The organism is Pseudomonas sp. S36 (assembly GCF_016647875.1).
Lineage (GTDB): Bacteria > Pseudomonadota > Gammaproteobacteria > Pseudomonadales > Pseudomonadaceae > Aquipseudomonas > Aquipseudomonas parafulva.
The window spans coordinates 57,672-113,368 of the sequence record NZ_JACVVG010000002.1 but is presented as its reverse complement, the minus strand read 5'-3'; the positions used below and the strand labels follow the sequence as shown (position 1 = coordinate 113,368).

Genomic DNA, 55,697 nt, shown 5'->3' with positions numbered 1-55,697 from the left:
GGCTGTAAACGCTCGGGTTTCGGCGGCACGGCTTTGCATCACCCGGTCCGAGCGCAAGGTATGTGGCGGTGTATTGCGCAGCCAGCCAGCTTCCTGCTCGGCTAGCACGTCGATGGTGTATCGGACCTTTTCGCCATCAGGCCCGTCGCGCAGGGCGGCCAGCGCCACATGTTCAAAAGTTATCGCCGGGTTGCCCGATGCCTCGATAGCTTGCTGTTGCATTAGCCCGGCGCCAATCACAAATCGGCTCGCATCACGTATTGATAGCTGCATCTGTGTCCGTCGTTTCTTGCAGGGCTTTCATGCCCAGGTAGGTACTGTGGGGAGCCCTTGGCAGGCTGGGATTACCCATCTCGAAAGACCATAGCATTTCTTCTTTGTTATTTCTTCTGATCCAAGCGTGTCATTCAGGTTTTTTTTGTAATTTTCGATATCCCTTCCTGGCGTGAGAAATAGTGTGATCGAAGGATGTCCCGGTATCTACAAGATGGCTGCCAAGTCCCCGGTTTGAAGGGGTATGGGGGCGCTTCTGATTTTCACGTCTGGTCTTTGTGATGGGCCGCATGGGTGGCTCCAGTGGGCGGAAAGCAGGTGCAGGTAGGTAGCGTCGGATGCCGTGTTTGACAATGCGGTGATTGGCGAAAAACACCAATAATTCTCTATTTTCATTTGGAAAAACTTAAAGAATATCTATTATTTAATTTTTTATTGCTTTATATTCTGATTTTTAGAAATTTCAAAAAATCGATAATCTGATTTTTTTCAGTCAAAAAATGCGGAGCAGTTCACAAAAAGGGTTTGTTAGTTTTCTCTGACAACAATATTTTGATAATTAAGTTATTTTTGGTTTACCATGGCCTCGTCTTAGCTATCTGCTGGACATGGCTCTCCATTGGGCGCCATGGCTCACGTTGATCGTCACCTGCAGTCGCATTCTGGGCTGGTCAGGAAGGCGGTCGGCTGCTCAGGGACGACGGAGCATCCAAGGGAAATTCGTCGCGAACGTTTTCGATCAACCGCGCGCAAATCGATTCAGGTAGGTATTCACAATGGCCCAGATGCCGTTTTCTCCGTGCAGCGATGCAAGCAATTGCACCGACCAGTCGGTTCTAATGCTTGAAAAGATCTTCGGGCCGGTCGTGATGTCGTTGGTCAAGGGGATTGATCCCAGCAATGCAGAGGCCAGCGCCAACATCCTCGCTACCATGTTCAGCTTCTTCAACAGCGGTATCCTGATCATTGGCTCGTTGATCGTTTCCTATGTCGCTGTGATGGGCGTGACCAATACGGCGAACGACGGTGAGGCGATGGGCAAGAGCTGGTCATCCCTGTGGACGCCCGTTCGAATTGTCGCGGGTGGTGCCGTGCTATTGCCGACGACCAGCGGGTTTTCCTTCATCCAGCTCATCGTGCTGATGTTCTCGCTCTGGGGCGTGGGTTTTGCCAATGGCACCTACAAGGCCGGCATGGCAATGGGCGTGTTGTCGCCAGACGGCATCGTCGCGGGCGTGAATGCACCAGGTGCTTTCTATGGGTTGCGCGATTTCGCCCGGCAGTATGTCAATGCCGCCTATTGCATGAGGGCCGCCACTGAGATCTACAAGGGGTCCAGTGGACCTAGTTTCCTGTTCCAGGCGAAGCCAGGACAGGGTGCGCCTGCCGACAAGGTGGCTGTCATCGACGGGCGTACGGAGTCCACCTATGACTTTAAAGACCGTAACGATGTGAGCAACCTGGCCGGCGGTTCACCGGTGTGCGGCACGATGAAACTGTTCAGGTTTGAAGCGCGAACTGTAGAGGGCGCCATTCCGCAGGCGTTGGAGCAGTTGAGGGTGAGCGTTCAGATCAAAAAGCTGACTTCAGCCGTTGCACTGATGCAGGATCTGGATGCATGGGTAAATCGGTGGCCGTACACCATCAATGACCCTGGATGGGACGCGGTGAACTCCAATGAGCTCAATAACATCGTCCAAAAGTGGGAAAAGCAGATCGCGACTGATCTCGCTGCTGAAGTTACCAACGGCCAAGGTGGTGTTGACAGCGGGCTGAAGGGGTTCATCGATACGTTGACTGTTGATGGCTGGGCCGCTGCCGGCGGCTGGTTCCAGCGTGTGGGTATGGTCCGTGGGCAGATCATGGGCGTGCTGGCCGAGCCCGTGGGCACCGTGGGGCCGCCGTCTCTGGGGGGGTTGCCTGCGGACGCACGCGCTGCGCTGCTAAGCAATAGCGTCACCACGATTGCCGAAGCAATCAATACCAAGGCCGAGACCGAAACCGGCAGTGGCCAGGTGAGAAAAGCCAGGCCAGACGACATCGCCAGCCTGATCCCCAAGGACCCCAAAAGCGATATCAACCTGAGCTCCTTGCGTTCCGACATGGACGCCAAAATGTCCTCGTTTGTCAACGGGGTGATGTTGAATGTGGTGGAAATCGCTACAGGCGCAGGCAGTAACGGGCAGACTCCACTTTGCGGTACAGCGGGGCAAATGGGCGGTTCACTCAACCGCATGAAATGCGTGGGTGACTACCTCACCGTTGCGCGGGCAGGCATCCTGGTCGCGGATGTTGCGATCAAGACGGCAGGCACTGCCATCCGGGTGCTGGCGGGTACGCTTTCCTCGGTCAAAGGGCTGGGTAACGGCCTTGATCTGGACAAGGTAGTAACCCCTCTGTGGGATTGGGTGCTCGAGGTGCCGGTCAAGCAGCTGGCGCTCATGGCCAGCTATATCGAGCCGCTGGCTTTCTACTTCGCGGTATTCCTGCCTAGCCTCCCTTATACCTTGTTCATGATCGTGTTCGTTGGTTGGGTGCTGGCGGTTCTGCAGTCGATCATTGCCGCACCCCTGTGGGCCGTTATGCACATGACACCGGATCGCACCTTTGTGGGCTCGCAGACGCAAGGTTACCTGTTGCTGTTGTCACTGTTCGCTCGTCCTGCCCTGGCAGTGCTTGGCCTGTTTGCAGCTGTATTGGTGTCAGACCCGGTGATCGACTATATCGCCACAGGCTTTTTCGCCATGCGCGGCGCGGTCGTTACATCGTCCGGCAATGTGGGCGCCATCTCGGAATTCCTGACATTTGCCTGGTGGTTCATGGTCTTCGGCCTGACATTGCTACCGGTGCTGTACATGACGTTCGGTTTGCCGCAAACGCTACCAGACACGGTGCTGAGCTGGATCGGTGGTGGGCTTCCAAGCATGGGCGAGACCAGCGCTGTGGGTGACATGCGTGGTGGTATGGCGGGCGTAGGGTCCAAGGTTCAGGGTACAGGCTCAGGTATGCGTCTGGGTGGCAACAAGGGGCAGAACAAATTGTCGCCACCAGACGGCAGCCCGCCCGATGGTCCGCAAGGCGGTGGCGGTGGCGGTGGTGGCGGTCGAGGCGGCGGTGGAGGTGGCGGTGGACGCCAGGCGCTCCTCAATGCCAACAGCCAGGGCGTCAGTGGCGGCGCCCCCAAGGCCTCGGGTGGTGGCGGTGAAGGTGGCCAGGAGGGCCAAAAGGACAAGCGTACCTTCGGGGAAAAGCTGTCAGAAGCGGCTGGAGTCGGGCTGGGGCGAGCCGTTACCGGCACGGTCGGAGCTACAGGCCGAGCTGCGCGCAACGTCGGCGGGGCGGCGTTGTCGGCAGGGCGCGCGGGTGTGCAGTCATTTCGCAGCTCGGAGGGCGGTTCATCTGGCGCACGTCTGCGTGACGGTCTCACAGCCGGTGCCCTCTCGGCAGGTGCCGGCCTGGCGGGTGCGGCAAGCCAGGCGGGGGCCGATTACAAGCAGGCCTTTTCAACCGCCGGCGCCGAAGGCAAGGCGGCGTTCAGCGAAGGTGCTGACGCCCGCATCAAGGCCTACAAGGAATCGATGGCTGGCGGCTCGGCCCCAGTTGGTAGCGACGCGGGCGGCAGCGCAGGCAGTGAACCTGCAGCCTCGACGGGCGGGTCGGCAGGCGTAGGCGGGCAAGGCCAGGCATTTAGCGAGGCATCGACGCCTGCCGGGGCAACCCCGGCAGGTGACACCGGCGCCGCGTCGTCTTCTGCCGCGCAGGGCGGCGATGGCGGTGAGAGGGGGGGCAGTGCCGCATCCCGTACCGGCGAGCCCTATGCGACAGACCGCTCGACGGTCGGCAATCAAGACGATAAGTGAGTGCGTACCAAGACGCGCAGTACCGAGACTCAGGAATTTTTCAGAAGCCTGAGGGTCTTGGACGGTGACGCGCAGATGCCTGCGCAATGTGATGTGCAACCCATTTCGCTGCTAGCGGAGGCTACACATGGTTGACGACCCACTTGAAGACCAACTCCGGCGGCTGTTGACTGGTCTGGCTGACCAAGCAATCGTCCGTGGCGAGCAGTTCGTCTACGATGGCGGAGCGCTGTACGCCGATGATGTCGCTGACATTGGACTGGTGTCAGTACTCTGCCTGGCCCAGGCGCTGTCGGTGAGCACCGGCTTGGGTGGTTTTGGCTATGAGTTCCAGCTGGCGGCCCCGGCGAACCCGATCTTTCCAATCCATAGCACGCCGCCCAAAGAGCCCCCAGACTTCTTCCGGGTAGCGCCCTTTGTCGCCGCTGTGTTCCATGCCGACGTGCTGGACGCTCGCACAGACCTGACATTGCTTTACCGGGCAGCCGAAAGAGCGCTGCAGAATGAACGCGGCGCTGCTGGCTAGGCCATCGCACGCGCTATGAGCATGACAGGCAGCCTCTGAGCTCAGGGCTGTCCCATTATCATCAAATTCGCCACCGGGAGTTGCCCATGCAAGACGACCATTACCCAGAACAACAGCCAGGCAGTGCCGACGAGTTGCCGGCGGGCGTATATGCGCCTATGCCCGGCTATACCCATGCAGATTTCCTGGCGCTTGCCGAAACGCGAGTCCGCCCGCTCCTGGAAGCGCAGGGAGTCGACCCAGGGCTTGTTCGCGAGACGCTGATTGCGCTGGATACTCACCTCTACGCAGCACTTGAGGAGGCTGCAATGGAATATCTGATTTCCACATGCCATCAGCAGCCCTGCGACGAGGCGCTGCATGCCAGCAACCTGGAGAACCTGGCGCAGGAGGCTGGTGCCTTGGGGGTCGATGCAGCGGCAGATTCACTGAGCGGGTCTCCGTTGTTGCATCTGGGCAAGGCGTTCTACGTCAGTTTCATCAACAAGGCAGGCGACGCTTTGCGCGAACATATTCTAGAGCTGCGCAGAACCTGATCGGGCACACGGATCATAGGGACATGACATGAGCGATTCTCTGCATATCACCGTCTACCTTGACGGTACCCGAAACAGCAAGGATAACGATACCCCGCTGGGCAGCCATACCAATGTCGCGCGGTTGTACGACCTTGATGCCGCTCAAGGCACCAACCTTTCGCGCAACTCCTCGCACCCGCCCCTGCAATACGATGGGCGTGAACGCAGCGGGCTGTCGGAGAAGGTCTACATTGACGGGGTTGGAAGCCAGCGGCGCAATTTGCCTGCCATTGGCTTCGAGTGCGCAACAGGGGCGGGTGGCCAAAGCCGCATCGAGCAGGCTTATCAGGCGCTGGTGTCATTCCATAACAAATACCCGGACACGTCCCCGGACGTCAACTTGGTTGGATTTAGCCGTGGCGCGGCTCAGGCGCGCGCGTTGGCTAATGTGTTCATCGAGCGCGGTGTGCCGCGGCTGGACAGCCAAGGGCGCGCCACCGGCGAGCATCTGGTATTGCCGGGTGAGGCAAATGTCAACAAGCTTGCTATCTTCGATACGGTGGCCTCTTATGGCAACCCGCTGACCGCGGGCCACACCGACAAGAATCTGGAGATCCACCCTAACGTCAAATCCACCACTCACTTGGTGGCGATGAATGAATACCGTGCGACCTTCCCTTTGACCAGTGCTCTGAGGCTCGATGACAACACGCGCATCGAAGAAATCAGATTTGCTGGCGCGCATTCCCAGGTGGGGGGCGGCTACCGCAATGATGTGTTGGCTGCGGGCCCGCTGGCGCTCATGTATCAGCGGCTGCAAGCCGCGGGCGTGCAGCTCGAACCCTTGCTGCCGGAAGATGCATTGCGGGTTGAGCAGTACAACGCGCTTATCAAAGACCCGGAGCAAGTGCGTCAGGCGTTGATTGATTCGCGCCTGTCCAAGGGTAATGAGGCATTCAGGCAGCAGCCAGACGGCTCCTTCCAGGTGCTCGACAACACGTCGTTTGCTTTGGAGCGTGGGAGTCTGTGGCGCCGAGGTCGTCAAACCCGGCCGTTCGATCATGAAGTCAGCGGGCGCAAGGTCATCTATGAAAATGACGACACGCTGTCCAAGTCTCCCTGGCAACAGCAGAAAGAAAAACTGGCCCAGAAAATAGCCGCCCGGAGCAACCGAGCGGGTGAGGGCCAAGCGCTTGTAGTGCCTGTGATGCGTGAGCAGGCTGGGGCTGCAGCGCGCCGGGAAGCCGGTTTTGAAGACGAGCAGGCCAAGGTGAGTGCTGCGAACAAGGCGCAAGTGGAGCAATTGTCAGCACTGGTGGCACGCTCCAGGCCTGAAACGGCATTCATTGAGCAACTGGAACTCGTGGAGGTTCCGGTGCCCGCCGCCGCCTCTCGCTACGCAGTGGTGAGGATCAACCCTGAGGGGTCTGCGGCATTCGCCGACCTGGGCTTCGAATACGAGGTCAGCCGGATTCTGAACGAGGCGGCAGTTGGCGCCAAGGCCAGGGCGCCTCTTGGGCTCGATGACCCGATCCTGTTGCATGACACCAATGGCAACGTGGTTGGCAGCCTTGAGGGCGCGCGTGAGGTGCCTGTGCTGAAGGGCGGGGATGAGGTAGTGGTCGCGCTGGACCTGGAGCGGGTCGCGCCGGGTGCGCAGGCGGATTTCCTCCACGACGGGCTTCGCCAGGCATCAGCGTGGGTGGCCCAGCGTCCAGCCGCTAGCGATGACGCTGCCTTCCAGATACCAGGCGCTGACGGTAAACCGGTTGGCCAGGCATACATTGCGCGTGGCCCTGAATGTGAGGCACAGCTGACCGTCGCCTGGGACGCACCGCAACCCTGAGCTCCGGCGGGCTGGCCGATACTGTGGCTACGGTCAGCCACCGAGGCGTTACGTTTCGCCGCCCGGCATGCATACAATAGAGGCATGCCGGCCGATGTCGGTCAGTCAATCCGTAAGGGCTACAAGATGAAAATCGAAAAGTACCAGCCGGGTACCTTTATCGAGCTGGACGATATGGCAGGTGGCCGCCGCGTGGCAATGGTCTGCAAGGATGGCGTGACATTCTGGGATTCGCTGGATACAGCATGCTGCACGCCACTGACCATCCACCCATCAATGCACCCAACCACACTGGGCACGCTGGTTCAGTACGCACGGGATCAGGGGTTGGAGAAAGCAGTTGAAACGGTAGTCAGCCACCTGCAAGCGGCAGGCGAGTTGCGCCTGGAAAACGACCCGCTGTTCGTGATGCGAACGCTGTGGTTCATCGCACGCAAGTCCACCGGTGCGGGCTATGTTCCGGATACCGAAGTGCTGCGGTGGGCCAGCGAGCAGGCCCACGTTCAGGAACAGGCTGTAGCACGTATCCATCAGTTGGCAGGGCAGTACTACTCGCAATAGCCCGCACGTCGGTCCCTCGAGCGCATTACTGGCCGACCCGCTTCACGGCATCGGCTGCATCACGTGCAGTGCGCTTGATGGCTTTGACTACGGTGCGTACATCATTGGCGCAGGAGATGTACGTACCGCCCGACTCTGCCCGCAGTGACAGGTCGTGGTTGCCGACGGCCTTCTTGTAATGGCCGATATCGTCCTTGGGAATATCCCCAAGCTTCGCCACGGTCTGGATGCTTTCGCCACTGAACGCCCCGGTATATTCATTGAAGTCGCCTTCACCGTCACTGGCTGAATGCACAGACAATTCAGTAACCGGGCGACCAAATACATCTATCGGGTTGGGTACGGTGTACTCGGCGTCCGACAGGTCTGATGCCTGCACGGTGGCTTTGCCGTGCGCTGCCTTGATCAATGCAGCAAACCCTTCTGGCGAAATTGGCCGCTTGCAGGTCAGAACCTGGGCGATTCTGGCATTGGCTTCAGTCGGATCGATGTTGTCTGCAGAAGCAGTCGCGCAGCCAAGCGAGGCCAGGAGCGGCACGATGAGGTGCTGTACTTTCATGCTTCAGATCCCTCTGGTAATCATTGATTTGTTAATATTGGCTATTAAAAAAATGGTTTTCATATGGCCTGAGTGTGCGTCAACCCCTGTATTTGGTCAAGTGAGCGGGGGTTTAACCGAGCCTTTTTACCTTGACGGGGCATACCCTCAAACTCATACTCGACATCCTATACAACATTTTTCTAACAAGCCTGTTTGATCGTTTCTCGAGGCCATGGCACTGCACGTGACGCCTGCCAGGCCTGCACTTCACGAAACAACCACTGACTGGCTCTTTCAAGGAGTGATGCGCCGTGTCCTACGCTTTGCCACCTTTGCCGCAGCACTCGCGGCCTTCACACTCCAATGAGCGACGAAGGGCCTTATGTCTCATTTCGCTGCCGTTGCTAGGGGCGCTGATTGCGTTCGCCGTGGCTGTCATCACCACGCTGATGGGGGAAATGGCCCAAGGCTCTGCACGCTTTTATATTGCTGCCCTTTCTTACACCCTGTTGGTGCTCTGCGTGATGCTGCTACCCGCATACGTGGCGGGCTTGGCGTGGTACGCCTGGTGGACGCGGGCGGGGGATGAGGGGCGTCTGCTGCGTGGGTTATGGCTGGCGCCTCTGGTGGCCGTGATGTTCGCCTGGTTTCCGGCTGCGTTTTTTCCTGGGTTGCAACCGTTGGGCCAGGCCAGTGCCGACCCGGTACGTACTTATCTGCTGGCCGGCGCCCTAACCCTTTTGCTGGGTTATGCCTGGTCGGTCGTCGTCTACATGATTATGCGGTTCTGGAGAAATGCATGAACACCCTGGTCAAAACCCCGCGCAGACTTTTGCCCGTGTTGCTCGCTGCACTTTCGGCAGGCCTGGCGCCCAAGGTTCTTGCAGGTTTCGAATTGATCGACAGCGCTGGACCGCAAATGCGCTACACCGCACCAACAGCCACCGGCCAGGACTCGGCGCAGATGCAGCAAACCATCCGGGCGCTGCAACAAGAAATCCAGAGCCTGCGAGCCCGCTTAGCGGCTTCTGAAGCCGATGCCAGGGGCAGCCGGCAGGAGTTGCTGGCAATTCGAGCCGGGCAGGAGCAAGTTCAGGCATCCATCAATAACATGACGCTGAACTTTGCCTTCGGTCACTCTCGTTTCGGGCCGAGCGCCGCAGACGGTGATGCATTATTAAACGCTGCCCAAGCCGCACGCCAAGTGCGTATCTATGGCTACACCGACAGTGTCGGCAGCCTGGAAGGCAACCGCCGTGTAGCGCAAATGAGGGCCGAGGCCGCCAAGTGGTATCTGGTCCGTCGCGGTGTAGTGGCGGCGAAGATCAGCGCTCAGGGCAGGGCAGGCCAGTATATAGCGCCCAACGACACCGAAGCGGGGCGCGCAGCCAACCGCAGGGTGGAGTTCGAGTTTGTCGGTAAACCTTGACGGGCCGAGGGCCAGCTGTGCCAAGCTCGCCACGCCAACTCAATTGTGAAGCCGACGAGATACGAGGTTGAAGATGTATTCGCGCGAAGAACTTGAGGCGCTGGTGGCACACGCCATCGGTGGTAATGTGTTAGCGCAGGATGGTGGCGGGTTCCTGAGCGTCATGGCCGGGAGCACGGCAGCCATCCAGAAAGACATCCCGGCGGCGTTCGAGATGTATACGCTCCTTGAGCATTATTTGAAGACCTTGCCTATCCGGCATGAGATGCTGGCCTTCGGCGCCAATCCGCTCGCCCTGGAGCCTGGTATCGTGGTCGGCCATGACGCAGGGAAGGTAATTGCTCTGTTGCCGATTCAGGCCGGGCAATTCGGCGAGGTGGCATTCTGGCTGGCAGATGCATTACCCAGCCGGGAGCTAAAGGCGATGTCTGGGGTGCTGGCACTGATGTTCAGCGTTCAGGCCCATGACAACATTCGTCACTTGCTGCCCGAATGGACTGCCGCTTTTTATGTCAAAGGCAATGCCGGGCACTGCGTACCCATTCTGGCGCTCAAATCTGTGCTCGAAGATGAGCGCTTTGGTGGGGACTGGGTTGCGGTGGCGCTACACCGGCTAAGTGAGTTTGCCCTGCCCCAAGCGGCCGCTGAAGAGGCAGCCGGGGCTGATATAAAAACCACGCGCTAGGCAAGGGGTTGGCGCTTTTCGGCGCAATTTCCCAGCGTCTGCTGATGCATCGGAGGCAGCAATGGACCATAACTGGCAGGCCCCCAAGGGCAACATGAAGCTTGACGGGGGATATAATGGCTCGGTTCAACAAGCTATTGCCAATCTCGAGATCGGTCGTAATCAAGGCCGCCAAGAAGGGTTGGGAGAGGGTTTCGAGCAGGGGCGTGAGCATGGCTATACGGAAGGCTGGAACGCTGGCGTAGCGCGCGCCAATCAAAAGCTACGCCCTTTGCGCGACCATGTTCGTGAGTACTTCACTGAGGCCGTGCAACTGCGCGAAACGGTGGCGCAGCAGCAGAAACTCATAGACTTGATGATGGAGCAACTCACCAAGGCCGCGCAGGGGCAAGTGACCAGGGCCGCCGAGGGTGGGCAGGGCGCCATGGTTGATGAACTGGCCAGCCTTCGCAGCGATAACCAGTTGCAGCGCGATATTGTCCAGGCCGTGGAGAGGCAGTACCAGACGATGCTTGTGCAATCACGCCTGAAGACCGCTAAATACAAACGTAGCCTGATCTTCACCCACACCGCACAGGCACTGTTGCACGAACTGGTCGCCGACGGCTCGCCCGAAGCTTTGCGCACCCGGGCGAGATTTGCCGAACATTACCGGGAGCAGTGGGCGATGAGCGTGGAGCGGGGCGATATACAGGGGCCACCAGAACAAGACGAAGTGTTTTGCAAGTACCTGCCCGAAACCTTGCAGTTCATCCAGCAGATGCTGCAGCCGAATGCGCCTGTCGAGGATGGCAGCGTAGACCCGACAGCCTAAGCGTCGGGCGCTGATGCAGTCACTGCTCCGGAGTAGGCGGCGGGTAGGGTGTTTCATGCCCTGGGTTGGCAGGCTGGCCGCCGGCGCCGGTCGATTGGCCATCTGCCGGGGCACAGACAAGCCCTGTACGAACCTGGGCTGGATACTGCTGTACCTCATAGCCATAAGCAGGGGGTTGCCGCATTTGCGGCGCCTGGCAGACGCCTTCAATCACACCCTCACGCGGCGTTGAAAAGTCGCAACGTTCACCTTCATATCGGTTGGCGCATGAGCGGTAGGCATCCACCGGCATAACCTGCCGCGGTACGGGTACATACACCGTGGTATTGCGCGGCAGTTCCTGCCACTGCTCCTCGGTTGATTCCCCTGGCGAACCAGGTGGCGTCGCGGCCTGCGCGGCCATGGTAATGGCCAGCAGGCTCAGTGCCAGCAACCTTGTCATGCAGGGTCTCACCTCGGAGCTGCCCACTTTCAAAGGCCTGACTCGTAATCGGAGCCGCTTCTGCGCGCTTGCGTTGGTGCGCTGTGGTCCAGGCCGGCATTCACCTCCACACCCCGCTCCTTCATTTCGGTGATCATGTATTCATAGCCCGTCGTGAAATGCGCCAGGTCATAACCTGGGTCCGCCTGCTTGATCCGCGAAGTCAGGTCGACAATCTCAAGCTTTACCGGGTCTGGCGTTTCATCGGTATCCCAGTTGCCGGAGTATCGTTCCAGGTTCGTGAGGTGAAATGCCTGGCTGAATGGTTTGCCTGCCACGGTGATTTCCTGATTCAGTTTCTGGTACAGGTCCTTGCCGCCCAAGCCTTCCTGCAGGGTCTTGTCTATCACCCGCAAGAAGTCCCGATGAGCCTCGGGGGTGGCAGTAACCTCGTTCCAGCTGCTGTACTCTGTCATTCCTTTCTCCTGGCAAATGGGCTGGCGGCGCCTTCATGAGTGCTTTGGGCGTCGGCCTGGCGGGTTGCGCGTCTGGCTAGCGGTAGGTATCAAGGTGCAAAGTCGTTGTCGCGCGACCCGCCCGGAGCCACGCCCCGCACAAGGTCAACGATGCCCTTGAGCATCTCTTTGAGCCGCTCGGAAATGCGCGCCATGACTTCTTTCAAGCGTTCGAGGTGCGATTGTGTCTCGCCGGCAAATGCGGGCGTTTTGGCCGCGTCGCTGTGCATGTTCTGGCTGGAGGCCTCCAGCCGCCCCTTGAGTTTTTCGTAATGGGGGTTGCCTTCGGTTTCCGGATTCAGCAGCTCTTCCTGCGCACGCCCGTATTGCCGCGCCCAGCCGGTGAGTGCCTTGTCCATGGACTTCTTGTTGTTCTGTGCGTCTGCTGACTGGCCAACCGCGTTGACAAATGACTCGTGGAGTTCGTTGAACTCACCGTCTGGCTTCATTTTCTCGATGACCTCTGGCACCGTCAGGCCGGTCTCCGTGGCCCTTGATTCGATTTCCTGACGGACCTCTGGCATCTTGTCAGCGGCCCAGAATGCTTCGTGTGCCTTGTGATAATTGTTGGCTGCTTTTTCTACCTGATCGACACGATATTCAGAGAGGCGCGGCAGTACTGGCACCCGCCCAGAAAGCTCATCACCTGCCCCCGCCTCAGCTGCCAGATCGGTTTTGCTGGCTTCTGCATTGCCACCACGCAAGGCGCCGGCCAGGGCGTTGGCGCCCTTACCCAAGCCCTGCATTGCTGCGCCTGTCAGCGAAGCCACGCCGCCTGCCAGTTCGGCCGTGCCCTTCACCAGGCTTTCGGCTGCATTGGGTGCGCGCTCAGGCTTAGAGGGTGCGCTGAGGTCTTGCTCATGCAGTGAGGCGTTTATACGCTTTACTTCTTCAGGGTTCAGCTTGGCGCTGGCCTGCCTGACATGCGCTGCCACCTCCATGATAGCGTCCAAGGCGCTTTGGCTGGCCTCGCCGCTTGGCTGCGCGGGGTGGCTTTTGGGGGCGGGTGTGCCCGTTGCTGCCGCTTGGGGCGCGGACCGATTGGCATTGAATGCCTCCAGTGCGGCTTCATCGATGGCGATGGCCCGCCATACCGGTTCATCGCCGTTGGCTTCGCTGATCAGCAATACAGGCTTGCCCGGCTGTATGGGCGTATCGCGAAGGGCCTGTTGCAGCCCGACCGAATGCAACACCTGGTGGCCTGCCGGGGTACGGAGGGTGACGCCATAGGTGTCATGAGCATGGTAGGACATTGTTTCGTGATGGACCAAGATGCCTGCATAGCTACGGCCCGCCACGGCAGGTTCGCCGGCGGTCGAGTCAGCGATGGTTGGGTCAGGCTTGACGATTTCATTGGGTTCCATCTGTTTCTACCTTTCAAGTGCGCCGCATCATCTAATGGATCTGGTAACAGCTCCTTTCTGGGCGCGTTTGTGCGCCCAGTCGGTCTGTGCCCGTTGACCTGCCAGTTTCTGCGACGCGTAAACGGCAAGCAGTGCTTCAACTTTTTCTTTCTTCCGATAAATCGCTTCTGACAGGTAGTTGCTGACACCTATCGCACGGTTGTAGTCCACCCACAACGCACGGCTTGATACATGCGTGATGCTGGTATTCCACTCCGCGTCGCTGAAGCGGCGGGTAGCTTCTGTCGTCAGCATTTCGGCCACTGACATAGTGTCATAACCCCCGATAGGGGGCGTCGGCAACGCACCGTAGCCATCGGAGTCTGACAAGTACATCGCAGGCGTCTTGCCAGCAGCGTCTGCAAGTGCGGCATCGGCATTGGCAGCTGCTACCTGCACAGGCTCAGCTGTGGAGTCCGGTTGCACGCCTCCCGAGGGGACGTTGCCGAACAGCTTCTCGTGTTGCGCCTTGGTGTCCTTGCCCAGAATGGGATAGTGCTCCGGGTGGCCATCCTGAATGGGGTAAGTTTGGCAGAAATAGGGAGCCGGGTCAGTTTTCCAGCCGATATCAGCCTGGCGGTTGAACACCGGAGGCAGTTGGCCTGGGTTGAAGGGGCCTCGCTGGGCGTTTTCGGCAAACGCCTTCGCCCTGGCGGAATCCTTGGCACTGGTACCGTAGGTGAAGTGCAGGTGCTTCACCATCGAGGTGCTTGGCGTGTTGCCCGACAGGCCTAGCTGCTGCCCAGGCTTGACGGTGACCCCGCGCTTTACGCCATTGGCGAAACCGCTAAGGTGGTAGTACGCCACCACGTCCCCACCAGCCCGCTCGATCAGGATTGCGTTGCCCGCCGAGCCACGTGCCCCGGCGAAAGTTATCTTGCCTTCGGTCGTGGCATAGACCGGCTGGGACGCGCCACTCGTGGAGAAGTCCAGGCCATCGTGCATGTGCGCCTTCTGGTTGGCAGAACCAAAATTGCCCGAACCGCCGCCACGAAACTTGCCGAAGCGCCCGGATACGACTTCCTTGTCAGTGGGCGACACCATGCAGGTATCTGCCACGGCGCCTTGTGCAAGCGTCAGTAGGCTTATGGCCGCGACACCGCATAGAAGGGTTCTTGTCATGCCTGGCGCTCCATCACTGCACGCTTTGTCTTGCATTCTGACTGGCGGCTTCTGCAGCCGCTTCGGTAGTACGAGCCTGGGCGCCACTGGTGGTCACTTGCATCGAGACCAGCGAGGCCAGCTGTGCTTCCATGCTTTCATACTGTCGGTACTGTTTTTCCTGAATGGCCAGGTCCAACGCCTTGATTTTCAACAACTCGACCAGCGCGCCACGTTCATTCTGTGCAGCCATCACCCGTGCCCAGCTTTCGTATTGGGCTGAATTGCCCGAATAGCGTTTCACTTCTGTGCGGAAATGCTCGGCCAGTGGCAGGTCTGTGCCAGTCTCCTTGCCTTCTACCCCGGAGTAATCAAGCTGAATCGCCTTGAGGCTCGCCAGCGCAGGTGATACCAACGCATCCTTGCGGGCTTTGGACAAGGCGTAGTCCTCTGATGCAGATGACCTGGCAGCGGAGGCCGGTACGGGGCCGTCTGGCAGCCCGGCAACGTTGTTCACGAAGCTGACCTTGGCCTTGTACAGCGCCTCACCTTCTACGGCAGGCTCAAACAACGTGGCTACGGTGAGGTCGGCCCCTGGCAATTTGCCAACTGTCTTGCAAAGGCCCGAGTCGACCTGGTCCTGAGTACAGAAGGGCTTACGCTCGTCCAGCAGCTTCGCCTGTGTGATGATTGGGTCGGCGTAGGCGCCGGGTGCGGCTGCAACTTCGGAGCGTACCCGCTGACGCACTTCGCCGGCCATGTCGGCATCACGGTTGCTGATCACCTGGCGGCTGGCGTACACCGAGCACGGCGAATACCCTTGGCCAAACTCGCCGCCGTAGTCGAAGCGCGCCTGTTTCACACGGTCTGTCTGCGCCAGCACGTTCAGTGCGTTGGCCGTTTGCAGCGCAGAGTTGCGACCCGCTTCGGCCATCGTGTTGGCTGACAGCGCTTTCTGTTTTGTCAGAACGGCGATGGCAGAAGTCAAACGCTGGCTTTCGGTTTCAAGCAAGGCTGACAGTGATGCGTCGACTGCCGTGACGGCTGCGTTAAGGGCCTGTGTAGCCGCGGTGAAGGCGGGCGATACTACGGTTTCCTGGTACTGTGGCGGGCAGTAGGCCCACGCGAGCGTCGAGGTGAGTGCCAGCGACGCACCGAGTGAAAGCTTCCACTTGCGCGACTCGCGTGCGGGGTCGAAATCCTTTTTCATGTCCAACTCACTTCACCTGCTGCTTGGCGTTTTCTGAAAGGACTTTCTGGTAACGTAACTCCAGAGGCCCTGCCATGTTGTCCGAGGACGCCACCACCAACGTTGCCAGGTTCGCCAGCAAGCGCTGGTTCTGCTCGTACTGCTGCTGGTGAATCCACACTTCCAGGCCGCCCATCTTTGCCGCTTCTACCAGCAACCCACGTTGGGTCTGACGTGCAAGGTTGCCTGACCACTCTTTCGACTCGGTACCGCCGAAATACTGGTTTACCCGCAAACGCAGCACTTCGTTAGGGGATTTACCGCCGAACTCCTTTGTGCGGGTGTTGGCCGCGTCGATCATGGCCAAGCTGTAGGTCGGCACTGAAAGCAACGCATCCTTGCGGTTTTTCTGTGCCAGGTAGGTTTCGCCGGCAGGTGTCCCTCCCGCGTTCTTGTCCAGTGCCTGGTCGGGGGGGCCGATCACGTGTTGAATATAGGCAGTGCGGGCTTGCGCAGTCAGCGAGTCTGCATCGGCAGGTTCGAACAACAGTGCGGCGTTGGTGTCGCCGCCGGGCAGCGTGCTGAGCGTGCAGAGCTTTGCCTCGGCTTCCGCCGCGGTGCAAAACTTGTTGCGGTGTTCGTTGAGGCGTTGCTGCATGGCCGCAGGCGTGGACTCCACCAGCCGGCCCGGCGAGGCGTCCAGCGTGCCAACCGCCGCCTTGGCCCTGGCTGCCATCGTTGTAAAGGCCAGGTCCATCGACTTGTTTTTCGCCACGGTACCGCAGGGGTCGAAACCTTGGCCGGTGCCGGCGTTGAAGTCCAGGTACGTCTTGGCCAGCGCCGAATTTTCCTGCTGTGCCCGGATGGCGTTTACCAGTTGTTCGGCGGTTTGACGGTTGTTATCCGCCACCACGTTGGCCGACAACGCCTCCTGCTTGGTGGCAATGGCCACGGCAGAAATGATCTGCTCGAACTTATAGGCCATCTGCGCACCAAAGCTGGTACCGAACGCCCCTATGTTGCCGGTTACAGTTGCCGTGAGGATGCTCAACTGCGCCGTCGTCCACGCCTCTGCCGGGCCGAACCCGTACAGGGCGCCGTAGGAGACACTGGAGAGCATGGTCGAGCCGGCGACGATGCCCGCTATCTTGAGCCGGAAGTTCATATCACTGCCCTGTGAGCATTGGCACGCGACGGTCCGTCACTTGCCCGACGAGAGAGTTTGCCGCCATTGCGCTGGTTGCCGAGGTGGCGAGTTGCTGTGCCTGTGCGGCGTTGCAGGCAGCCGTGTTGCAGTCGATGTGCGCTTCTGCGCGCTGGTCGGTGATCATCGCGGCGTAGGCGTAGGCAGCAATTTCACCCTCAGGTGCGAGGGTTCTTTCGCTGAAAGGCCCGGCGTAGTCGCTATCCCAACCCTGCATGCCGTTGGCGTTCAAGGCGCACATACCCTGCCTGGCCTCAGATACGGTGCAGTAGTGGTCAAAGTGCATGGCCAGGGCTTCCTGGTCTGCAGCCGCGCGGGAGCCGACCCGCTGGGACGCGTAGGTGGCCATTAGATGGGCTGCATCCCTGTCACGCTGCGACTGGGCTTCAACGAACAGCTTGCCCTGCTCCTGTGCCACGCACTTGATGGTTACCGGCTGCCCTACGGCGGAGTCGAACGAAGTAACCGCCTTCATGGTGCGGTTCGACATCTCAATGGCGCCCACCGCGTTGGCCAGCTGCTTTTTGGAGTCGGCGTCCATTTGCGAGACCACGTTCGCCGACAGGGCGGTTTGCTTGACCGACACCGACCAGGCACTCATTTCTGTCTGCATGGTGCTGATGAAAGTCAGCACCGAGGCCCAGGACAGTGCCTGGGCCGGCAGTGCAACAACCCCCAGCCCCAGCCCCAACGTCAGGGCAGCTGCAATTCTCTTCATACTTGCCCCCTTCAGTTGAACAACCCTGCCGCGGAGTTCGGCGAACCGCTGCTGCCAGAAGAAGAGTTGGTACTGCTGGGGGCGGTGGCTGGCGGCGTGCTGGGCACCGGCGCGGAGGTGTTAGGTGCCACAGGGCTGCCACTCGTGCCGCCAGATGCAGCTCCTGTACCGGTGCCACCGCCAAAGTTGGTCTGTGCGTAGTTGAATGGGTTCACGTCCACGGTATAGGTGGCTTCGTACCCGGCCGGTGGGCTGTGGTAGGCGGCGCCCAGTTCAGGGTCGAGCGTGCTCATGCCCTTGCTGACCAGGCCGTTGGTCATGCCGTTCAGGTCGCCAAGCGATGTACCGCTGCTGACCTTGCCGATGGCCTGGTTGATAGGTGTCGTCACCATGGACGCTACCTGCTGTACCGCCGTACACACCTTTTTCTGCGCGTATTTCAGCACAGCCTGCTGTGCGGCCGCCAGAATCGACCCTAGGCTAGGGATTGACCCGGACAAGTCAAAAAGGCTGCCCAGGCCGCCGAAGCAGTCGGCTGTTGCACTGAACAGCGACTCCACGTTAGGTGTAGCTGCCGCCAGTTCGGTGTGGATCTTCAGCGCGTCGTTGATGGCCGCGCCAATGCTACCTTCCTTGCCCGTGGCACAGTCCTCGGCGTTGGCCTTGATGGCTTCGGCCACCACCGAGTTCTGTTGCGAAATCAGTTCGCTGGAAGTGCTCCCCAGGGTGCTGGTGGCACCAAAAGCCGGTGCAGCCATAAGCCACGCGCCAAACACGCCGCCTAGTGCTGCGCGTTTGGCCACAGAGTTGCCTACCGCAGCCGCGACTGGCTTCAGCTGTCCGTTAAACATCTGCGTAACTCTCCATGATCTGTGAAATCTCGCGCAGTCGCTCATCTGAGAAAATCTCGCTGAGCAGGCAGGCTTTGCCGAAGGTCCCCAGCCGCTGACTAAACACGCTCAATTCCGGGGTCTGAGACGAATCGCTCTTGAGCAAAGCGCTCAGCGCTTGGGGGAATCCCTGATTGCGTTGCGCCACATACCGCGAGAGGTAGGCGCAGCGCGAAGAAGTAAGGTGTGCCAGAAGCTCGGCGAATGAACGCGGAGCCTGGTGCAGCGCCCCCGCATGGTGTTCAACGAGCGCTTGTATTTCCTGCATCAACAATTGAATGTCGAACCGCTCAGGGCTGGCATCTTCACCATGGTCGACCGCCCAGTCGTCGTGCTGATCCATGCTTGCCAGAAGGCCGATCAAGTAGGTATTGAACGGCCCCTTTGCAAAATGCCCCAAAACGCCGTTGGCGGTGAGGTCAAGCTGGTCGATGGTAGGCGCGACCGGGCCGAAAAAGGCGACTGTGTCCATTCCCTGTACTCGCTTGCAGCATATGTAAATACGCTAAAATGCATCCTGTTTCTGATTCTGTATCAAAAATACTGGCGTATCAACTTTTTGATAATAAAAAGTACCTTTCGGGCTAAGGCATTTAGCCATTACTGGAGGCTGTAAACGGGGCGGGTACATCTTGGCCAATGCGCCGCGTGACGGGGTGCGCAGGTCTTTTTTCAGCGTATGAACGGCAGGGGCTACCCACGGCTGGCGTAATGCAATTAAATGCGCCGCAAATACAACTATTTCGGCCGGTAAATGTCATTCACAAAACACCGGTCATCACGTGAAGGCGACGGCTTTCGCTACAGGAGCTCAGGTACATGGCAGCACTGCAAGGCAGTACGTTGGACGCGATCAACAGCAATCAGGAGCAGTTGCTTGAGCAATGGATTGCGAGCCTGGAAGCCAACGGTGCCACGCGCAACCTCAAGGAGCAGGCGCTGAAGCAGGAAACCCGCGAGTTCCTGCAACTGCTCAGCGAAGGCCTGCAGAGTGGTAGCGGCAACAACCTGGCTGGTGCAGGGTGGGATGCCGTACGCCGCTTCCTGGAAAAGCTCTCGTCCACCCGCGCGCAACTGGGCCATGACTCACACCAGACGGTGTATTTCATCTTTGCGCTGAAGGGGCCGCTGTTCGCCCTGTTGCAGGCCCATTACCGGGACGACCCGGCGACCCTGGCCGAGCAGCTGTGGCTGATCTCCGAGCTGCTCGACAGCATGGGCATGCACACCATCCGTACCTATCAGGCTTCCCGTGAAACCGTGATCCGTCGCCAGCAGGAAGAACTGCTTGAGCTGTCTACCCCGGTGGTAAAACTGTGGGACGGCGTACTGGCGCTGCCCCTGATTGGCACGCTGGATTCGCAACGCAGCCAGACGGTGATGGAGTCGCTGCTGCAGCGTATCGTCGACACCGGTTCGGAAATCGCCATCATCGACATCACGGGTGTGCCGACCGTCGACACGCTGGTGGCGCAACATCTGCTCAAGACCGTGACCGCCATCCGCCTGATGGGCGCTGACTGCATTATCAGTGGCATCCGCCCACAAATCGCCCAGACCATCGTGCACCTGGGCCTGGACCTTGGCACCCTGACCACCAAAGCCAACCTGTCCGACGCCCTGAAACTGGCCTTGACCCGCGTGGGCGGCGATCTCGGCCAGCGGGTATAGGCCCATGGAACGTATACCGATCCTGCAGATGGGCGAGTTTCTGCTGGTCACCATCCAGGTGGACATGCACGACCAACTGGCACTGACGCTGCAAGAAGACCTTACCGAGCGGATCAGCCGTATCTCGGCGCGGGGTGTATTGATCGACATCTCGGCGCTGGACATGGTCGACTCTTTCATCGGCCGCATGATTGCCAGCATCTCCGGGCTCTCGCGCATTCTGGATGCCGAAACCATGGTGGTGGGCATGCAGCCGGCGGTTGCCATCACGCTGGTGGAACTGGGGCTGACCCTACCGGGCGTCAGCACGGCGTTGAACGTGGAGCGCGGCATGCAGGTGCTGCGTCAACGTCTGGAGCGCACATGAACGTGCGCGACAGCGGCAGCCTGCCGGTGCGTATCGAACAGGATGTGGTGCTCGCACGCCAGCTGGCGCGCAAGCTGGCCGGGGAGTGCGGCATGCGCTTGGTTGACCTGACCAAGCTGGTGACTGCTGTCAGCGAACTGGCGCGCAACACCGTGGTATATGGCGGCGGTGGCGACATGGACTGGCAGATTCTGGACAACTATGGGCGCACCGGCCTGCGTTTGCTGTTCCGCGATGAAGGCCCCGGGATCCCGGACCTCAACCTGGCGTTGACCGATGGCTGGACATCCGGGGGTGGCCTGGGCCTTGGCCTGACCGGCGCCAGGCGTTTGGTCGACGAGTTCGAGCTGGACACAGCCCCTGGCCAGGGCACGCGCGTGACGATCACTCGATGGGCTTGAGCATCGCTGCCACTGTGACGCGGGTTGTGCCATTGGCCGACCCGAGTGATGTCGGCCATGCCCGGCGCATAGCGCAGAAGCTGGGCGAGGACCACGGCTTCGATGAACAGGACGCCGGGCGTGTTGCACTGGTAACCACCGAGCTGTGCAGCAACGTGCTCAAACATGCAGGCCACGGCGAGCTGCACCTTCGGGTATTGCCGCGTGAAGGTGGCTGCTACGGTATTGAGGTGCTCACCGTGGACCGCGCCAAGGGCTTCGACGCCCAGGCGTGCCTGGCCGACGGCTACTCGTCTGCAGGCACCCAAGGTATCGGCATGGGCGCTGTTGCGCGCCTGGCTCAAGTGTTCGATGTGCATGCCGATACACGCGGTGCGGTGGTGCTTGCCCGTCTGTATGGCAAGCACGACGCGGCTGCCGACCAGCGCTGGGGGGCAACCCAGCATGCGCTGCATGGCGACCCGGCCTGTGGCGACACCTGGTACCTGGCCGTCGATGGCCAGCAGGTTAGTGCGCTGGTGATCGACGGCCTGGGCCATGGCCGTGAAGCCGAGGCGGCGGCCCTGACCGGCGCTACGGTGTTTGCCAGCGCGCCTTTTGCCGAGCCGTTGCAACAGCTGCAAGCCCTGCACCAGGCCATGTCCGGGACCCGGGGAGGCGCCGTGGCGGTGGCTCAATATACCGGCGCGTCCAACCGCCTTGCCTTCACGGGTATCGGCAATATCGGTGCATGCCTGGTCGCCGGTACGCAGCAACGCGGCCTGGCGTCGCTGCCCGGGATCGTGGGCGGGCAATTCAGAAAAACCCAAGTATTCGACTACGCTGATCTGAACGGAAATGTGTTGATCATGTACAGCGACGGCCTGCAGTCCCGTTGGAACCTTCAGGATTACCCTGGCCTGGTGCATCGCCACCCGGCGGTGATCGCGGCTGTGTTGCACCGCGACTTCTGCCGTGGCCGGGATGATGTGACCGTGCTGGTGATCGACCTGGAGGCTGTGCATGTCTGACCCAACCCTGGTCGCCCGGCTGCAGGCCGAAAACGACGCGCTGCGTAGCGAGCTGGATGAAACCAACCAGGGCGTGCTGGCGCTGTATGCCGAGCTGGACACCCAAGCCGAGCAACTGCGCCAGGCCTCTGACCTGAAAAGCCGCTTTTTGGCCTACATGAGCCATGAGTTCCGCACGCCGCTGGGGTCCATCCTGAGCATTACCGGCCTGCTGACCGACGAGCTGGACGGGCCGCTGTCGGCCGAGCAGCACCGCCAGGTTACCTTCATCAGCAACGCCACGCGTGAGCTGTCCGACATGGTCGACGACTTGCTGGACCTGGCCAAGATCGAGGCGGGTCGCATCACCATTTCGCCCGCTTGGTTCGACATGTTCGACCTGTTCGCCGCCCTGCGTGGCATGTTCCGGCCTATTGTCGATGGGTCGGCGGTGGATCTTATTTTCGAAGAGCCGGCGGGCCTGCCGCAGCTGTATACCGACGACAAGAAACTTGCCCAGATTTTGCGCAATTTCATTTCCAACGCATTGAAATTTACCTCCCGCGGTGAGATACGGGTTTCAGCGAGCCTGCACGGCGAAGGCAGTGTGTGCTTTTCCGTGACCGATACCGGCATTGGTATCGCGCCGGAGTTGCTGGACACGCTGTTCGAAGACTTCGCCCAGCTCGATTCGCCGCTGCAGAAACGCCTGCGCGGCACCGGCTTGGGCCTGTCGTTGTGCAAACGCTTTGCAATGCTGCTGGGCGGTCAGGTGAGTGTGCACAGTGAGCCGGGCAAAGGCTCGTGCTTCTCTGTGGTTATCCCGCTGGCTTTGGCCCAGGAGAACCTGGATGAGTGCTGATGTGCGCCTGCTGATCGTCGATGACAACGTTGCCACCCGCTACGCACTGCGCAGGCGCCTGGCGGTGCACGGCTATGAGGTACTCGAGGCGGGCACAGGTGCACAAGGGCTGGCGCTGATTCGCGAAGGCCACATCGATGCGCTGATTCTGGATGTGAACCTGCCGGACATGAGCGGCTTCGACATTGTCCGGCTGCTGCGCCAGGACGTGCGCACCGCCTTGTTGCCTGTGATTCATGTGTCTGCGGCGTCCATTCAGAGCGGCGACATCATTACCGGGCTGAATGCGGGTGCCGATGCCTACCTCACCCATCCGGTAGACCCGGACGTGCTGCTGGCCACCTTGCGTACCCTGCTGCGGGTACGCGATGCCGAACGTGCCCTGCGCCAGAGCGAGGCACGCTTTCGCGAGATATTCACCGGCGTGTCGGCGCCTATCGCGGTAATGGACGCCGGCCTGAAAGTGCACGAGTGCAACCAGGCGTTCATTCACCTCACCCAGGACAACCACGACCCGGTGCAACTGCGCGAGTGCTTTGCCGACGGGCAGGAGGCGGCCCTGGCCAGCCTGCGTGAACACCTGCTGGCCGGCGAACGCTGGAAAGGCACCTTGAGCATGCAGTTGCACGGCCATGTCCGCGAGACCGAATGGCAGCTGTCGCCCTACCAGGCGCCGGGGTTGTGCCTGGTGTTCGTCGAGGACATCACCGAACACCGCCACCGTGAGCGTTCGCACCTGGCCCAGCTGGACGATGCCACCAGCCAGCTCGCACGGGAGGTGGCGGTGCGCGAGCGTACCGAGGCGCAATTGCTGCAGCTGCAAAAGATGGACGCCTTGGGCAGCCTTACCGGCGGTATCGCCCACGACTTCAACAACCTGCTGACCGGCATCATCACCAGCCTTGAACTGATCTGCAAACGCGTGGCCGAGAACCGGCCTGAAAGGGTAACCCGCTATGCCGAGGCAGCGCTGAGTTCGGCTACCAGTGCTGCGTCGCTCACCCATCGTCTGCTGGCTTTCGCCCGTCAGCAGCCGCTCGACACGCGGCCAATAGACGTCAATCGCCACGTACGTTCGCTGGAAGAATTGATTACCCGCACGGTCGGCGAGCGCATCACCCTCACGCTCAACCTTTCAAACCAGCCTGCAATTGCCCTGGTTGACCCGGTGCAGCTGGAAAGTGCCGTGCTCAATCTGGTCATCAACGCCCGTGACGCGCTGCCCAAGGGCGGGCACATCTGGGTCAACACCTGTGCCCGCTGGTCCCAGGGCAACCCCAACCTGGTGGACGGCCCGTATGTGGCGGTTAGCGTGCGGGACAACGGTACCGGTATCGACGCCGAACTGCTGGAAAAGGTCTTCGATCCGTTCTTCACCACCAAACCGCTGGGCCAGGGCACCGGCCTGGGGCTGTCGACCATTTACGGCTTCGCCAGACAATCCGGTGGCCACGTGGTGCTGAGCAGCGTGGTGGGGCAGGGCACCGAGGTCACCTTGATGTTGCCCGCCAGTGCACAGGCGGCCGTGCATGTGCAGCGTGAGGCTGCCCAGGACCAGCCGGGCAGTGGTGAACATGTGCTGATTGTCGAAGACATGACGGCCGTGCGCCTGTCGGTGGCCGAGGCGCTGGGGGATGCGGGCTACCGTTGCACGCTGGCCGCCAGCATCGAGGAGGCCTTGGCCCACTTGCAGTCTGATGCCCACCTGGACCTGATGCTGACGGATGTCGGCCTGCCCACCCTGAGCGGGCGTGAACTGGCAGACCTTGCCCGAGGCTACCGGCCCGACTTGCCCGTGCTGTTCATGACCGGTTACGCCGACGCCGCGCTGGACCGTCAGGCGTTTTTGGGGGATGGCATGGACATGTTGCTCAAGCCCTTCAAGATGAGCGAGTTGCTGGGCAAGGTGCGGCAGGCGGTTAGCAAGGCGTGACAGCAGGCGGATTAATTTTTTTTGAAAATAAATGAGGTGTTTTCTCATTCTCGTTCGGCAGGTAGGGAAGGCCGGAATACAGGCCAGCCCGCCGACCCCGTAACGGAGCGAGAAAATGAGTTCTACCCTGGTTTCACCGCGCCATCCCTTGAACCGCGCCCTGAAGGCTGCCCTGCTTGGCATGGTGGTCAGCAGCTACGCATTACCATCGTGGGCTCAACCCGCTGCTGCTGACCAGAACAGCCCCCTCAAACAATGGAGCATCCCTGCCGGCCCACTGGCCCCCGCCTTGGACCGTTTCGCCCGCGAGGCCGGCGTGAGCGTTTCGTTCGATGCCCAGGCCCTTGCCAACCGCAACACCCAGGGCGTGCAGGGTGCGCTCGGTACAGCGGCAGCATTGTCCTCGCTGTTGCAGGGCACCGACCTGCAGCCGGAGCAGCAGGGCCCCACTGCTTATCGAATCATCCCGCAGGCCCGGCCTGCCGGCCCACTGGAGATCGGCGCAACCGAGGATTATCGCCTGGCGCCTGTCATCATCAACGCCAAGGTCAAAGCCAGCGCCGATGACGATACCAACTCGGTGGTGGCCAAGGAGCTGTGGGTGGGTGGCAAGGTTGCGACCAGCATCCTCAACACGCCGGCGTCCGTCTCGGTGGTGACCCGCAAGGAGATGGAGCAGCGCAGCGTCAGCACCACGGAAGAAGCGCTGCTGTACACACCGGGTGTCATCAGCGATTTTTACGGCTCCGACGACCGCAACGACTACTTCCAGATCCGCGGCTTCCAGGCCACCACGTATCGCGATGGCCTGACGCTGAGCTCCATGCGCGGTGTGCGTGAAGACCCTTATGCCTACGAGCGCATCGAGATCTTGCGCGGTGCCAACTCCACCTTGTTCGGCCCGGCAGACCCCGGGGGCTCGGTGAACTTCGTCACCAAGCAGCCCCGTTTCGAGCAGTTTGGCCAGGGTTATGTCACCTACGGGTCCTATGACCATGCCGAAACCGGCATCGATGTGGGTGATGTGCTCAATGAAGGCGGCACCGTCGCCGGCCGCTTCACGGCCAAGCTGCAGAACAGTGACCGCGAATACGACCATTCGCAGGACGACAGCCGCTTCGTCATGGGCGGGCTGACCTGGGCGCCCACGGACTTTACGTCGGCCACCGTGGTGCTGGATTACCTGAAAACCAACAGCTCGCCCAACAGCGGTGGTTACCCGCTGGACAAGCAATACGACCGCAGCAAGTTCTTCGGCGAGCCAAGCTACAACTTCCATGACGTCGAGCGCACCAGCCTCAGCGGCAACATCACCCATGACTTCGACAACGGCTTCACCTTGCGCGGCAACCTGCGCTACAGCGAGCTGAGCGACGATTTTGGCTATGCCTATCTCAGCGACAGCGCGTCGCGGGTGGGTACCACCATTCCACGCTATGTATTCGGCACCGACAGCGACGCCGACCAGCTCAACGGCAACCTGATGCTGCAGTACGATGCGCAGTTCGAGCACATCGACAGCAGCAGCCTGGTCGGGGTGGAGTATCTCGATTCTTCCACGAAGCAGAGTTCGATCTACAGCCTGGCCACCCCCATCGATATCGCCAACCCGGTATTCACTGGCGTGCCTCGCAACATCGCCCCTTACAGCCGCAAGAAGCAGGACGTGACCACCAAGGCCGTGTTCATGCAGCAGAACCTGTCGTTCTACGACCGTGTGATCGCCACAGCGGGTGTGCGCAACGATGCCATGGACGTGTCCAGCACCGAGTACGTGGGCGGTGCCGTCAAGCAAAGTGACAACCTGTCGGAAACCTCGTATCGCGCCGCGCTGACCTATATCGTCAACGACGAGGTGTCCACCTACGTCAGCATGGTGGAGTCGGTCTCACCGCCCCAGGTTGGCGTGACCCCGCAGACCGGCAAGCAGTACGAAGTGGGCGTGAAGTACTCGCCGATTGGCATGGACGCGATGTTCTCCGCTGCGGTATACGACCTGACTCAGGAAAACGTCACCATCGCCGTGGTGCTGCCCAGCGGCATCATCGAGCAGCAGACCGTTGGCGAGTCCCACGCACGTGGCCTGGACCTTGAAGCCAAGGCCCAGGTGACGGCTGATATCAGCGTGATTGGCGCCTATTCGTACATGGACACCGACGTGAAGCGCGGCTCGCTGTACGACGGCACATCACTGAAGGGCAACGCTTTCGCCACGGCGCCGAAGCATTCTGCCTCGCTCTGGACCTACTACGACATCCCCGACACCGACGTGAGTGTCGGGCTGGGTGCGCGGTATGTGGGGGCTTACTACATGGACGCGGCCAATACCAAGAAGACCGATGGCACTACGTTGTTCGATGCGGCGCTGAAGTACCGCATCGCCAAGGGCACCGACCTGGCATTGAACGTGAGCAACCTGTTCGATGAGCAGCATGTCGTGGGGGCGGGGACGGCGGACTATTACAACCCGGCGCGTGAGGTTACGGCGCGGGTGAGTTATAGCTGGTAAGTATCTGCAGCATCCAGCCGCTGCCCGTCAGTGTTGGCGCTGCCACCGGTTGCAGGCATCAAGGTCTTGATCAACGCCCGCACCGTACCCGGCAGCGCCTCCAGTTCCCGCACCAGAATGCTGCGTTCCCGTTCGGCCCAGGGCTCGTCGAGCGCGATGGTCACCAGGTTCATGGTGTGGCTGTGGCGCGATGCCGAGGACTCGGGAATGATGCCGATGCCAACGCCGGCTTCGACCATGCGGCAGATGGCTTCGAAGCCCGATAGCTGGATGCGCAGGCCCAGGGTTTCACCCATGCGCTCGACCTGATCGCGCAAAAAGGTCAGCAATGTGCTGCCGTCATGCAGACCAATGTGCTGGTAAGCCAGTGTCTGTTTCAAGGTTATCTGGCGGCGACCGGCCAACTCATGCCCGGCAGGCACGATCAGCACGAGCCGGTCAGTGCTGAAGTGCATCACCTGCAGGCCGCTGGCCTCTACCGGGCCGGCGATGATGCCCATGTCGGTGCTGCCATCCAGCACACCTCGCACGATATCGCGGGACAGGCGCTCCTGCAGGTCGACCGTGACCCCAGGCCGTTGCGCCAGAAAGCCCGCCAATACTTCGGGAAGAAATTCGGTCACCGCGGTGGTGTTGGCGAAGATGCGGATATGCCCAGCGGAATCGCCACCGAATTGGGTGAACTCCGCCTTCAGGTAATCGACCTGTCGCATTACCAGGCGCGCATGCGTGAGCAGCGTAAGGCCAGCCGGTGTCAGCTCGACGCCGCGGCTGTCCCGGTACAGCAGGCGCGTGTCGAGCTGCGCTTCCAGCGCCTTGATGCGTGCACTGGCGGCAGCCGGGGAGAGATGGGCACGGCGCGCACCCTGGGTCAGGCTAGGCGATTCGCCGATGTGAATGAACAGGCGCAGGTCGGCCAGATCGAAGTGCATGGGCAAGTCCCGGGTTGAGGAAGCGTTCGGTATTTATGAACGCCGGGTTATGGAAATGCAAATTCACAGAATGCGTGTTCGGGTCGCATGATCGTGTCAGTCGCAAGCGCAGCATCGATGACGCTTCGCAAGCGGCCCGCCATAACAATAATTCCAGAGGCCCCCCATGCCCACTACGCCCTTTGACTACAGCCCCTGGCTTGGCCGCACCGAAGAAGCCTGGGATGTGCTTAGCCGCAACCTCGTGCAGCGCATCGCGGCAACGTTCAGCGAACCGGCACCGGCCCATGGCGAGGCACTGCCGCCCCTGTGGACCTGGTGTTTCTTCCAGGACCCTGTGTCCGAAGCGCAACTGGGCATGGACGGGCACCCCGCACGCGGTGGTTTCCTGCCGCCGGCCGACGGGCGCAACCGCATGTGGGCCGGCGGCCGTGTCGAGTTCATGACACCATTGATCGTCGGCGGCGAAGCGCAGCGCACCTCGACCATCCTGCATATCCAGGAGAAGCAGGGGCGCAGCGGAGCACTGTTGTTCGTGACGGTGCGCCATGACTACACCCAGCACGGCCAGCTGTGCATTCGTGAGGAACAGGACATCGTCTACCGCGAGCCGGTGCCGCCCAAGGCGAGCACCGACGCGCCCTGCGAAACAGGCACCTGGGCCGAGACCGTCACGCCCACCCCGACCTTGCTGTTCCGCTACTCGGCAGTCACCTTCAATGGGCATCGCATTCATTACGATTACCCCTACGTCACTGCAACCGAGGGTTACCCGGACCTGGTGGTACACGGCCCGCTGGTTGCCACCCTCAACTTGCGGGCGTTTCTGCGTGCCAACCCCGGTACCCGCTTGCGCCACTACCGCTATCGCAGCTTGCGCCCGCTGACCCTACCTGCACCTTTCCAGCTCAGCGGTTCCCTGGATGGCCCGGGCAAGGCGCGCCTGTGGGCCGGCAACGCCGCAGGCGTGGCGCAAAGCGCCGATGTCACTTTCGACTGACCTTTTTCAAGCACCGTAGAGAAGCCTGCCATGCACAGCTACGACAGCGATGACCTCAACGCCATCCGCGAAGGCGTGCGCGCCTTGTGCGCCGAATTTCCTGGCGAATACTGGCGCACACTGGACGAACACAAAGCGTTCCCCGAGGCCTTCGTCAAGGCCATGACAGACGCCGGCTGGTTGTCGGCGATGATCCCCGAGGCCTACGGAGGTTCAGGGCTGGGGCTGGCCGAGGCATCGGTGATACTGGAAGAAGTGAACCGCTGTGGTGGCAATTCCGGCACCATTCACGGGCAGATGTACAACATGTTTACCCTGCTTCGCCATGGCTGCGAAGAACAGAAACGTCATTACCTGCCCAAGCTGGCCAGTGGTGAGTTGCGCCTGCAATCAATGGGGGTTACCGAGCCCACCACGGGCACCGACACCACGCAGCTCAAGACCACAGCCGTGCGCCAGGGCGATGACTACGTGATCAACGGGCAGAAAGTGTGGATCTCGCGCATCCAGCATTCGGACCTGATGATCCTGCTAGCGCGTACCACCCCGCTGGCCGAGGTCAAGCGCAAGTCAGAAGGCATGTCCATCTTCCTGGTGGATCTGCGCACGGCTATCGGCAACGGCCTGACCGTGCAGCCGATCGCCAACATGGTCAATCACGAAACCAACGAGCTGTTCTTCGATAACTTGCGTATTCCCGCCAGCAGCCTGATCGGAGAGGAGGGCAAGGGGTTCCGTTACATCCTCGACGGCCTGAATGCCGAGCGTACGCTGATCGCAGCCGAATGCATCGGTGACGGACGTTGGTTCGTCGAAAAGGCTAGCCAGTACGCCCGCGACCGGGTGGTGTTCGGCCGCCCGATCGGCCAGAACCAGGGGGTGCAATTCCCCATTGCCGAAGCCCACATCGAGCTGGAGGCTGCCGACCTGATGCGCTGGCGGGCCTGCGCCGAATACGATCGCGGCGCCAATGCAGGGGCCGCTGCCAACATGGCCAAGTACCTGGCCGCCAAAGCATCGTGGGAAGCGGCCAACGCCTGCCTGCAGACCCACGGCGGGTTCGGCTTCGCCAACGAGTACGACGTGGAGCGCAAATTCCGTGAGACACGGCTGTACCAGGTGGCTCCAATTTCCACCAACCTGATCCTGTCGTATGTGGCCGAGCACCTGCTCGAGCTGCCGCGCAGCTTTTGAAGGAGGCCCTGCCCATGCGTGATACCCAAGCGCTGGCCACCTTCCTGGCCGACCTGCGCTACCAAGACATTCCACCGGCTGTGCTGGCGCGTACCGAAGACCTGTTCCTGGATTGGCTGGGCTCGGCACTGGCCAGCCAGGGCGCGCACCCGGTGCCGCTGTTCGAGCGTTACGCCGAGCGCATGGGGCCGCCGGCCGGCAAAGCCCGGTTGATGGGTACCGGGCGTGGCACCTCGCCGTACTTCGCCGCGCTGGTCAATGGCGCAGCGTCGCATCTGGTCGAGCAGGACGACCTGCACAATAGCTCCGTGCTGCACCCCGCCACGGTGGTTTTCTCGGCGGCGCTCGCAGCCGGGCAGGACCTGGACAAGTCGGGACCGGACCTGCTGCTGGCTGCTGTGGCCGGCTACGAGGCCGGTATCCGCATCGGTGAATTCCTCGGGCGGTCCCACTACCGCATCTTCCACACCACTGCGACCGTCGGCACCCTGGCGGCCGCCGTCGCCGTGGGCAAGCTGATGAATTTCAACCAGGCCCAGTTCATCGATGTGCTGGGCAGTGCAGGTACTCAGGCCGCCGGGCTGTGGGAGTTCTTGCGCGATGCGGCCGATTCGAAACAGTTGCACACTGCCAAGGCCGCTGCCGACGGGCTGTTGGCAGCCTACCTGACTGCCGATGGCCTGAGCGGGGCACGCAATATTCTGGAGGGCGATCAGGGCATGGCCGCCGGTATGTCCAGCGATGCCGACCCGGCACGCCTGTCAGACCGCCTGGGCAGCCGCTGGGCCCTGGCCGAGACCTCGTTCAAGTTCCACGCCTCGTGTCGTCATACCCATCCTGCTGCCGATGCATTGCTGGACCTGATGCAGCGTGAAGCGCTGCGCCATGACGACATTGTCGAAGTCATCGCCCACGTGCATCAGGGCGCTGTCGACGTGCTTGGCCGGGTGAACGTGCCCACCAGCGTGCACCAGGCCAAGTTCTCCATGGGCACGGTGCTTGGCTTGATTGCCGTGCATGGCAGCGCGCAGCTGCTGACGTTCCGCGACCTGGCGCTGAGCGACCCGAACGTGGCGGCGTTCCGCGACAAGGTGCGCATGCAGCTGGACCCCGAGGTGGACGCGGCCTACCCGGCCCGCTGGCTGGGCAGGGTCGAGGTGCGCTGCCAGGATGGGCGCCGTTTGACCGCGGCCATCGACGAACCCAAGGGCGACCCCGGCAATACCTTGTCGCGTACAGAACTGGAAGACAAGTTCCTGCGCCTGTTGGCCTACGCCGGGCAGCGCAGCGCGGCCGACGGGCAAGCCTTGATCGAACGTGTCTGGCAGTTGCGCGATGCGCGCTCGCTGGCCGACCTGCCATGACTCCCACACAGGACCTTGCCATGAGTGCATCCGCCCCCCGCCCCCTGGACGGCATTACTGTCGTCAGCCTGGAGCATGCCATTGCCGCGCCGTTCTGCACCCGTCAACTGGCCGACCTGGGCGCTCGCGTGATCAAGGTTGAACGCCCCGGAAGCGGTGATTTCGCCCGTGGCTACGACCAGCGCGTCGATGGCCTGGCGTCTCACTTCGTGTGGACCAATCGTTCCAAGGAAAGCCTGACGCTGGACCTCAAGCATCCCGAGGCTGATGCCATTCTCGAAGGGCTTCTGGCCAAGGCTGACGTGCTTGTGCAAAACCTCGCACCGGGCGCCGCAGCGCGCATGGGCCTGGGATTCGAGGCACTGCACGCGCGGTTTCCACGGTTGGTCGTGTGCGACATCTCCGGCTACGGCGAGGGTGGCCCTTATGAAAAGAAGAAAGCCTATGACTTGCTGATTCAAAGTGAAGGCGGCTTCCTGTCCGTTACTGGCAACCCGGGCGCAGAGGGAATGGCCAAGGCCGGGTGTTCGGTGGCTGATATCGCCGCTGGCATGTATGCCTACACAGGCGTGCTCTCGGCGCTGATGCTGCGTGAACGCACGGGGGTGGGCAGCCGTATCGACGTGTCCATGCTCGAAAGCCTGGTGGAATGGATGGGCTACCCCATGTACTACGCCTATGACGGTGCTCCGCCACCGCCGCGAGCCGGTGCCGCCCACTCGACTATCTACCCGTATGGCCCTTTCCCTACGGGCGATGGCGGCACGGTGATGTTGGGCTTGCAGAACGAGCGCGAATGGCAGGCATTCTGCGAGCAGGTAGTGCTCGACCCGGCGTTGGCCACTGACGAGCGCTTCTCCGCCAACTACCGACGCTCGGAGAATCGCGAACTGTTGCGGCAGATCATCGTCGACGGCTTTGCCGCACTGACCCTGGACGAGGTGGTGGCGCGCCTTGAAAGCGCTCAGATCGCCAATGCCCGGGTCAACGACATGCAGGGGGTGTGGCAGCACCCTCAGTTACAGGCCCGCGACCGCTGGCGCGAAGTGGACAGCCCGGTGGGCAAGTTGCCGTCGTTATTGCCACCGGGGCGCAATGCTGCTTTCACACCGCGCATGGGCCCGGTGCCCGCGCTCGGTCAACATACCGCCGCAATTCTTGCCGAGCTGGGTTATGGCGATGAGCAGCAGGCGCAACTGAGCAGCGCAGGCGTGGTTTAGTACAGGAGCAGAACAATGCCTTATCCTATCGTGCGTTCCGCACTGTTCGTTCCCGGGAGCCGCCCGGACCGGTTTGCAAAAGCCCTGGCGGCCGGTGCCGACACTGTTATCGTGGACTTCGAAGACGCCGTGGAGGAACCGCTAAAAGCCCAGGCACGTGGGCATTTGGCGAGTTTCCTCGCTGAAAACCCCGACGCCCGTGTGTGGGTCAGGGTCAATGCGCCCAGCCACGCAGGCCACGGCGAAGACCTGCACTTTTGCGCGCAGCACGTTGGCGTGATCACAGTGCTGTTACCCAAGGTCGAGAGCGCCGCACAGGTGGCTGTAGCGGCTCGCACGGGCAAAACCGTAGTGCCAATCATCGAAACCGCGAAAGGGCTGTTGGCCCTGGAGCGCATCGCCAGTGCCCAGGGCGTACAGTGCTTGTCGTTTGGCAGCCTTGACCTGGCGTTGGACCTTTGTCTCAACACTGACAGCCCGGCGGGCCAGCGCTTTATCGACCAGGCGCGCATGGCCGTGCAACTGCATTCCCGAGGGGCCGACCTGGCGCCGCCGCTGGACGGCGTTTTTCCAGCGATTCGTGACCTGGAAGGGCAGCGCGCAGCCATGCGGCATGCGTACGACATGGGGTATGGCGGGGCGCTCTGTATTCACCCAAGCCAGGTGCCGGTCATTCACGGTGCATTGCAACCGGCAGAGCAGGAACTGGCCTGGGCGCGAACGGTAGTCGAGGGCAGCGCAGCCGCAGGCGGGGCAGGGGCCTTCCAACTGGACGGGCAGATGGTCGATGCCCCTGTGTTGCTACGTGCGCAGCGTTTGCTGGCGTTGTCCCGCTCCGGTTAGTGCGCAAACTAGCCTTGTGAGGGCTAACGCAGACGCGTTCATGTTTGACGAACGCAGCGTTACACAAAAGCAGATTCCCCAAACACCTATACTGCGCCACCTTACCCTTGGCCCCGCTTCCCTGCCGACCTTCCAACAACAATAAAAGGTAAAACCCATGCTGAAGCTGACCCAGGCGTTTCTATGCGCCGCCGCCGTCTCACTGACCTCATTCGCCTACGCCGCCGACCCGGTCATCATCAAGTTCGCTCACGTTGTGGCCGACAGCACGCCCAAAGGCCAGGGCGCGCTGATGTTCCAGAAACTCGTGGAGGCGGACGACAAGCTCAAGGGCAAGGTCAAGGTCGAGGTCTACCCCAACTCTTCGCTGTTCGGCGATGGCAAGGAAATGGAAGCGCTGCTGCTGGGTGACGTGCAGATGCTTGCTCCTTCACTCGCCAAGTTCGAGCACTACAACAAGCAGGTCCAGATCTTCGACCTGCCATTCCTGTTCGACGACCTGGCCGCTGTCGATCGCTTCCAGCAGGGGCCCAAGGGCAAGGCGCTGCTCACCTCGATGGAAGACAAAGGCATCCGGGGCCTGGCCTATTGGCACAACGGCCTGAAGCAGTTGTCGGCGAACAAAAAAGTACTGCTGCCCAAGGATGCCCGCGGCCTGAAGTTCCGTGTCCAGGCCTCCAGCGTGCTGGAGGAGCAGTTCAAGGCCGTACGCGCCAACCCGCGTAAAATGAGCTTCGCCGAGGTTTATCAAGGGTTGCAGACAGGCACGGTAAACGGCACCGAGAATACCTGGTCGAACTACGAGAGCCAGAAGGTCAATGAAGTGCAGCCGTTCTTCACCGAGACCGACCATGGCCTGATCGACTACATGGTGATCACCAATGCCAAGTTCTGGAACGGCCTGCCAGAAGACGTACGTAACGAGCTACAGGGCATCATGGACAAGGTCACGGTTGAGGTGAACAAGCAGGCCGAGGCGCTGAACCAGACGTCACGGCAGAAGATCATCGATGCCAAGACCAGCGAGGTCGATGCGCTTACCCCGGAGCAACGTGATGCGTGGCGCAAGGCCATGCGCCCGGTCTGGGACACGTTCTCCGATCAGATCGGCGCCGACCTGATCCAGGCTGCCCAGGACGCCAACACAGCCTCCTGACCTGACGTGTTCGCCGCCGCCCGTCCCGGGCGGTGACGCCTCATTCTGCGCGGAGAATGCCCATGCAAACGTTAAGGCGTGTCTGGGAACGCTTCGAGGAAGGCATGATTGCCTTTCTCCTGGCAGCCATGACCCTCATCACTTTCATCTACGTGGCGCTGAACAACCTCTACACGATGTTCTACAGCCTGAGCGATCGCTGGACCTTTGCCAGCGAGCCGCTGTTGAACATCGGTGATCACCTGATGGGCTATGCCCAGGAAATGACCTGGAGTATCGCCCTGACCAAGGCACTGTTCGGCTGGTTGATCTTCTTTGGCATCGCCTACGGCGTACGCACGGCCGGCCATCTCGGGGTCGATGTGCTGGTCAGGCGCACCCGCAAGCCCGTACAGCGTGTGCTGGCGATGATCGCCTGCGCCTGCTGCCTGGCTTACGCCGGGCTGTTTCTGATCGCCAGCATCAAATGGGTTAGCGCCGTACTGGTAGCGGGTATCGGGGCTGAGGACCTCGACCGCTACGGCATCAAGGTCGGCCATATCGCGCTGATCGTGCCGTGCGGGTTCGCGCTGATCATCCTGCGCTATCTGGAAATCCTGTACCGCATCTACACCCATCGCCAGACCAACCTGGGCCTGGCCGACGAGGCGGCCGAGGCGAGCAAGCTGGCCAACCCCGGTGAGGAGTCTGAGCGATGACCGTTATCTGCCTGTTCCTGTTGCTGTTCGTCTTCATGTTCCTGGGTGTGCCGATCGCCATTTCCCTGGGTTTGTCTGGTGCTGTGTCGATTTTGCTGTTTAGCCAGGACTCCCTCAGCTCGCTGGCAATCAAACTGTTTGAAACCACCGACAGCTACACCTTCCTGGCCATTCCGTTCTTCCTGCTGTCCGGTGCCTTCATGACCACCGGCGGCGTGGCGCAACGGCTGATCGACTTCGCCAACGCTTGCGTGGGCCATATCCGTGGCGGGCTGGCCATCGCCGCCGTGCTGGCGTGCATGCTGTTCGCCGCCTTGTCCGGTTCGTCGCCGGCCACGGTGGCTGCGGTCGGGTCGATTGCCGTGGCCGGCATGGTGCGCTCGGGGTACCCCAAGGCGTTTGGTGCCGGCATCATCTGTAACGCTGGTACGCTGGGTATTCTGATCCCGCCATCGATCGTGATGGTGGTCTATTCAGCCGCTACCGAAACCTCGGTGGGCAAGCTGTTCATGGCCGGTGTGATCCCCGGGATCCTGCTGGGCGTATTCCTGATGATCGCCATTTACATCGTGGCACGGGTGAAGAAGCTGCCTGCCCAGCCGCGTGCCAGTTTCCGCGAGTGGCTGACTGCAGCGCGGCGGGCGTTCTGGGGTTTGTTGTTGCTGGTGATCATCCTCGGTGGTATCTACAGCGGCATGTTCACCCCCACCGAAGCGGCAGCAGTAGCGGCGGTGTATTCCGCGTTCATCGCCCTGTTCGTGTACAGGGACATGACCTGGCGCGAGTGCCCGAAGGTACTGCTGGAGTCGGGGCGGCTGACCATCATGCTGCTGTTCATCATCGCCAACGCCATGCTGTTCGCGCATGTGCTCACCACCGAGCAGATCCCGCAGCAGATCACGCAGTGGGTGCTCTCTGAAGGCCTGACCCCTATCGGCTTCCTGATCATGGTCAACGTGGTGCTGCTCATTGCCGGCAGCTTCATGGAGCCGTCGGCCATCATTCTGATCCTTGCGCCGATTTTCTTTCCGATCGCCATGGAATTGGGTATCGACCCGATTCACCTGGGTATCGTGATGGTGGTGAACATGGAGATCGGGTTGGTGCATCCACCGGTGGGGTTGAACCTGTTCGTCACCAGTGCGGTAACAGGCTTGACCCTGGGCCAGACCATCCGCGCGGCGCTGCCGTGGCTGTCGATCCTGCTACTGTTCCTGGTGTTGGTGACTTACGTGCCTTACATCTCACTGGCGCTGCCAGAGTTCCTCGGCATGCCTTGACAGCCAGGGCTGGCCAGCAGTTTGGCCAGCCCGAAGGTTTTCAACGGTGTTAGCTGCTCGCTAGCATGTGCCTGACCATTACTCAGCGGACTGCACCATGACAACAACAAGATCCCTGCTTTGCCTGGCAATCACGTGTGCCTGGTTCACCAGCCTGGGTACGTACGCCGCCAACACGGCAGACACACCGTGCAAGACCACTGCCGAATGCGCCGAGCAGGCGCGCAAGATCGGGGCTTTTGTAGAAAAGGCTCCCCCGAAGGGGCGCAAGGGCGAAAGCCAGTTCGATTACCTCAACCGCATCAACAAGGCCTCGCTGGTAATGCTCAAGGAGGCCGGCATCGTCACCGCCGAGCAAGCCGCCTCCATAGCCGGTGGCGTGCGTTATGCCATCGAGCAAGGCGAGCAGCCCGATGGCAAGCGCCCAAGCGACGTCCTGCAACTGGAGCAGATCCTCACCGACAACGTGGGCCCTGAGGCTTCGCTGATTCATTCCGGCCGCAGCCGCCAGGACATGTATGCCACCTACCGCCTGGCCTCGCTGCGCACCCACATGCTCGCCTACGGCGATGCCCTGAACGCCACGCGCCAGCGTTTGCTCAAGCTCGCCGCCGAGCACATCGATACCCTGGTGCCGGCTTACACCAACGGCGTGCAAGCCATGCCGATCAGCTACGCCCACTACTTGCTGGCCTACGAGGCGTCGTTCGAACGCGATGCGCAGCGCCTGCATGAGTTATACGCACGGTTGAACCTGAGCCCGCTGGGCACTGCGGTGCTGGCCAACTCCGGTTACCCGATCAACCGTGAGCGGCTGGCAGCGCTGCTGGGCTTTGACGGTGTGCGGGAGAACTCGCTGGACGCCAGCCAGGTGTCCACCTATGACATCCCGCTGGAGGCTTCTGGTCTGGTGTCATCCTCGGCGATTCGTATCGGCGCGTTCATTGGCGATATCCACACCCAGTATCACCAGACCCGGCCGTGGATCCTGCTCGATGAGGCCTCGACCTACACCAGCAGTGCCATGCCGCAAAAGCGCAACCCCGGCCTCCTGATGCGCACCCGGGAGGCGGCGTCCGATGTGGTCGGGCTGGCCAATGCCACCACCGTGCGCGCGCACAACGTCACCACCGGCATGACCGATTACAAGGCCGCGTTTGACGACCTGGGGCTGTTCACCTCCAGCGGCGAAATGTTCAAGCGCCTGGACCAGGTGCTGGATGCGCTGAAAATCAATGCAGCCCGGGCTGAAGAGGAGCTGGATGCTGACTGGACCACCTCGATGGAGTTGGCCGACACCCTGGAGCGCAAGCACCATGTGCCGTTCCGAATCGGCCACAGCTTTGCTTCGCTGATCGTCGAGAAGGCCCGTGCCGACGGCACGCTGCCCAAGAACTTTGCCTACGCGGACGCGCAGGCGCTGTATACCCAGGCGGCGGACAAACACCAGTGGAAGGACAACACACTGCCCCTGAGCGAAGCGGATTTCCGCGCCAGCCTGTCGCCCCGTGCGATGGTGCAGAGCCGTAAAGGCACCGGCGGGCCGCAGCCGGAGGAAGTGCGGCGTATGCTGGCTGAGGCCAGGCAGCGCTTGCAGGATGACCAGGGGTGGATGCAGCAGCGGCGGCAGAAGCTGGCGGATGCCGGGCGGGTGCTTGATAAGGCGTTTGAGGGGTTGATGGGTGGGAGCGACCGATAGCACCGTCGGCGTTTGGTCATAGAGCGCCGGGGGCGCTCCGCACCCCATCGCGAGCTGCGCTAGCTCCTACAGTAGCAGGCCTGCAACCGCCCCCGTAGGAGCGACCGCAGGTCGCGATGGGCTGCAACGCAGCCCCAACGCTATCAGCGTTCGATCACGGATTACCGGGAGCGCGCTGCATCATGCCTAATTCAGCATCATCCAGCAGCGCCTTGCCCAGCGCGCAGAGATAATGCGCTGCCCAGATCAGCTTGGGTTTGTCCTCCATCAGCCCGTCGATGGTCAGGTCACGGGCGTAGCCCATAGTTCGGAGGCCTGTTCACGGGCGCTCTGGCAGGGGATGCCGGGCTCTATGCGGAACAGGGCGTGGGTGTGGTTCTCACCCTGATAAAACACCGTCTTACCCACCGTGCAGTGGGCGTTCTGATTGTTCATTAGGTCGTTCCCTTGAATTGTTGAAGCCTGTGCTGGCCCGTATTCATCCATGGGTCAGTGCATCAGCTGCAGGTTCGATGGCCTCTGTATCTGAGCCAGCGTCGCTTCAAGCAATTTGCGTAGCGTTTCAAGCTCGTGCATCGCCGCCATCACCAGCACCGTTGCCGGTGAACGCGGCTGCATCATCAGGGCTTGTTGGGCTACGGCCTCTGCACAGAGGGCATGGTCGGCGGCCAGCATGATGGCCTCTTCCAGGGAGTGGGGGAACTGAGGTGGATCAGGTACGATTTTCAGCATGATGTGGTCCTCGGTGGAGCGACCAGCACTCGCTGTCAAACAAGTGGTGGCAGCTGTGTGTAGGTTGACAGACCGGTGAAGACCAAACCGGCGCACACGAGGTGCCCCACACACAGCCGCCATAGGGAAAACCGCATGTTTGGTCGTCATCGGCCTGTCAAAGCCGGTCGTTGATATGCAACGACCCACCGAGACTAAAACCCCGAAAAACCGACCGCAATGGAAAACAGGCCCACGGAGTATCTTTGGGAAACGGCCTACACGAAAGGGCCAAAGTCTGATTTTTCTGCTTCGGCACGCCCAATTTGGAGCGCAAGCACCATGTGCCGTTCCGCATCGGCCACAGCTTTGCTTCGCTGATCGTCGAGAAGGCCCGTGCCGACCGCACGCTGCCCAAGAACTTTGCCTACGCGGACGCGCAGGCGCTCTATACCCAGGCGGCGGACAAACACCAGTGGAAGGACAACACACTGCCCCTGAGCGAAGCGGATTTCCGCGCCAGCCTGTCGCCCCGCGCGATGGTGCAAAGCCGTAAAGGCACCGGCGGCCCGCAGCCGGAGGAAGTGCGGCGTATGCTGGCTGAAGCCGGGCAGCGCTTGCAGGACGACCAGGCGTGGATGCAGCAGCGGCGGCAGAAACTGGCGGATGCCGGGCGGGTGCTTGATAAGGCGTTTGAGGGGTTGATGGGTGGGAGCGACCGATAGCACCGTCGGCGTTTGGTCATAGATCGCCGGGGGCGCTCCGCACCCCATCGCGAGCTGCGCTAGCTCCTACAGTAGCAGGCCTGCAACCGCACCCGTAGGAGCGACCGCAGGTCGCGATGGGCTGCAACGCAGCCCCAACGCAATCAGGGTTCGATCAGGGATTACCGGGAGCGCGCTGCATCATGCCCAATTCAGCATCGTCCAGCAGCGCCTTGCCCAGCGCGCAGAGATAATGCGCTGCCCAGATCAGCTTGGGTTTGTCCTCCATCAGCCCGTCGATGGTCAGGTCACGGGCGTAGCCCATAGTTCGGAGGCCTGTTCACGGGCGCTCTGGCAGGGGATGCCGGGTTCTATGCGGAACAGGGCGTGGGTGTGGTTTTCACCCTGATAAAACACCGTCTTACCCACTGTGCGCAAGCTGTCATCGTTGGCCAATGAGCGGTGATGTGGCGGATCGGGGACTATTTTCATCAAGATTGCTTCCGTTTGCAGGGCCGTCACCGGCTGCTGTCAAACAGAGGGTGGCAGCTGTACGTGGGTTGACAGACCGGCGGAAACAACAAGTTCCGGCGCACGCAAGCGTGCCCGCACGTACAGCTGCCATAAGGGCGGCTGTTTTGTTGATTACCGTCGCGACCTGTCAAAGTCGTATCGTTGATATGCAACGACCGACCGAGACTAAAACCCCGAAAAACCGACCGCAACGGAAAACAGGCCCACGGAGTATCTTTGGGAAACGGCCTACACGAAAGGGCCAAAATCTGATTTTTCTACGTCGGCAAGCCCAATTGTCAGGCACAAAAAAAGACGCCCGAGGGCGTCTTCTTTTTGGAATTTGGTGGAGCCGGGGGGATTGCAATCTAAATCCGCAGACGTCCAAAATTGTCGTTAACCTATTGATTTTACTGGTTTTCAAAGCAGTTATTTGCCATTCCTGTCCATTGTGGTACGTTCCAATCCGCGAAAAAATGTGGGACTAAATGTGGGATATGGAGAATCACCTTGGGCAAGCTGACAGCGCTGAAAATTAAGAAGCTGGTTGATAAGGGGTCATACGAGGATGGAGACGGACTGCGGCTTGTTGTGAGGGAGTCGGGATCGAAGTCATGGGTTCTCCGCTACCAGGTTGGAGGTAAGAGGAAGGATTTAGGGCTCGGAGGTTATCCTGCGGTGAGTCTGCAGGAGGCTCGGGACATGGCGGTCGAGCAGAAACGACTCGCTCGGAGCGGTGTTGATCCTGTGGAAAATCGGAAAGGCGAGGCAGAGAAGGCGGCTAAACGCCTGGCAGGCAGGCGAACGTTTGAAGAGTGCGCAACGGCCTATATCGACGCGCACAGGCACAGCTGGAAGAACGGAAAGCATGCGTGGCAGTGGACGAACACCCTTGAGCGGTTCGCGTTTCCGGTGATCGGCAAAAAAGATGTGGCCGAAGTGACCACAGATGATGTTCTTAGGATCCTTGAGCCTATCTGGAACACGATCACCGAAACGGCGACGAGGGTTAGGAGCCGTATTGAAAATGTCCTTGATTCCGCAAAGGCCCGAGGGTACAGGGACGGAGAAAATCCAGCCCGTTGGCGTGGGCATCTGAGTACCTTGCTGGCGGCTAAGCCGAAAAAAAAACGGGTGGTTCATCACCCTGCCATGCACGTAGATATGCTGCCGACCTTCATGGTTGAACTGGCCGCCCAGACGGCTCTCAGCGCACGTGCATTAGAGTTCACAATACATACGGCTCTTCGAACAAACGAAGTCTTAGGGGCTCAATGGAGTGAGATCGACATGACAAACCGGGTTTGGAAAGTTCCGGCAAGTCGTATGAAGATGGCTCTAGAGCACAGCGTGCCATTGACCGATGAAGCGCTATCGATCCTTCAAGCCGTAAGAGGCCTGGACGCTCGACTGGTTTTTCCTGGGCAAAAAAGCGGTAAACAAATGAGCGGCCGCACGATGATCGCCCTCTTAGAGCGAATGGGGCAGCATGACATTACTGTTCATGGCTTCAGATCAACGTTCACGGACTATCTCAGTGAGCGGCACGAGGTTTCGCGTGAAGTGAGAGAGATGGCGCTGGCGCATGGGATCAGTGATGAGGTTGAGGCTGCTTACAGGAGAGGCGACCTCTATGCAAAGCGCCGTGACGCGATGCGCTTGTGGAGCAGCTACCTCGTGAAGGGCGACGAATCTCTGCCGGGTGAGGCGGCAGAGGGGTCTGGGCTGAGTGAAATTGAAAATCCGACGAACGGTCATCCTCTGATCGTCCGCTAAATTCAATCGTTTCTGACATTTATCGGTATGCTAAAAACATACCGATGTCAAGAAAAAGATTTACGACAGCTCATTTTTTTCTGAGAATCCATGCCGCCGGACTGCGGCGGACTTTAGGAAACACAGATGGCTTCACTTTTGCGAATGCGCGATGTCTCTGCAAGGCTCCAGGCGGGTAAAAGCAAGGTTTACTCCATGATCAGGAGCGGAGAGTTTCCGGCTCCGATCAAGATCGGCAGTGCAAGTCGATGGGTAGACGAGGAAGTGGAGGCGTTCATTCGTCACCGAGAGAGTCGGCGTTAGATAAATCTATAAACAAATTCGCTAGGGATATCAATCCTAGCTGCATGCGTCGATACCATGATGGTGTACGCATGCGTCATAGAAATCAGGGAGGATATAGCTGTAAAAAGGATTTCGTGTGCCAGATGTAAAAGACGTAGCGTCTTCGGAGCTTTTTGATTTTGACATCGGGCTGACTATAACGCCCGGGAAGCTCCCGCCCTTGCACCTCCTCACGTCGAAGCAAGTATCCTATCTATCAATTAGGATCTCTAACCACTTTACTAACTCTCCAGAGGGCAGCGTAAGGCGACAAGGTCGGGAATACAAATTTGATACTCGGTTCTATGGCGTTATAGTTTCGGGGGCTACACCTGAGGCAGTGATTGCTAAGTTGCAATCTAGAAAGTTGTGGAGGAGAAGGCTACAAGGCGCTGCTGATTTGGCAAGGCTTGATTACGAAGCCAGAAATAAGATGGTGGGGGGTTCCGAATCTGGGGCCGAGCTTTATGCTTCTGATGTAACTGTTATCAAGGCCAGAGAAAAGAAGGTCGAAGTCGAAAGGTATTTGTCAGGGCAGGTAATATGCAATACCGCTACGGGAGACTGTATCGCGTTGTCAGAACTGGCGCAAAAGGCAGCGGCAAATAGATTTAACGAACTTTATTGGGTATCAAAAAACTTCGAGGCCATTGCAGATAACTGTGGGATGGGGTGGTTATTTGTTACCTTGACTGCCCCGCCAAAGTTCCATCCTAATCCTTTGAAAGGGAAGTGCAGCTATGACGCCGACCTTGGAGTAAGAGCAAGTCATACCTACATCCTGTCCGCTTGGTCGAGAGTCAGAGCGCTTCTAAGTAAGAGGGGTGTGAAAAGTGGCATATACACATACTTTGGCATCAGGACGGCAGAGACACATAAAGATGGATCCGTACATTGGCACTTGCTGGTATTCATTGAGCCGACTCTAGTTGATGTTTTCACTGAGAGTTGCAGGAGGCAATTTCCCGAATACGGGCAGGTTAAGTTCGAGGTCGGCGACCCCGAAATTGGTAGCGCTTCCAGTTATATTTTCAAATATTTGGCTAAGGGGTTTGACCTGGCTGTATCCGGGGAAATGATTGATGGTGTCGTAGACAGCGCGCGTGAGGACTCTGACTTGGCGTCGATCCGAAACGGGGAAAGGGTGCGGGCTGCTCTGAAGGCAATGCGCATTAGGCAATATCAAACATTTGGCGTTAAAAACGTTTTATCGTTACTGCGTGCGGTAAACAAGCTCAGTCTTGAGGAGTTAAAGTCTTTGAGTGGTGAAGTGCCGGGTATTGTGATTGAGAAGATCTGGCGAAAGCCCTTAGGCCTTAAGTTTCTCCTTGAGAATGATTTTTTGATTGCCATTCAGGATGGCGAAGCACCGATTATGATTGTTAAAGAAGCGGGCGTAGGAGTTTATGGCGAGGCTACGATTAGTGCGGTAGGGCTAAAAATAGGTACTCATATCGTTAGAACTCGTGGTAGGTACAAGATTGAAAAGGCCAAATAGCTGTAGGTTACAGTTATTAATAATGTTCCAAGGGGGAGCTCATGGTTCATCCTGAGCACCTTCGACAAATCACGATCAGTAGCAACCAATAATCACCAGGGGCAATGCACATGAAATCTTTCCCGAAAGACGAACAGGCCAAAAAAATTTGCTGGGACTGGGCTGGAGATTTTAAGAAGGTGGGGTTGATGGAGGACTACTTTTTTTGGCTATCCATCGGCGTCGCTTTTGAAAACGGCGCATCGGTGCGTGACTCATGCATCATCAAAAAAATTAATAAAACTATTCGAATTAAAGCCGAGTTGGCAAATGTAAAGGGGATTCTGCCTGAATATTTGGATAAGGCGCTCCCTCAAATCAGGCATGAGGTGAAATATCTCGAAATGCTTATGATGCATACGTTTGGCTAGCCTAGTGAGGGCGAATCGCCATAAGTTCTGGCCCTGTAGCGGGTCTGTTGCATGGTAGCTTCCCGGTTTTCAATCAATTCCAATCGACGAGCCAGGGTGTCCCGCTCCACTTCCAGCGACAATATGTTACCTTCCGCAAGCTGAATATCCATCTCGCGGAGCGCCAAAGCATTAGATCGCTGCTTTAGGTTGAACTCTTGCATTCCATGTTCGACCTCCTGGTGTACAGCGATCTGTTGTTTTAATTTCAACTCTTCAGCTATGTTTTGTAATGTTCGAAGCCTTGAGCGTGTAGCTTTCCTAAGTCTGGGCTCCCTGGCTGCGCACGAAGCGTTGGCCTTTGCTACATTCTCAGCCTGAAGCCAGAGTTTGGTTTTTTTACCGAACGCAGCCGCAGCATAGTCTTTAAAACCTAACTCTGGTGCTGCCCCGGTTGCTTTCATTACAGTATAAAATGCTGCCACATCTTCGTGTTTAGCCTTTGAGCCAATCACGCCACGCTCCAGGCCACGCGTGGAGCCACAGGCGGCATGGAATTCATTTTGCATCTTCCGAAGTTTAGTGACACCCCCGAGAAAATCCCGGCATGATAATCGCCCGTCTTTTGTGCGAGGTACTACATAAGCCACTAGATGAGGCGTAGATTCATCCAGGTGGACAGTCGAACTGACGACATTCTCTGCCCCGTGACGTTTTTTAAGCCAGGTCAGTGCGTCAGAAAAATATCCGCTCCCGAGGTCATCTAGGTGCCCTCCATGGCGCATAAATGCCTCAGGTGATGCTGTGATCAGGTATTCAATACAGAGTACCGCATCGCGTCTTCGTTTGTCCGGAAGCCTTCTTTTCATAGCTTGCAGCAAACTGCCCGTACCATGCGCCCCGACTGTGCGATTATGGCCTCGCATAGCTGGGTCTGAGTTAGGTGTGGGTTGTTCTCGAAAAGTATGACGGGCCGAACGTGCGACCGCGCCAAAGCTCTTTAGCTTTTTAGTGCGTAAAATCGCGTAACTCATATGTATGGCCCATCAAAACCTACTCTAAAGGTTCCGCGCTTCCAGGTGGGTATATATGGTTTCTCAAAAGGTTGAGCTGGTGGCGGAGGCGCTACTATGGTTTTAGGCTCCCCATTGCTAGCAGTGTCCGATGCAAGAAACTTTTTGATAATATCTAGTATCATTGCTAGGGCAAGCAAAATGGCATCCAGAAGCGTTACCTCGATCCGTAGCACTTCCCAAAATTCATTTTGATCAACCTCAATGTACCTGTGTGCTAAACCCGTGTTCTGTAGCTTGAGCAAAGCATCAAATGCCCTAGGAACATCTGTTCGGCGAATTTCATAGAGGTCAGCAGTAGACTGATCCTTGGGAATATCGCATAGTGCCCTGGTGATCACTTCGTCAAGTTTTTTTCCAGGGAAATTTGAACATGCCTGGGCTAGCACCAGGCGGTGATTTTGAGGCAAGAGTAGGGGGGCAGGATGTTTCATTGACGGCAACTCCGGATGCTCTTGTTGTTGTCCCATTAGTATGCAAATGGAGCAAAGACCTGTGCAACCCCGCCAGTGACACTACGTGTAACTCACTACACATTGTTCCAATGTTACGTTCGCCAGCAGCCTGGAAAATCAAAGTCGCGCCCCTTCGGCGCCACCGCCTAGGGATCGCCCTAGATGCGAAGGGCATGGGGAAGAACCCCATACCCTTCGAGAAGTTTACGATCTTGGGTATGGTCAAGAGTACGCATTCGCCAATGCACTCGCCCGTTCCTGCTCACTGCGTTGCGCGGGCTGCGGCCTCGCGCCTTGCTCTTGACCTGCCAAGAACCAGGGGTGGCCGCAACTCTCACAGCTGCGAAGAGTTAGACATCATCCTCTCGTTCTCGCTTAACTCGCTTCTCGTGGAACTCAATGAGAAATAAAAAATTTGAACGGATAACATAAAAGACAGATAGCGTCTGAAGTAAAGTGGCATAAATTACCACTGTAACTGCTGCAGCTTTAATGTTTAAGCGATGGGCTTCGTAGAAGTCTGTATTTGCAATTAAGGTCTTGCCGAGTAGGACGTAAATCATTGCCATAGCGACAAGGGCGGAAATAATAATACTGCCCACCATCGTTTTTAATCTGGCAGAGTTTTCTTGTGCCTCACTAAAGTCGGCGCTTGTAATGTTATCGCTTGTTATGCGTACCAAGGCATCAGGATAAAGGTAGGCCACCCATATGCCCATAATAGTAAACACGCAGCCCGATACATTGAGGAGAGCGCCGCTATAATCTTTTACGTCTGCATAGCTGACCGTAATGCCTGACCATTTTACCAAGGCTAATATTATGCCAAAAAGCAAAAGCGGCACACTCAGATAAAGAGCCCACTCAAGCGATTTTCGCACTTTCCGCCTCCACTGAAGGTTCCTCTTCCGCAGCGAGTGCCATCCTGTCTGCTTCCTCAAGGGCTGCTTTAGCCTCTTCCTCCAGCTTTTTCTGCCTAGCGATACTAGCGATATATTCCGACCGTTTAGGTGACAAATACTTGAAGAGGGTGGCCGCTGGAATTACATCGTTACCATCATCTTCAACAGAGATGGAGTCAGTTAGGCGGTATTCTTGAGCCCAGGTAACACGTGAATTTTGATCCATGAATCCGACTTTTTCCCAGCCATCTGCATCTACATCTCCACTGGAGGCAATAATGTCAAGAATCTCTGCCCTGGATGGTGATGTTTCTATTTTAAGTTCAACCTTAAGATTTTCTTTAACCTTCTGGGCGGGACGGCTAAACAACTTATTTACTACAGGGATTTTCGAGAGACCGCCGACCCAGCCTTCGAGAACTTCATCTTTCGCATAGGTCGGAACAAGTTTTCTGTTCAGTACGTATTTAGTGGTTTCTGCGATTTCGTTTATTTTTGATTCTGTGGTTGAGAAGATTTTAAGCGCGGCTTTGAACTTGAAGGTGACCTTGTATTTGAACTCATCATCATCTTTCTTGGCTTCGCTCTCATTCGCGGCTTTTTTATTCGCGCCGCCAACAGCATTGGCAGCATCCTCGATGGCTTCTATTACTTCTCGTTTAATATCAAAATAGACTCGAGTAAATGATTTTTCCTTGCCGGAAGCCATTACTTGTTCTTTGGTTTTAATGCCGGGGAACTTAACCCTGAAATTAACACATCCATTTACCCACTCATGAACCATGTCAGAGTCGCAACGGGAGTTGTCAAATTTTATTGAGACCATGTAATTTTTGCTTGGGATGAACCAGTAATAGCTTGGGTGGCCCCATATAACGTCTTCTTGGTCATGCTCTGAGTCAGGTTTTAGGAATTTGCTGGGGTTGCCGCCGCTATCTAACTTTACACCAACCATTGACCTGTCATTGTCTGGATCTGACTTCCATAGAACGAAAAGAAAGTCGCCAGTTGTCTCATCTTTGTATACATCATGACAATAGCAATTGACACTCTTGGACTTTGCCGAGTCATCCCAGGGTACCGTGGTTTTGAAGGATCTCCCGCCGACCCAGTTTTTAATCGCCTCTAGCACAACGTCCGCTTCAAGCCCGTAGCAATTATCTGAAACGAAGCCGTACAACCCACATTTCTCAATTTCAAAAAAATTCAAGGTACCGGTGCGGCGCATAAATCAGATCCTTCAGATTTCATGTAAGGCTGTGGGCCAGCTGGAAGGCGTCCACTAAACCGTGTCGTTGACGAATGAAATGGCCATGATGCTGAAAAAAGGGGTAGGGCCACCAATCTGGCATCATAGCTGCCAGCATCAGTCGTGGCCATCTGCTTGTAGGACACCGAATCACAGGGTGTAGGGGGGGGCGGAGCCAAAGGCATTTGCTTTATGGAGGTAAACGCATCTACAGGCAGCATCTGTCGTCGTAAAGAGGAACTCGAAGACGCCTATACAACGGGCAGCGAGGATCCGCGCTGGCTAGCCAGTCGAGCCCCTTCGGGTCAGCGACTGAAGAGACGAATGCTAGTAGTGCACGAGCCCCACTTATGGCACCTGCATCAACGCTACCCATCAAGGGCTATTGGTGTTCAAATTGGGAAATTTTCGCCGCCCAGCGATGGTGCGAACCGGCATCCTTCCGCTTAGGAAGCTGGAGCATGTTGAGTGGAATACACCGTGTGGGACGAAGTGTGGGACGCTGCGATTGGGCATAAACAAAAAGCCCCAGATTCGCTAGCGATTCCGGGGCTTTCTGAGTTTTGATTTGGTGGAGCCGGGGGGATTTGAACCCCCGTCCGCCAGTACTCCGCTGTCGGTACTACATGCTTAGCCGTGTCTATTGAGTTAATCCGCAGCCGCCCGACGGGCAGGGTGCTTTGGACGAGTTGGGTAAGTTTTAGTCGCTTTGCCCCCAACGTGCTACACGACGATCCTGTTCTGTATGACAATCACTTCGGGTTTACAGGCATCCCCTGGTGATTGCTGGAGCCGAAGCTACCAGGAGAGCGGGCTCAGCTGCTTACGCAGCGAGAGCGTAGCCCTCGTAGTTTTCGTCATTGGCAACTATAGAAAGTTGCAACAGTGGATTTACGAGTTCTGTTACCAACTCGGCATGCACCTAGAGTTTCGCTACCGGCGTCGAATCCTAATCGGCCCCACACTAGCTCTAGCTAACGTACCTTACGGCACGTGGAATCGAGTATACGGCATTGCGCGGGCGCCGTCGACCACCAGACCGGCCACCCACGCGCTGCATCAGGCGCCGCCGCTGCTCGAGCCGCTGCCTTTGTCGGTTTTTTCGAGACGGTTAAGTACCTTGCTGGTGATCTCTATGCAGGTCTTGGTGTCGCCATTGGCCTGGGCTTGCTTGGCCTTGTCGACGTGATCGGTTACAGCTTTATCGAAGGTTTCAGGGGTACTGCCGGCAGTAGGCTGCATGTCATTGATTTTCTGCAGGTTGATGGCACACAGGTCTTCTGCGAAGACTGGCGAGGCCAGCAGGGTAGCGGCCGCGAACAGGGCCGAAAGCGCGGTACCTTTCATGGGAGTCTCCTCTGTGGCCTCTGGTAGGTGGGCCTGTAAAAGTGGACTGTGGCCATTCGCCAACAGTTCAATCCTGTTGGCGGGGTGCTTGAGTGGCCAAAGGAAGCGACCGTCCTACCTGCACTCTCCTTACCCACCAGCCATTCAAGCCACCGGGCAGGCCGAGGCACGTTCGCCGTCGACGACGACGTTGTAGGGTGCCTGCTCGCGATCGCGCAGGCCGTAGTCGCGGATCACCGAGGTGACGCGCACGCGGTAGTCGTCGAAGATCTTGTCCCGGCCGGCGCGTTGGGCCGACAGGTGGGCGGTGACGTTGCGCCATTGCACCACGGCTTCTTCATCGCGCCAGGTGGTTACCGACATCACCTTTTTGGGGTTCAGTGTGCTCTGGAAGCACTCCACCGAAATAAAGCCCTCCATCGGCTGCAGCAACGGGGTGAGCTTGTTGACTAGGTCTACGTAGGTTTCACCCTGGCCTGGCAATGCCTGCAATTCGAACAGTACAACGATCATCTTCAGCTCCTCATCCTAGACGGTTTTTTGTAATGGGTTTCAGCGGGTAGGCAGGTTGCTCAGCCACGCCTGCATCACGCGGCCTGCAGCAAGGCTCAGGCGGCCTTCCAGGCCCTTGGCGGCCGCGCGCAGCGCAACCGGGTCGATGCCGGCCTGGCCCAGCTCACTGGCGTGCCCCACCAGCCACTGGTCGATGCGGGTGGTATCGGCCTCCAGGTGGAACTGCAGGCCCAGAATGGTATTGCCCACGGCAAACGCCTGGTGTGCGCCAACCGGGGTGCTGGCCAGCAACTGCGCGCCTTCCGGCACGTCGAACTGGTCGCCATGCCAGTGCAGCACGGGGGTGCCCTGCAGGGCGGCGAGGGGAGAATCCTGGCCGGCTGCGGTCAGGGTCAACGGCGAAAAACCGATTTCCTTGACGCCCATGGGGTACACCTTGGCGTGCATGGCGCGGGCGATCAACTGCGCACCCAGGCAGATGCCGAGCATGGGCTTGCCGCACTCGATGCGCTGGCGTACCAGTCTCAGCTCGTCATGCAGGAAGGGGTAGAGCTGTTCGTCGTAGGCCCCGATAGGGCCGCCGAGCACGATCAGCAGGTCGGCCTTCACCACCTGCTCGCCGTCGAGGGTATCGACGGTTGGGTCCAGATAGGTGAGGGCGTAGCCTGCGTCGGCCAGCACCGTATCCAGGGTGCCAACGTCTTCGAAATGGATGTGGCGCAGTGCAATTGCAGTCTTCATGGAAAATCCTGTGGTTGAGAGAGCGGCGGTTGCAGTCTAGGCCGAGGCGTTGAGGTCGACCTTGAGGGTGCCGGACGTTGGGAAGGTGCAGCAGGCCAGCGCCCAGCCTTCTTCCTTGTCCTTGTCGGTCAGGCAGAAATCGGGCTCCAGCGTGTATTCCCCTTCCGACACCTTCAGCCGGCAATGGCCGCAGATGCCCGCCCGGCACACACTGCGCACCTCGATGCCGCTGGTCTCCAGCATCTCCAGCAAGCTTTTGCCGGCAGGCGGCTCCAGCACCTGGCCGGTGTGCTTCATGTGAAGGCGCAGGGTGTCGCTTGCCTCGCTACCCGGTGTAGCCGCCACGGGTGCTACCGGTGCGCTGAACGATTCGATCAGCAGCCGGCTGGCTGGCAGCTCGGCTTGCAGATGCTCACGCATGCCCAAGGCAAAGCCATGGCTGCCACAGATCACCACGCTGTCTGGGTTACCCAGCCGCTTCAGGTCGTTGGCTTGTGGGCGGCCTGCGCTGAAGTGGCCTTTGCCAGTGATGGCTTCGCGGGTGACGAACACCTGCAGGGCGAACCATGGCTGGGTCAGCTCCAGTGCCAGCAACTCGTGCAGGAAAGGCAGCTCGGCGGTGGATGGCACGCACAGCAGCAGGCTGACCTGCGGTACGGGTAGACCTTCTTGTGCCCGTTGCGCAAACCCGCGCAGCAGGGCAAGCGGCAGGGTGATACCGATACCGCCGGCAAGCATGCCGACCTGCCGGCACCCGACCAGGGATGCCACGGTGATGTCCCCCTCCACGCACTGCAGCGAAATGCTTGACCCAGCCTGCAGCGCCGCGTGCAAATGGTCCGAAACCCCGCCATGCCCTTCGCGCCTTACCGCAATTTCGAACCGGTCGTCCGCCGACTTGTGGGTAATCGAGTACAGGCGCTGCTGGGGCGTGCCAGCCATGTCTGCAGCTTGCAGGGCCACGTGCCTGCCCGGCTCCAGGCGTGCAAGGAAATTGCGGGGGGCATCGAGTACGCGCAGGCTGAACACCTTCACCTGGGCCGTTTCGCTGTGCACCTGCTCGCACAGCGCCTTGAAGGTCGGGTTCATGCGCTGGCCCTTTCATTCAACTGCTCCACTGCCAGCTCTGCACTGTCCAGGCCGTTGCCGGCCAGGCCGATGCGATCGACCAGCGCCTGCAGCGAATCGGTGTACACACTGATTTCGTTGTTGTCGCCCACGTCATGCAGAATCTCGTTGGCATGCGGGAAATCGAGCATGGAGAACACCTTGGACCAGGCGCCCATTTCGTTGTTGGCGAACATCTGCACCGTGCGCAGGATGACCGAGCGCAGGTACTGGCGTTCTGTGCGGCTCAGGCCGTGGACGATGTCGGACGCGACAAAACTGAACACGCTCGAATGGCTCCATTCGTCCATGGCGTGGGTGCGGGTGACTTCGTGGCAGACCGCCTGGATGCTGGCGTCTTCTGCCATGGTCTTGAGGTAATCGGTAATCAGCGTTTCGCTGGCACAAGCGATGCCGAAGCGGGTCAGGCGGCGTTCCCACTCGGCCGTGCAATTGGCCAGCAGGGCTTCGCGCCAGGTCACCAGGTTGAAGGCGCTGAAGTCCAGCGGCGCCAGTTTGCGCATGTCATAAATATAATTGCAGGCCATGATAGACATGCGCGTGTGCAATGCTTCGTCGAGCATGGCCTGGGACATGACATCTTGCAGCAAGGTGCGGTTATTACTGTGTGGCGGGGTTTTGATAATGTCTTCGCAGGCGGGCACCACCACATTGCATTCGATATAAATGGTTTTGAGGTTGTAGATGCCCCACGCATAGGACAGGCATTTGGATTTCAATGCTTCTGGCGCTTCACGCCACGCCTGGTGATGCCGGAATGGCAGCAACGACAGGCTGAAGTCATTCTTTGTGGGGTCGAATGCCAGGCCCCAGTAGTCCGGCTGCGGCTGGTTCACAGCTGCGCGGGTTTTCCAGAGCGTGGCCAGTTTGGACAGCATATTGCCCACGGCGTCGTCGGTGGTGTAACTCTTAACTTCCATGTTTAAGCTCCAGGCGTTTCGGTTGTGTGTGTTATTGTGGAACGTGCCGGTACAACACATTCACGGACACGCGAATGCAGCGTGCAATAACGCAATATATGCAGGGCGGCGCCCTTCAAGTGTGCGTTATAAACAGCGTGCGCTTGTTGATATGAATCATTTATAAGTGAGTTGTAGTGCTCTTGTTTTTCTGTTGTTGGCCAGGGCTCGCTCCTGCAGTAACGTCACTGCAACAGTCAGGCCCATGAAGGCTGCGCTGCCCCAGAAAATCCCTGTGGGGTGGCCCTGGTCCAGCAGCCATCCAAACCCGACCGGCCCGAGGGTGCCGCCGATATTGAAACCGGTCGAAACGATGCCGAAGGTTTTACCTTCGGCACCTTTTGGGGCGGCAGCGCGTACCAGCATGTCACGCGAGGGGGCTATCACCCCGGTCAGGAACCCCGTCACCCCTAGCACCACCAGCAGTGCCGGCTCGTTCAGGCGCGCGCTGGCGACCAGCATCATCAGCAGGGTCGCCAGGGCAAATGCACTGGCTGCCACCACGCCGTGGCGTTGGGTTCGGTCGGCCAGCGTGCCACCGGCCAGCACGCCGAAAGCGCTGGCGAAGAGGAAAGCGGTGAGTGCCGAGTTGGCCCAGTTCAGGGCGACGCCCTGGCCTTGCATCAAGGCGGCGACAGAAAACTTTTCGATCGCGCCGGTGCTCAGGTTCAGCAATACGAATAACACGGTGAGGCTAACCACCATCGGTGACAGCAGTGCCAGGCGGCCTACCGTAGGCTGGCCTGCAGGCGTGGCCGATTGCACGTGGGTGGCCTGCGGCAGCGCCGAGCCTTGCACCCACAGCACCGCCAAGGTTGCAAACCCCACCAGTGCTGCCGCCGCGAACGCCATGGCCGGGGTGCTGGCCACGGCAACGCTCAACAGGAACACCGGGGCCACGGCAGCGCCCAGGAAACCTGCGAAGGTGTGCACCGAAAACGCTTTGCCGATATAGGCCGGGTCGATATGACGCGACAACAATGCATAGTCGGCGGGGTGGTAGATGGCGTTGGCGACCCCGGCCAGGCCCATGCCAAGCAATAGGCAGAAATAGCTGGGCGCCACTGCGATCAGCAGCAGGCTGCTGCTGCCCAGCGCCAGCGCGGCCCGCAACAGGCGCATGGCACCGAAGCGGTCCACGGCAAACCCCATGGGGGCCTGTACCAGTGCCGTCACGATGTTGAACAGGCTCAAGGCCAGGCCCAGTTCCACATAGTCCACCTGGAAGAACGCCGGCAGCAGCGGGAACAGCGCTGCCAGCACCATGATGTGCAGGTGGCTGACGAAGTGAGCAGCGGCGACTTGAGGTAATAACCCGATACGAAGCGTCATGGCGAAACCTGTGTGGTAAGCAGGGCAAAACCGGCGCAGAGCTTAAAGAGGCAACGGTCTTGCGCGGTAGTCCATTACTGCGACCCAAACCAGACCACTTAAGCTGGCTGCATGGCGCTCGCGCCAGCCCCTGGCTAGACGTGTGGCAGCAGTACCCTCGGCGGTGGTCTGCAACACCGGCCCGAACTGGTAGGGGCGCAGGCACCCTGAGCCGCTAGGGTAGGGCGGCGAGTTTTTGGGCGTTTACACAAGGAGTGAGCATGCCGCGTTTCGCTTATCGGGAGGGCTTGGCACTGCCCGGCGTCAGTGGTGCTGCGCTGCCCCAGGTGGACGGTGAAGTCTGGCAGGCCATTGATGCCGAGCGTCAGCGCCAGTTGCATTCCATCGAGCTGATCGCCGCCGAGAACATGGTCAGCCGCGCGGTGCTGGAGGCCCAGGGTTCGGTGCTCACCAACAAGTATGCCGAGGGTTACCCTGGGCGGCGCTACTACGCCAGTTGCGGCAATGCCGACGCCATTGAAACCCTGGCCATCGAGCGGGCCAGGCTGTTGTTCGATTGCGCCCACGCCAACCTGCAACCCCATTCGGGCAGCCAGGCCAACCAGGCTGTGTTCCTGGCATTGCTGGCGCCGGAAGACAAGATACTGGGCCTGGACCTGAAGGCCGGCGGCCATTTGTCCCATGGCGCCGCATTCAATGTCTCCGGGCGCTGGTTCAATGCCATCAGCTACGGGGTAAGCCCGGTTACCCACAGGGTCGACATGGACGAAGTGGAGCAAATTGCCCGGGAGCATTGCCCGCGCCTGATCATCGCGGGCGCCGCGGCGTATTCACGGGCGCTGGACTTTGCGCGGTTTCGCGCCATTGCCGACGACGTGGGGGCGTACCTGATGGCCGACATCGCCCATGTGGCCGGGCTGGTTGCCGGTGGCGCCTACCCGTCGCCTGTGCCCCATGCCCATGTGACCACCCTGAGCACCCACGCCACCTTGCGCGGGCCCCGTGGCGGCATGATTCTGTGCAGCGATCAGGCCCTGGCGCGCAAGATCGATGCGGCGGTGTTCCCGGGTTTGCAGGGGGCGGCCCAGATGCATACGGTGGCGGCCAAGGCGGTGGCGCTGGGCGAGGCGTTGCAGCCGGGCTTCGGCCCCTATGCCCATGCCGTGGTGGCCAATGCCCAGGCCCTGTGTGGGCGCCTGGCCGAGGGCGGGCTTTTGGTGGTGTCGGGGGGCACGGACACCCACCTGGGGGTGGTCGACCTGCGGCCGTGGGGCCTGGCGGGCAACGTGGCCGAGGCTGCGCTGGAGGCCATCGGCATTACCGTGAACCGCAACGTGGTGCCCGGCGATGCCGGCACGCCCAGGGTTACCTCCGGCATTCGCCTGGGCAGCGCTGCGTGCACGTCACGCGGCATGGGCGTTGACGAGTTTCGCGAAATCGGCGACATGATCCTGGCCATGCTGGGCGGCGT

Annotated in this window: 53 protein-coding genes, 1 other RNA gene and 3 pseudogenes (2 of these 57 cut by a window edge); 31 read left to right on the top strand and 26 right to left on the bottom strand. The window is 59.5% G+C overall.

Annotated features, from left to right (window positions below; translation table 11 throughout):
- Window positions 1-222 carry the 5' end (the start) of a hypothetical protein gene (locus IAE36_RS01595; RefSeq protein ID WP_236408492.1) on the bottom strand. It extends 324 nt beyond the left edge of the window, so the window shows 222 of its 546 coding nt (coding positions 1-222); it begins with the start codon at window positions 220-222; its stop codon lies off the left edge, out of view.
- A gap of 827 nt (window positions 223-1,049) precedes the next feature.
- On the opposite strand from IAE36_RS01595, the gene IAE36_RS01590 reads away from it, so the two are divergent.
- The 5 genes from IAE36_RS01590 to IAE36_RS01570 all read left to right on the top strand — a co-directional run bounded on the left by IAE36_RS01590 (window position 1,050) and on the right by IAE36_RS01570 (window position 7,584).
- Complete coding sequence (locus IAE36_RS01590; protein ID WP_201209880.1) at window positions 1,050-4,133, top strand: DotA/TraY family protein; 3,084 nt, start codon at window positions 1,050-1,052, stop codon at window positions 4,131-4,133.
- Between the two features lie 127 nt (window positions 4,134-4,260).
- Window positions 4,261-4,659: a hypothetical protein gene (locus tag IAE36_RS01585; RefSeq protein WP_201209878.1), complete on the top strand. Its 399-nt coding sequence runs from the start codon at window positions 4,261-4,263 to the stop codon at window positions 4,657-4,659.
- Window positions 4,660-4,745: 86 nt separating this feature from the next.
- Window positions 4,746-5,195: a hypothetical protein gene (locus IAE36_RS01580; protein WP_201209876.1), complete on the top strand. Its 450-nt coding sequence runs from the start codon at window positions 4,746-4,748 to the stop codon at window positions 5,193-5,195.
- Between the two features lie 28 nt (window positions 5,196-5,223).
- Entirely contained in the window at window positions 5,224-7,023 is a 1,800-nt protein-coding gene (locus IAE36_RS01575; RefSeq protein ID WP_201209875.1) for a phospholipase effector Tle1 domain-containing protein, read from the top strand.
- Between the two features lie 126 nt (window positions 7,024-7,149).
- Entirely contained in the window at window positions 7,150-7,584 is a 435-nt protein-coding gene (locus IAE36_RS01570) for a hypothetical protein (RefSeq protein ID WP_028632679.1), read from the top strand.
- Window positions 7,585-7,609: 25 nt separating this feature from the next.
- On the opposite strand, the gene IAE36_RS01565 is transcribed toward IAE36_RS01570, so the two are convergent.
- On the bottom strand, window positions 7,610-8,143 hold the full coding sequence (locus tag IAE36_RS01565; RefSeq protein WP_201209873.1) for a hypothetical protein: 534 nt from the start codon (window positions 8,141-8,143) through the stop codon (window positions 7,610-7,612).
- A 410-nt stretch (window positions 8,144-8,553) separates the two neighbouring features.
- On the opposite strand from IAE36_RS01565, the gene IAE36_RS01560 reads away from it, so the two are divergent.
- The 4 genes from IAE36_RS01560 to IAE36_RS01545 all read left to right on the top strand — a co-directional run bounded on the left by IAE36_RS01560 (window position 8,554) and on the right by IAE36_RS01545 (window position 11,053).
- Window positions 8,554-8,928 (top strand): hypothetical protein, encoded by a 375-nt coding sequence (locus IAE36_RS01560; protein ID WP_201209866.1) that lies wholly within the window; start codon window positions 8,554-8,556, stop codon window positions 8,926-8,928.
- Entirely contained in the window at window positions 8,925-9,554 is a 630-nt protein-coding gene (locus IAE36_RS01555) for an OmpA family protein (protein WP_028632676.1), read from the top strand. The genes IAE36_RS01560 and IAE36_RS01555 overlap by 4 nt, the downstream gene beginning before the upstream one ends.
- Before the next feature lie 73 nt (window positions 9,555-9,627).
- Window positions 9,628-10,239 carry a hypothetical protein gene (locus tag IAE36_RS01550; RefSeq protein WP_201209864.1) on the top strand — a complete coding sequence of 204 codons (612 nt, stop codon included), beginning with the start codon at window positions 9,628-9,630 and terminating at the stop codon, window positions 10,237-10,239.
- 61 nt (window positions 10,240-10,300) lie between these two features.
- A complete protein-coding gene (locus IAE36_RS01545; RefSeq protein ID WP_028632674.1) occupies window positions 10,301-11,053 on the top strand; it encodes a hypothetical protein in 753 nt (250 codons plus the stop codon).
- Window positions 11,054-11,072: 19 nt separating this feature from the next.
- Here IAE36_RS01545 and IAE36_RS01540 read toward each other — a convergent pair whose 3' ends face one another.
- The 9 genes from IAE36_RS01540 to IAE36_RS01500 all read right to left on the bottom strand — a co-directional run bounded on the left by IAE36_RS01540 (window position 11,073) and on the right by IAE36_RS01500 (window position 18,966).
- The gene (locus tag IAE36_RS01540; RefSeq protein ID WP_028632673.1) at window positions 11,073-11,495 is read right to left on the bottom strand and encodes a hypothetical protein; all 423 of its coding nucleotides are present in this window, start codon (window positions 11,493-11,495) and stop codon (window positions 11,073-11,075) included.
- Between the two features lie 29 nt (window positions 11,496-11,524).
- The gene (locus IAE36_RS01535) at window positions 11,525-11,950 is read right to left on the bottom strand and encodes a hypothetical protein (protein WP_028632672.1); all 426 of its coding nucleotides are present in this window, start codon (window positions 11,948-11,950) and stop codon (window positions 11,525-11,527) included.
- A gap of 89 nt (window positions 11,951-12,039) precedes the next feature.
- Window positions 12,040-13,353 (bottom strand): hypothetical protein, encoded by a 1,314-nt coding sequence (locus IAE36_RS01530; RefSeq protein WP_201209862.1) that lies wholly within the window; start codon window positions 13,351-13,353, stop codon window positions 12,040-12,042.
- Between the two features lie 27 nt (window positions 13,354-13,380).
- A complete protein-coding gene (locus IAE36_RS01525) occupies window positions 13,381-14,550 on the bottom strand; it encodes a M23 family metallopeptidase (protein WP_236408490.1) in 1,170 nt (389 codons plus the stop codon).
- Window positions 14,528-15,703 (bottom strand): hypothetical protein, encoded by a 1,176-nt coding sequence (locus tag IAE36_RS01520; RefSeq protein WP_028632669.1) that lies wholly within the window; start codon window positions 15,701-15,703, stop codon window positions 14,528-14,530. The genes IAE36_RS01525 and IAE36_RS01520 overlap by 23 nt, the downstream gene beginning before the upstream one ends.
- Before the next feature lie 7 nt (window positions 15,704-15,710).
- The gene (locus IAE36_RS01515) at window positions 15,711-16,847 is read right to left on the bottom strand and encodes a hypothetical protein (RefSeq protein WP_028632668.1); all 1,137 of its coding nucleotides are present in this window, start codon (window positions 16,845-16,847) and stop codon (window positions 15,711-15,713) included.
- A 1-nt stretch (window position 16,848) separates the two neighbouring features.
- Window positions 16,849-17,604: a hypothetical protein gene (locus IAE36_RS01510; protein WP_028632667.1), complete on the bottom strand. Its 756-nt coding sequence runs from the start codon at window positions 17,602-17,604 to the stop codon at window positions 16,849-16,851.
- Window positions 17,605-17,615: 11 nt separating this feature from the next.
- Entirely contained in the window at window positions 17,616-18,362 is a 747-nt protein-coding gene (locus IAE36_RS01505) for a hypothetical protein (RefSeq protein WP_236408489.1), read from the bottom strand.
- Between the two features lie 85 nt (window positions 18,363-18,447).
- The gene (locus IAE36_RS01500) at window positions 18,448-18,966 is read right to left on the bottom strand and encodes a type IVB secretion system protein IcmW (RefSeq protein ID WP_201209858.1); all 519 of its coding nucleotides are present in this window, start codon (window positions 18,964-18,966) and stop codon (window positions 18,448-18,450) included.
- Between the two features lie 347 nt (window positions 18,967-19,313).
- Here IAE36_RS01500 and IAE36_RS01495 point away from each other — a divergent pair, with 347 nt between their 5' ends.
- From IAE36_RS01495 to IAE36_RS01465, 7 genes are all read left to right on the top strand, one after another.
- Window positions 19,314-20,165 carry an STAS domain-containing protein gene (locus IAE36_RS01495; protein ID WP_201209856.1) on the top strand — a complete coding sequence of 284 codons (852 nt, stop codon included), beginning with the start codon at window positions 19,314-19,316 and terminating at the stop codon, window positions 20,163-20,165.
- Window positions 20,166-20,169: 4 nt separating this feature from the next.
- Complete coding sequence (locus tag IAE36_RS01490; protein ID WP_028632663.1) at window positions 20,170-20,532, top strand: STAS domain-containing protein; 363 nt, start codon at window positions 20,170-20,172, stop codon at window positions 20,530-20,532.
- Window positions 20,529-20,933 carry an anti-sigma regulatory factor gene (locus tag IAE36_RS01485; RefSeq protein WP_201209853.1) on the top strand — a complete coding sequence of 135 codons (405 nt, stop codon included), beginning with the start codon at window positions 20,529-20,531 and terminating at the stop codon, window positions 20,931-20,933. The genes IAE36_RS01490 and IAE36_RS01485 overlap by 4 nt, the downstream gene beginning before the upstream one ends.
- A complete protein-coding gene (locus IAE36_RS01480) occupies window positions 20,924-21,943 on the top strand; it encodes an ATP-binding protein (RefSeq protein WP_201209851.1) in 1,020 nt (339 codons plus the stop codon). Before IAE36_RS01485 ends, IAE36_RS01480 begins: the two co-directional genes overlap by 10 nt.
- A complete protein-coding gene (locus tag IAE36_RS01475) occupies window positions 21,936-22,784 on the top strand; it encodes a sensor histidine kinase (protein ID WP_201209849.1) in 849 nt (282 codons plus the stop codon). The genes IAE36_RS01480 and IAE36_RS01475 overlap by 8 nt, the downstream gene beginning before the upstream one ends.
- Complete coding sequence (locus IAE36_RS01470; RefSeq protein ID WP_201209841.1) at window positions 22,774-24,717, top strand: response regulator; 1,944 nt, start codon at window positions 22,774-22,776, stop codon at window positions 24,715-24,717. Before IAE36_RS01475 ends, IAE36_RS01470 begins: the two co-directional genes overlap by 11 nt.
- A 115-nt stretch (window positions 24,718-24,832) precedes the next feature.
- Window positions 24,833-27,226, top strand: a complete 2,394-nt coding sequence (locus IAE36_RS01465; RefSeq protein ID WP_201209839.1) for a TonB-dependent siderophore receptor — start codon at window positions 24,833-24,835, stop codon at window positions 27,224-27,226.
- On the opposite strand, the gene IAE36_RS01460 is transcribed toward IAE36_RS01465, so the two are convergent.
- Window positions 27,214-28,158 (bottom strand): LysR family transcriptional regulator, encoded by a 945-nt coding sequence (locus IAE36_RS01460; protein WP_201209837.1) that lies wholly within the window; start codon window positions 28,156-28,158, stop codon window positions 27,214-27,216. The genes IAE36_RS01465 and IAE36_RS01460 overlap by 13 nt on opposite strands.
- A gap of 166 nt (window positions 28,159-28,324) precedes the next feature.
- Between IAE36_RS01460 and IAE36_RS01455 the strand changes: the two genes are divergently transcribed.
- The 9 genes from IAE36_RS01455 (at window position 28,325) to IAE36_RS01415 (ending at window position 38,612) form a co-directional block, all read left to right on the top strand.
- Window positions 28,325-29,158 carry an FAS1-like dehydratase domain-containing protein gene (locus IAE36_RS01455; protein ID WP_201209836.1) on the top strand — a complete coding sequence of 278 codons (834 nt, stop codon included), beginning with the start codon at window positions 28,325-28,327 and terminating at the stop codon, window positions 29,156-29,158.
- A gap of 30 nt (window positions 29,159-29,188) precedes the next feature.
- Window positions 29,189-30,352 (top strand): acyl-CoA dehydrogenase family protein, encoded by a 1,164-nt coding sequence (locus tag IAE36_RS01450; RefSeq protein ID WP_201209835.1) that lies wholly within the window; start codon window positions 29,189-29,191, stop codon window positions 30,350-30,352.
- A 14-nt stretch (window positions 30,353-30,366) separates the two neighbouring features.
- Entirely contained in the window at window positions 30,367-31,716 is a 1,350-nt protein-coding gene (locus IAE36_RS01445; RefSeq protein ID WP_201209834.1) for an MmgE/PrpD family protein, read from the top strand.
- 20 nt (window positions 31,717-31,736) lie between these two features.
- On the top strand, window positions 31,737-32,936 hold the full coding sequence (locus tag IAE36_RS01440; protein WP_201209828.1) for a CaiB/BaiF CoA transferase family protein: 1,200 nt from the start codon (window positions 31,737-31,739) through the stop codon (window positions 32,934-32,936).
- 15 nt (window positions 32,937-32,951) lie between these two features.
- Window positions 32,952-33,779: an HpcH/HpaI aldolase/citrate lyase family protein gene (locus IAE36_RS01435; RefSeq protein ID WP_201209827.1), complete on the top strand. Its 828-nt coding sequence runs from the start codon at window positions 32,952-32,954 to the stop codon at window positions 33,777-33,779.
- A 157-nt stretch (window positions 33,780-33,936) separates the two neighbouring features.
- The gene (locus IAE36_RS01430) at window positions 33,937-34,935 is read left to right on the top strand and encodes a TRAP transporter substrate-binding protein (RefSeq protein ID WP_201209826.1); all 999 of its coding nucleotides are present in this window, start codon (window positions 33,937-33,939) and stop codon (window positions 34,933-34,935) included.
- Window positions 34,936-34,997: 62 nt separating this feature from the next.
- On the top strand, window positions 34,998-35,633 hold the full coding sequence (locus IAE36_RS01425) for a TRAP transporter small permease (protein ID WP_201209825.1): 636 nt from the start codon (window positions 34,998-35,000) through the stop codon (window positions 35,631-35,633).
- Complete coding sequence (dctM, locus tag IAE36_RS01420) at window positions 35,630-36,913, top strand: C4-dicarboxylate TRAP transporter large permease protein DctM (RefSeq protein WP_060481646.1); 1,284 nt, start codon at window positions 35,630-35,632, stop codon at window positions 36,911-36,913. The genes IAE36_RS01425 and dctM overlap by 4 nt, the downstream gene beginning before the upstream one ends.
- A gap of 97 nt (window positions 36,914-37,010) precedes the next feature.
- Window positions 37,011-38,612, top strand: a complete 1,602-nt coding sequence (locus tag IAE36_RS01415; protein ID WP_201209824.1) for an argininosuccinate lyase — start codon at window positions 37,011-37,013, stop codon at window positions 38,610-38,612.
- Window positions 38,613-38,766: 154 nt separating this feature from the next.
- Here the strand turns inward: IAE36_RS01415 and IAE36_RS01410 are convergent.
- Together IAE36_RS01410 and IAE36_RS01405 are read right to left on the bottom strand one after the other, a co-directional pair.
- Window positions 38,767-39,047, bottom strand: a pseudogene (locus IAE36_RS01410) (DUF3077 domain-containing protein).
- A gap of 54 nt (window positions 39,048-39,101) precedes the next feature.
- Window positions 39,102-39,344, bottom strand: coding sequence for a hypothetical protein (locus tag IAE36_RS01405; protein WP_201209823.1), 243 nt, complete (start codon window positions 39,342-39,344; stop codon window positions 39,102-39,104).
- A 305-nt stretch (window positions 39,345-39,649) separates the two neighbouring features.
- On the opposite strand from IAE36_RS01405, the pseudogene IAE36_RS01400 reads away from it, so the two are divergent.
- Window positions 39,650-40,048, top strand: a pseudogene (locus IAE36_RS01400) (argininosuccinate lyase); the annotation flags it as partial.
- Window positions 40,049-40,202: 154 nt separating this feature from the next.
- On the opposite strand, the pseudogene IAE36_RS01395 reads toward IAE36_RS01400, so the two are convergent.
- Window positions 40,203-40,519 (bottom strand): annotated as a pseudogene (locus IAE36_RS01395) (DUF3077 domain-containing protein).
- 531 nt (window positions 40,520-41,050) lie between these two features.
- Here IAE36_RS01395 and IAE36_RS01390 point away from each other — a divergent pair.
- From IAE36_RS01390 to IAE36_RS01375, 4 genes are all read left to right on the top strand, one after another.
- Window positions 41,051-42,316, top strand: a complete 1,266-nt coding sequence (locus IAE36_RS01390) for a tyrosine-type recombinase/integrase (protein WP_201209821.1) — start codon at window positions 41,051-41,053, stop codon at window positions 42,314-42,316.
- Between the two features lie 126 nt (window positions 42,317-42,442).
- Window positions 42,443-42,619, top strand: a complete 177-nt coding sequence (locus tag IAE36_RS23580; protein ID WP_201209820.1) for a helix-turn-helix transcriptional regulator — start codon at window positions 42,443-42,445, stop codon at window positions 42,617-42,619.
- A 118-nt stretch (window positions 42,620-42,737) separates the two neighbouring features.
- Window positions 42,738-44,138: a replication endonuclease gene (locus IAE36_RS01380; RefSeq protein WP_201209818.1), complete on the top strand. Its 1,401-nt coding sequence runs from the start codon at window positions 42,738-42,740 to the stop codon at window positions 44,136-44,138.
- A gap of 110 nt (window positions 44,139-44,248) precedes the next feature.
- Entirely contained in the window at window positions 44,249-44,548 is a 300-nt protein-coding gene (locus IAE36_RS01375) for a hypothetical protein (RefSeq protein WP_201209814.1), read from the top strand.
- Here IAE36_RS01375 and mobV read toward each other — a convergent pair.
- The 11 genes from mobV to IAE36_RS01320 all read right to left on the bottom strand — a co-directional run bounded on the left by mobV (window position 44,545) and on the right by IAE36_RS01320 (window position 54,226).
- The gene (mobV, locus tag IAE36_RS01370; RefSeq protein WP_201209813.1) at window positions 44,545-45,561 is read right to left on the bottom strand and encodes a MobV family relaxase; all 1,017 of its coding nucleotides are present in this window, start codon (window positions 45,559-45,561) and stop codon (window positions 44,545-44,547) included. The two genes, IAE36_RS01375 and mobV, sit on opposite strands and share 4 nt — an antisense overlap.
- Window positions 45,558-46,034, bottom strand: a complete 477-nt coding sequence (locus IAE36_RS01365; protein ID WP_201209809.1) for a hypothetical protein — start codon at window positions 46,032-46,034, stop codon at window positions 45,558-45,560. The genes mobV and IAE36_RS01365 overlap by 4 nt, the downstream gene beginning before the upstream one ends.
- A gap of 371 nt (window positions 46,035-46,405) precedes the next feature.
- Window positions 46,406-46,936 (bottom strand): hypothetical protein, encoded by a 531-nt coding sequence (locus IAE36_RS01360; protein ID WP_201209808.1) that lies wholly within the window; start codon window positions 46,934-46,936, stop codon window positions 46,406-46,408.
- Complete coding sequence (locus IAE36_RS01355; protein ID WP_201209807.1) at window positions 46,920-48,185, bottom strand: hypothetical protein; 1,266 nt, start codon at window positions 48,183-48,185, stop codon at window positions 46,920-46,922. Before IAE36_RS01355 ends, IAE36_RS01360 begins: the two co-directional genes overlap by 17 nt.
- A gap of 590 nt (window positions 48,186-48,775) precedes the next feature.
- Window positions 48,776-49,167: a transfer-messenger RNA gene (gene ssrA, locus IAE36_RS01350) on the bottom strand.
- A 98-nt stretch (window positions 49,168-49,265) separates the two neighbouring features.
- Window positions 49,266-49,553 carry a hypothetical protein gene (locus IAE36_RS01345; protein WP_201209801.1) on the bottom strand — a complete coding sequence of 96 codons (288 nt, stop codon included), beginning with the start codon at window positions 49,551-49,553 and terminating at the stop codon, window positions 49,266-49,268.
- 144 nt (window positions 49,554-49,697) lie between these two features.
- Entirely contained in the window at window positions 49,698-50,066 is a 369-nt protein-coding gene (locus tag IAE36_RS01340; RefSeq protein WP_201163632.1) for an antibiotic biosynthesis monooxygenase family protein, read from the bottom strand.
- Window positions 50,067-50,105: 39 nt separating this feature from the next.
- Window positions 50,106-50,807: a glutamine amidotransferase gene (locus tag IAE36_RS01335; RefSeq protein ID WP_201209800.1), complete on the bottom strand. Its 702-nt coding sequence runs from the start codon at window positions 50,805-50,807 to the stop codon at window positions 50,106-50,108.
- A gap of 36 nt (window positions 50,808-50,843) precedes the next feature.
- Window positions 50,844-51,896, bottom strand: a complete 1,053-nt coding sequence (locus IAE36_RS01330) for a 2Fe-2S iron-sulfur cluster-binding protein (protein WP_201209799.1) — start codon at window positions 51,894-51,896, stop codon at window positions 50,844-50,846.
- Window positions 51,893-52,855, bottom strand: a complete 963-nt coding sequence (locus IAE36_RS01325) for an AurF N-oxygenase family protein (RefSeq protein ID WP_201209798.1) — start codon at window positions 52,853-52,855, stop codon at window positions 51,893-51,895. Before IAE36_RS01325 ends, IAE36_RS01330 begins: the two co-directional genes overlap by 4 nt.
- Before the next feature lie 156 nt (window positions 52,856-53,011).
- A complete protein-coding gene (locus IAE36_RS01320; RefSeq protein ID WP_201209797.1) occupies window positions 53,012-54,226 on the bottom strand; it encodes an MFS transporter in 1,215 nt (404 codons plus the stop codon).
- 260 nt (window positions 54,227-54,486) lie between these two features.
- On the opposite strand from IAE36_RS01320, the gene IAE36_RS01315 reads away from it, so the two are divergent.
- Window positions 54,487-55,697 carry the 5' portion of a serine hydroxymethyltransferase gene (locus IAE36_RS01315; RefSeq protein ID WP_201209796.1) on the top strand. 88 nt of this gene lie beyond the right edge of the window, so only the first 1,211 of its 1,299 coding nucleotides appear in the window; it begins with the start codon at window positions 54,487-54,489; its stop codon lies beyond the right edge, outside the window.

What these genes read in the sequence shown, in the direction of transcription:
- IAE36_RS01455 (WP_201209836.1), top strand. Translation starts at nt 28,325, where the DNA reads ATGCCCACTACGCCCTTTGACTACAGCCCCTGGCTTGGCCGCACCGAA.
- IAE36_RS01460 (WP_201209837.1), bottom strand. Translation starts at nt 28,158, where the DNA reads ATGCACTTCGATCTGGCCGACCTGCGCCTGTTCATTCACATCGGCGAA.
- IAE36_RS01485 (WP_201209853.1), top strand. Translation starts at nt 20,529, where the DNA reads ATGAACGTGCGCGACAGCGGCAGCCTGCCGGTGCGTATCGAACAGGAT.
- IAE36_RS01520 (WP_028632669.1), bottom strand. Translation starts at nt 15,703, where the DNA reads ATGAAAAAGGATTTCGACCCCGCACGCGAGTCGCGCAAGTGGAAGCTT.
- IAE36_RS01550 (WP_201209864.1), top strand. Translation starts at nt 9,628, where the DNA reads ATGTATTCGCGCGAAGAACTTGAGGCGCTGGTGGCACACGCCATCGGT.
- IAE36_RS01530 (WP_201209862.1), bottom strand. Translation starts at nt 13,353, where the DNA reads ATGGAACCCAATGAAATCGTCAAGCCTGACCCAACCATCGCTGACTCG.
- IAE36_RS23580 (WP_201209820.1), top strand. Translation starts at nt 42,443, where the DNA reads ATGGCTTCACTTTTGCGAATGCGCGATGTCTCTGCAAGGCTCCAGGCG.
- IAE36_RS01510 (WP_028632667.1), bottom strand. Translation starts at nt 17,604, where the DNA reads ATGAAGAGAATTGCAGCTGCCCTGACGTTGGGGCTGGGGCTGGGGGTT.
- IAE36_RS01555 (WP_028632676.1), top strand. Translation starts at nt 8,925, where the DNA reads ATGAACACCCTGGTCAAAACCCCGCGCAGACTTTTGCCCGTGTTGCTC.
- IAE36_RS01590 (WP_201209880.1), top strand. Translation starts at nt 1,050, where the DNA reads ATGGCCCAGATGCCGTTTTCTCCGTGCAGCGATGCAAGCAATTGCACC.
- IAE36_RS01375 (WP_201209814.1), top strand. Translation starts at nt 44,249, where the DNA reads ATGAAATCTTTCCCGAAAGACGAACAGGCCAAAAAAATTTGCTGGGAC.
- IAE36_RS01405 (WP_201209823.1), bottom strand. Translation starts at nt 39,344, where the DNA reads ATGCTGAAAATCGTACCTGATCCACCTCAGTTCCCCCACTCCCTGGAA.
- IAE36_RS01325 (WP_201209798.1), bottom strand. Translation starts at nt 52,855, where the DNA reads ATGGAAGTTAAGAGTTACACCACCGACGACGCCGTGGGCAATATGCTG.
- IAE36_RS01480 (WP_201209851.1), top strand. Translation starts at nt 20,924, where the DNA reads ATGGGCTTGAGCATCGCTGCCACTGTGACGCGGGTTGTGCCATTGGCC.
- mobV (WP_201209813.1), bottom strand. Translation starts at nt 45,561, where the DNA reads ATGAGTTACGCGATTTTACGCACTAAAAAGCTAAAGAGCTTTGGCGCG.
- IAE36_RS01335 (WP_201209800.1), bottom strand. Translation starts at nt 50,807, where the DNA reads ATGAAGACTGCAATTGCACTGCGCCACATCCATTTCGAAGACGTTGGC.
- IAE36_RS01575 (WP_201209875.1), top strand. Translation starts at nt 5,224, where the DNA reads ATGAGCGATTCTCTGCATATCACCGTCTACCTTGACGGTACCCGAAAC.
- IAE36_RS01540 (WP_028632673.1), bottom strand. Translation starts at nt 11,495, where the DNA reads ATGACAAGGTTGCTGGCACTGAGCCTGCTGGCCATTACCATGGCCGCG.
- IAE36_RS01320 (WP_201209797.1), bottom strand. Translation starts at nt 54,226, where the DNA reads ATGACGCTTCGTATCGGGTTATTACCTCAAGTCGCCGCTGCTCACTTC.
- IAE36_RS01490 (WP_028632663.1), top strand. Translation starts at nt 20,170, where the DNA reads ATGGAACGTATACCGATCCTGCAGATGGGCGAGTTTCTGCTGGTCACC.
- IAE36_RS01330 (WP_201209799.1), bottom strand. Translation starts at nt 51,896, where the DNA reads ATGAACCCGACCTTCAAGGCGCTGTGCGAGCAGGTGCACAGCGAAACG.
- IAE36_RS01450 (WP_201209835.1), top strand. Translation starts at nt 29,189, where the DNA reads ATGCACAGCTACGACAGCGATGACCTCAACGCCATCCGCGAAGGCGTG.
- IAE36_RS01475 (WP_201209849.1), top strand. Translation starts at nt 21,936, where the DNA reads ATGTCTGACCCAACCCTGGTCGCCCGGCTGCAGGCCGAAAACGACGCG.
- IAE36_RS01435 (WP_201209827.1), top strand. Translation starts at nt 32,952, where the DNA reads ATGCCTTATCCTATCGTGCGTTCCGCACTGTTCGTTCCCGGGAGCCGC.
- IAE36_RS01345 (WP_201209801.1), bottom strand. Translation starts at nt 49,553, where the DNA reads ATGAAAGGTACCGCGCTTTCGGCCCTGTTCGCGGCCGCTACCCTGCTG.
- IAE36_RS01445 (WP_201209834.1), top strand. Translation starts at nt 30,367, where the DNA reads ATGCGTGATACCCAAGCGCTGGCCACCTTCCTGGCCGACCTGCGCTAC.
- IAE36_RS01545 (WP_028632674.1), top strand. Translation starts at nt 10,301, where the DNA reads ATGGACCATAACTGGCAGGCCCCCAAGGGCAACATGAAGCTTGACGGG.
- IAE36_RS01585 (WP_201209878.1), top strand. Translation starts at nt 4,261, where the DNA reads ATGGTTGACGACCCACTTGAAGACCAACTCCGGCGGCTGTTGACTGGT.
- IAE36_RS01470 (WP_201209841.1), top strand. Translation starts at nt 22,774, where the DNA reads ATGAGTGCTGATGTGCGCCTGCTGATCGTCGATGACAACGTTGCCACC.
- IAE36_RS01415 (WP_201209824.1), top strand. Translation starts at nt 37,011, where the DNA reads ATGACAACAACAAGATCCCTGCTTTGCCTGGCAATCACGTGTGCCTGG.
- IAE36_RS01340 (WP_201163632.1), bottom strand. Translation starts at nt 50,066, where the DNA reads ATGATCGTTGTACTGTTCGAATTGCAGGCATTGCCAGGCCAGGGTGAA.
- IAE36_RS01565 (WP_201209873.1), bottom strand. Translation starts at nt 8,143, where the DNA reads ATGAAAGTACAGCACCTCATCGTGCCGCTCCTGGCCTCGCTTGGCTGC.
- IAE36_RS01570 (WP_028632679.1), top strand. Translation starts at nt 7,150, where the DNA reads ATGAAAATCGAAAAGTACCAGCCGGGTACCTTTATCGAGCTGGACGAT.
- IAE36_RS01440 (WP_201209828.1), top strand. Translation starts at nt 31,737, where the DNA reads ATGAGTGCATCCGCCCCCCGCCCCCTGGACGGCATTACTGTCGTCAGC.
- IAE36_RS01500 (WP_201209858.1), bottom strand. Translation starts at nt 18,966, where the DNA reads ATGGACACAGTCGCCTTTTTCGGCCCGGTCGCGCCTACCATCGACCAG.
- IAE36_RS01525 (WP_236408490.1), bottom strand. Translation starts at nt 14,550, where the DNA reads ATGCAAGACAAAGCGTGCAGTGATGGAGCGCCAGGCATGACAAGAACC.
- IAE36_RS01495 (WP_201209856.1), top strand. Translation starts at nt 19,314, where the DNA reads ATGGCAGCACTGCAAGGCAGTACGTTGGACGCGATCAACAGCAATCAG.
- IAE36_RS01535 (WP_028632672.1), bottom strand. Translation starts at nt 11,950, where the DNA reads ATGACAGAGTACAGCAGCTGGAACGAGGTTACTGCCACCCCCGAGGCT.
- IAE36_RS01355 (WP_201209807.1), bottom strand. Translation starts at nt 48,185, where the DNA reads ATGCGCCGCACCGGTACCTTGAATTTTTTTGAAATTGAGAAATGTGGG.
- dctM (WP_060481646.1), top strand. Translation starts at nt 35,630, where the DNA reads ATGACCGTTATCTGCCTGTTCCTGTTGCTGTTCGTCTTCATGTTCCTG.
- IAE36_RS01425 (WP_201209825.1), top strand. Translation starts at nt 34,998, where the DNA reads ATGCAAACGTTAAGGCGTGTCTGGGAACGCTTCGAGGAAGGCATGATT.
- IAE36_RS01505 (WP_236408489.1), bottom strand. Translation starts at nt 18,362, where the DNA reads ATGGCTGCACCGGCTTTTGGTGCCACCAGCACCCTGGGGAGCACTTCC.
- IAE36_RS01430 (WP_201209826.1), top strand. Translation starts at nt 33,937, where the DNA reads ATGCTGAAGCTGACCCAGGCGTTTCTATGCGCCGCCGCCGTCTCACTG.
- IAE36_RS01515 (WP_028632668.1), bottom strand. Translation starts at nt 16,847, where the DNA reads ATGAACTTCCGGCTCAAGATAGCGGGCATCGTCGCCGGCTCGACCATG.
- IAE36_RS01465 (WP_201209839.1), top strand. Translation starts at nt 24,833, where the DNA reads ATGAGTTCTACCCTGGTTTCACCGCGCCATCCCTTGAACCGCGCCCTG.
- IAE36_RS01365 (WP_201209809.1), bottom strand. Translation starts at nt 46,034, where the DNA reads ATGAAACATCCTGCCCCCCTACTCTTGCCTCAAAATCACCGCCTGGTG.
- IAE36_RS01580 (WP_201209876.1), top strand. Translation starts at nt 4,746, where the DNA reads ATGCAAGACGACCATTACCCAGAACAACAGCCAGGCAGTGCCGACGAG.